52 protein-coding genes, 2 tRNA genes, 1 other RNA gene and 2 pseudogenes (2 of these 57 cut by a window edge) are annotated in these 57,398 nt (G+C 63.0%); 30 read left to right on the top strand and 27 right to left on the bottom strand.

All coding sequences use genetic code 11. The annotated features are described in order from the left end of the window. On the bottom strand, positions 1-775 hold the 5' portion of the coding sequence (locus E4P29_RS04595; RefSeq protein WP_135042307.1) for a three-Cys-motif partner protein TcmP. 338 nt of this gene lie to the left of the window's left edge; 775 of the gene's 1,113 nt are visible here — the first part of the coding sequence; the start codon lies at positions 773-775; its stop codon lies off the left edge, out of view. A 511-nt stretch (positions 776-1,286) separates the two neighbouring features. Beyond that, complete coding sequence (locus E4P29_RS04600) at positions 1,287-1,736, bottom strand: hypothetical protein (protein WP_135042309.1); 450 nt, start codon at positions 1,734-1,736, stop codon at positions 1,287-1,289. A gap of 44 nt (positions 1,737-1,780) precedes the next feature. On the opposite strand from E4P29_RS04600, the gene E4P29_RS25855 reads away from it, so the two are divergent. Then, positions 1,781-1,918: a hypothetical protein gene (locus E4P29_RS25855; RefSeq protein WP_167735379.1), complete on the top strand. Its 138-nt coding sequence runs from the start codon at positions 1,781-1,783 to the stop codon at positions 1,916-1,918. A gap of 137 nt (positions 1,919-2,055) precedes the next feature. After that, the gene (locus E4P29_RS04605; RefSeq protein WP_135042311.1) at positions 2,056-2,742 is read left to right on the top strand and encodes a hypothetical protein; all 687 of its coding nucleotides are present in this window, start codon (positions 2,056-2,058) and stop codon (positions 2,740-2,742) included. A 942-nt stretch (positions 2,743-3,684) separates the two neighbouring features. Here the strand turns inward: E4P29_RS04605 and E4P29_RS04610 are convergent. The 4 genes from E4P29_RS04610 to E4P29_RS04625 form a co-directional block, all read right to left on the bottom strand. After that, a complete protein-coding gene (locus tag E4P29_RS04610) occupies positions 3,685-4,332 on the bottom strand; it encodes an Ltp family lipoprotein (protein ID WP_245154160.1) in 648 nt (215 codons plus the stop codon). An 86-nt stretch (positions 4,333-4,418) separates the two neighbouring features. After that, entirely contained in the window at positions 4,419-4,973 is a 555-nt protein-coding gene (locus tag E4P29_RS04615) for a helix-turn-helix domain-containing protein (RefSeq protein ID WP_167735380.1), read from the bottom strand. 246 nt (positions 4,974-5,219) lie between these two features. Next, positions 5,220-5,293, bottom strand: a tRNA-Ile gene (locus tag E4P29_RS04620). A gap of 69 nt (positions 5,294-5,362) precedes the next feature. Then, on the bottom strand, positions 5,363-7,498 hold the full coding sequence (locus tag E4P29_RS04625) for a molybdopterin-dependent oxidoreductase (RefSeq protein WP_135042315.1): 2,136 nt from the start codon (positions 7,496-7,498) through the stop codon (positions 5,363-5,365). Between the two features lie 85 nt (positions 7,499-7,583). Here E4P29_RS04625 and E4P29_RS04630 point away from each other — a divergent pair, with 85 nt between their 5' ends. The 3 genes from E4P29_RS04630 to E4P29_RS04640 all read left to right on the top strand — a co-directional run bounded on the left by E4P29_RS04630 (position 7,584) and on the right by E4P29_RS04640 (position 9,582). Beyond that, the gene (locus E4P29_RS04630; RefSeq protein ID WP_135042317.1) at positions 7,584-8,387 is read left to right on the top strand and encodes a serine hydrolase domain-containing protein; all 804 of its coding nucleotides are present in this window, start codon (positions 7,584-7,586) and stop codon (positions 8,385-8,387) included. A 144-nt stretch (positions 8,388-8,531) separates the two neighbouring features. Continuing rightward, on the top strand, positions 8,532-9,044 hold the full coding sequence (locus tag E4P29_RS04635) for a DUF3145 domain-containing protein (protein WP_135042319.1): 513 nt from the start codon (positions 8,532-8,534) through the stop codon (positions 9,042-9,044). Positions 9,045-9,132: 88 nt separating this feature from the next. Continuing rightward, positions 9,133-9,582: a cold shock domain-containing protein gene (locus E4P29_RS04640; protein ID WP_032368157.1), complete on the top strand. Its 450-nt coding sequence runs from the start codon at positions 9,133-9,135 to the stop codon at positions 9,580-9,582. Positions 9,583-9,780: 198 nt separating this feature from the next. On the opposite strand, the gene E4P29_RS04645 is transcribed toward E4P29_RS04640, so the two are convergent. The 6 genes from E4P29_RS04645 to aceE form a co-directional block, all read right to left on the bottom strand. Beyond that, on the bottom strand, positions 9,781-11,214 hold the full coding sequence (locus E4P29_RS04645; protein WP_032368156.1) for a carboxyl transferase domain-containing protein: 1,434 nt from the start codon (positions 11,212-11,214) through the stop codon (positions 9,781-9,783). 132 nt (positions 11,215-11,346) lie between these two features. Continuing rightward, positions 11,347-12,597: a KasA/KasB family beta-ketoacyl-ACP synthase gene (locus tag E4P29_RS04650; RefSeq protein ID WP_027497449.1), complete on the bottom strand. Its 1,251-nt coding sequence runs from the start codon at positions 12,595-12,597 to the stop codon at positions 11,347-11,349. Between the two features lie 8 nt (positions 12,598-12,605). Next, a complete protein-coding gene (acpM, locus tag E4P29_RS04655) occupies positions 12,606-12,950 on the bottom strand; it encodes a meromycolate extension acyl carrier protein AcpM (protein ID WP_045841363.1) in 345 nt (114 codons plus the stop codon). Between the two features lie 88 nt (positions 12,951-13,038). Continuing rightward, positions 13,039-13,947: an ACP S-malonyltransferase gene (locus tag E4P29_RS04660; protein ID WP_135042321.1), complete on the bottom strand. Its 909-nt coding sequence runs from the start codon at positions 13,945-13,947 to the stop codon at positions 13,039-13,041. A 128-nt stretch (positions 13,948-14,075) separates the two neighbouring features. After that, positions 14,076-15,500 (bottom strand): helix-turn-helix domain-containing protein, encoded by a 1,425-nt coding sequence (locus E4P29_RS04665; RefSeq protein ID WP_245154161.1) that lies wholly within the window; start codon positions 15,498-15,500, stop codon positions 14,076-14,078. 87 nt (positions 15,501-15,587) lie between these two features. Further along, the gene (aceE, locus tag E4P29_RS04670; protein ID WP_135042323.1) at positions 15,588-18,407 is read right to left on the bottom strand and encodes a pyruvate dehydrogenase (acetyl-transferring), homodimeric type; all 2,820 of its coding nucleotides are present in this window, start codon (positions 18,405-18,407) and stop codon (positions 15,588-15,590) included. A 256-nt stretch (positions 18,408-18,663) separates the two neighbouring features. On the opposite strand from aceE, the gene E4P29_RS04675 reads away from it, so the two are divergent. The 3 genes from E4P29_RS04675 to E4P29_RS04685 all read left to right on the top strand — a co-directional run bounded on the left by E4P29_RS04675 (position 18,664) and on the right by E4P29_RS04685 (position 19,739). Continuing rightward, positions 18,664-19,086, top strand: a complete 423-nt coding sequence (locus tag E4P29_RS04675; RefSeq protein WP_032390975.1) for a DUF3052 domain-containing protein — start codon at positions 18,664-18,666, stop codon at positions 19,084-19,086. 31 nt (positions 19,087-19,117) lie between these two features. Then, the gene (locus E4P29_RS04680; protein WP_135042358.1) at positions 19,118-19,579 is read left to right on the top strand and encodes a peroxiredoxin; all 462 of its coding nucleotides are present in this window, start codon (positions 19,118-19,120) and stop codon (positions 19,577-19,579) included. Between the two features lie 85 nt (positions 19,580-19,664). Next, positions 19,665-19,739 (top strand) — tRNA-Val (locus E4P29_RS04685). A 49-nt stretch (positions 19,740-19,788) separates the two neighbouring features. On the opposite strand, the pseudogene E4P29_RS04690 reads toward E4P29_RS04685, so the two are convergent. Further along, a pseudogene (locus tag E4P29_RS04690) lies at positions 19,789-21,132 on the bottom strand (LLM class flavin-dependent oxidoreductase); the annotation flags it as partial. Between the two features lie 175 nt (positions 21,133-21,307). Here E4P29_RS04690 and E4P29_RS04695 point away from each other — a divergent pair. The 4 genes from E4P29_RS04695 (at position 21,308) to E4P29_RS04710 (ending at position 24,700) form a co-directional block, all read left to right on the top strand. Beyond that, the gene (locus tag E4P29_RS04695; protein WP_135042359.1) at positions 21,308-22,315 is read left to right on the top strand and encodes an ATP-binding cassette domain-containing protein; all 1,008 of its coding nucleotides are present in this window, start codon (positions 21,308-21,310) and stop codon (positions 22,313-22,315) included. Further along, positions 22,312-23,016, top strand: a complete 705-nt coding sequence (locus E4P29_RS04700; RefSeq protein WP_135042360.1) for a methionine ABC transporter permease — start codon at positions 22,312-22,314, stop codon at positions 23,014-23,016. The genes E4P29_RS04695 and E4P29_RS04700 overlap by 4 nt, the downstream gene beginning before the upstream one ends. A 26-nt stretch (positions 23,017-23,042) precedes the next feature. Then, positions 23,043-23,930, top strand: coding sequence for a MetQ/NlpA family ABC transporter substrate-binding protein (locus E4P29_RS04705; protein WP_135042361.1), 888 nt, complete (start codon positions 23,043-23,045; stop codon positions 23,928-23,930). A 98-nt stretch (positions 23,931-24,028) separates the two neighbouring features. Continuing rightward, positions 24,029-24,700 carry a nitroreductase gene (locus E4P29_RS04710; RefSeq protein WP_135042362.1) on the top strand — a complete coding sequence of 224 codons (672 nt, stop codon included), beginning with the start codon at positions 24,029-24,031 and terminating at the stop codon, positions 24,698-24,700. Between the two features lie 12 nt (positions 24,701-24,712). On the opposite strand, the gene E4P29_RS04715 is transcribed toward E4P29_RS04710, so the two are convergent. Then, positions 24,713-25,654, bottom strand: coding sequence for an NAD(P)-binding protein (locus E4P29_RS04715; RefSeq protein WP_135042364.1), 942 nt, complete (start codon positions 25,652-25,654; stop codon positions 24,713-24,715). Positions 25,655-25,767: 113 nt separating this feature from the next. Between E4P29_RS04715 and E4P29_RS04720 the strand changes: the two genes are divergently transcribed. Then, positions 25,768-27,177, top strand: coding sequence for an amino acid permease (locus E4P29_RS04720; RefSeq protein WP_135042366.1), 1,410 nt, complete (start codon positions 25,768-25,770; stop codon positions 27,175-27,177). Here E4P29_RS04720 and E4P29_RS04725 read toward each other — a convergent pair. Next, on the bottom strand, positions 27,174-28,340 hold the full coding sequence (locus E4P29_RS04725) for an iron-containing alcohol dehydrogenase (protein ID WP_135042368.1): 1,167 nt from the start codon (positions 28,338-28,340) through the stop codon (positions 27,174-27,176). The two genes, E4P29_RS04720 and E4P29_RS04725, sit on opposite strands and share 4 nt — an antisense overlap. Before the next feature lie 50 nt (positions 28,341-28,390). Next, positions 28,391-29,920, bottom strand: coding sequence for a CoA-acylating methylmalonate-semialdehyde dehydrogenase (locus tag E4P29_RS04730; protein WP_135042370.1), 1,530 nt, complete (start codon positions 29,918-29,920; stop codon positions 28,391-28,393). A 75-nt stretch (positions 29,921-29,995) separates the two neighbouring features. On the opposite strand from E4P29_RS04730, the gene E4P29_RS04735 reads away from it, so the two are divergent. From E4P29_RS04735 to E4P29_RS04740, 3 genes are all read left to right on the top strand, one after another. After that, positions 29,996-30,898 (top strand): LysR family transcriptional regulator, encoded by a 903-nt coding sequence (locus E4P29_RS04735; protein ID WP_135042372.1) that lies wholly within the window; start codon positions 29,996-29,998, stop codon positions 30,896-30,898. A 200-nt stretch (positions 30,899-31,098) separates the two neighbouring features. Then, positions 31,099-31,224, top strand: a complete 126-nt coding sequence (locus E4P29_RS26505) for a hypothetical protein (protein ID WP_255032530.1) — start codon at positions 31,099-31,101, stop codon at positions 31,222-31,224. 47 nt (positions 31,225-31,271) lie between these two features. Next, complete coding sequence (locus E4P29_RS04740) at positions 31,272-32,240, top strand: cobalamin biosynthesis protein (RefSeq protein WP_135042374.1); 969 nt, start codon at positions 31,272-31,274, stop codon at positions 32,238-32,240. Here E4P29_RS04740 and E4P29_RS04745 read toward each other — a convergent pair. Genes E4P29_RS04745 through E4P29_RS04755 form a run of 3 tightly spaced genes read right to left on the bottom strand, consistent with a single transcriptional unit; the run spans position 32,181 to position 34,279 of the window. Then, positions 32,181-33,098, bottom strand: coding sequence for an SURF1 family protein (locus tag E4P29_RS04745; RefSeq protein WP_135042376.1), 918 nt, complete (start codon positions 33,096-33,098; stop codon positions 32,181-32,183). The genes E4P29_RS04740 and E4P29_RS04745 overlap by 60 nt on opposite strands. An 18-nt stretch (positions 33,099-33,116) precedes the next feature. Further along, entirely contained in the window at positions 33,117-33,590 is a 474-nt protein-coding gene (locus tag E4P29_RS04750) for a low molecular weight protein-tyrosine-phosphatase (RefSeq protein ID WP_167735381.1), read from the bottom strand. Then, positions 33,587-34,279 carry an HAD-IA family hydrolase gene (locus E4P29_RS04755; protein WP_135042378.1) on the bottom strand — a complete coding sequence of 231 codons (693 nt, stop codon included), beginning with the start codon at positions 34,277-34,279 and terminating at the stop codon, positions 33,587-33,589. Before E4P29_RS04755 ends, E4P29_RS04750 begins: the two co-directional genes overlap by 4 nt. A 42-nt stretch (positions 34,280-34,321) precedes the next feature. On the opposite strand from E4P29_RS04755, the gene cobC reads away from it, so the two are divergent. From cobC to E4P29_RS04780, 5 genes are all read left to right on the top strand, one after another. After that, a complete protein-coding gene (gene cobC / locus E4P29_RS04760) occupies positions 34,322-35,359 on the top strand; it encodes an Rv2231c family pyridoxal phosphate-dependent protein CobC (RefSeq protein ID WP_135042380.1) in 1,038 nt (345 codons plus the stop codon). A gap of 14 nt (positions 35,360-35,373) precedes the next feature. Further along, a complete protein-coding gene (locus tag E4P29_RS04765; RefSeq protein ID WP_135042382.1) occupies positions 35,374-36,495 on the top strand; it encodes a Nif3-like dinuclear metal center hexameric protein in 1,122 nt (373 codons plus the stop codon). Between the two features lie 106 nt (positions 36,496-36,601). Continuing rightward, on the top strand, positions 36,602-37,339 hold the full coding sequence (locus E4P29_RS04770) for a C4-type zinc ribbon domain-containing protein (protein WP_027497425.1): 738 nt from the start codon (positions 36,602-36,604) through the stop codon (positions 37,337-37,339). After that, positions 37,297-38,457, top strand: a complete 1,161-nt coding sequence (locus tag E4P29_RS04775) for a bifunctional RNase H/acid phosphatase (protein ID WP_135042384.1) — start codon at positions 37,297-37,299, stop codon at positions 38,455-38,457. Before E4P29_RS04770 ends, E4P29_RS04775 begins: the two co-directional genes overlap by 43 nt. Before the next feature lie 499 nt (positions 38,458-38,956). Then, entirely contained in the window at positions 38,957-39,484 is a 528-nt protein-coding gene (locus E4P29_RS04780) for a hypothetical protein (protein ID WP_135042386.1), read from the top strand. Between the two features lie 239 nt (positions 39,485-39,723). On the opposite strand, the pseudogene E4P29_RS26280 reads toward E4P29_RS04780, so the two are convergent. Next, positions 39,724-39,926, bottom strand: a pseudogene (locus E4P29_RS26280) (hypothetical protein); the annotation flags it as partial. Between the two features lie 596 nt (positions 39,927-40,522). Between E4P29_RS26280 and E4P29_RS04785 the strand changes: the two are divergent. Continuing rightward, on the top strand, positions 40,523-41,071 hold the full coding sequence (locus E4P29_RS04785; protein WP_135042388.1) for a hypothetical protein: 549 nt from the start codon (positions 40,523-40,525) through the stop codon (positions 41,069-41,071). A gap of 31 nt (positions 41,072-41,102) precedes the next feature. Here E4P29_RS04785 and E4P29_RS04790 read toward each other — a convergent pair whose 3' ends face one another. The 3 genes from E4P29_RS04790 to E4P29_RS04800 all read right to left on the bottom strand — a co-directional run bounded on the left by E4P29_RS04790 (position 41,103) and on the right by E4P29_RS04800 (position 45,345). Beyond that, the gene (locus tag E4P29_RS04790) at positions 41,103-43,280 is read right to left on the bottom strand and encodes a phage infection protein (RefSeq protein WP_135042390.1); all 2,178 of its coding nucleotides are present in this window, start codon (positions 43,278-43,280) and stop codon (positions 41,103-41,105) included. Positions 43,281-43,573: 293 nt separating this feature from the next. After that, positions 43,574-44,824, bottom strand: coding sequence for an SLC13 family permease (locus tag E4P29_RS04795; RefSeq protein ID WP_135042391.1), 1,251 nt, complete (start codon positions 44,822-44,824; stop codon positions 43,574-43,576). After that, entirely contained in the window at positions 44,821-45,345 is a 525-nt protein-coding gene (locus E4P29_RS04800) for a DUF1697 domain-containing protein (protein ID WP_135042393.1), read from the bottom strand. Before E4P29_RS04800 ends, E4P29_RS04795 begins: the two co-directional genes overlap by 4 nt. Before the next feature lie 71 nt (positions 45,346-45,416). Here E4P29_RS04800 and E4P29_RS04805 point away from each other — a divergent pair, with 71 nt between their 5' ends. The 5 genes from E4P29_RS04805 to E4P29_RS04825 all read left to right on the top strand — a co-directional run bounded on the left by E4P29_RS04805 (position 45,417) and on the right by E4P29_RS04825 (position 49,549). Then, on the top strand, positions 45,417-45,995 hold the full coding sequence (locus E4P29_RS04805; protein ID WP_245154162.1) for a TetR/AcrR family transcriptional regulator: 579 nt from the start codon (positions 45,417-45,419) through the stop codon (positions 45,993-45,995). Positions 45,996-46,030: 35 nt separating this feature from the next. After that, positions 46,031-47,395 carry an MFS transporter gene (locus E4P29_RS04810; protein ID WP_245154163.1) on the top strand — a complete coding sequence of 455 codons (1,365 nt, stop codon included), beginning with the start codon at positions 46,031-46,033 and terminating at the stop codon, positions 47,393-47,395. A gap of 25 nt (positions 47,396-47,420) precedes the next feature. Beyond that, positions 47,421-47,861, top strand: an RNA gene (rnpB, locus tag E4P29_RS04815) — RNase P RNA component class A. Positions 47,862-47,918: 57 nt separating this feature from the next. Beyond that, complete coding sequence (locus tag E4P29_RS04820; RefSeq protein ID WP_027497419.1) at positions 47,919-48,101, top strand: hypothetical protein; 183 nt, start codon at positions 47,919-47,921, stop codon at positions 48,099-48,101. Positions 48,102-48,103: 2 nt separating this feature from the next. Next, on the top strand, positions 48,104-49,549 hold the full coding sequence (locus E4P29_RS04825; RefSeq protein ID WP_135042397.1) for an RNB domain-containing ribonuclease: 1,446 nt from the start codon (positions 48,104-48,106) through the stop codon (positions 49,547-49,549). Here E4P29_RS04825 and pip read toward each other — a convergent pair. The 4 genes from pip to E4P29_RS04845 all read right to left on the bottom strand — a co-directional run bounded on the left by pip (position 49,539) and on the right by E4P29_RS04845 (position 53,735). Then, the gene (gene pip / locus E4P29_RS04830; protein ID WP_135042399.1) at positions 49,539-50,495 is read right to left on the bottom strand and encodes a prolyl aminopeptidase; all 957 of its coding nucleotides are present in this window, start codon (positions 50,493-50,495) and stop codon (positions 49,539-49,541) included. The two genes, E4P29_RS04825 and pip, sit on opposite strands and share 11 nt — an antisense overlap. Before the next feature lies 1 nt (position 50,496). Further along, positions 50,497-50,943: a hypothetical protein gene (locus tag E4P29_RS04835; RefSeq protein WP_135042401.1), complete on the bottom strand. Its 447-nt coding sequence runs from the start codon at positions 50,941-50,943 to the stop codon at positions 50,497-50,499. 72 nt (positions 50,944-51,015) lie between these two features. Next, positions 51,016-51,867, bottom strand: coding sequence for a 3-methyl-2-oxobutanoate hydroxymethyltransferase (gene panB / locus E4P29_RS04840; protein WP_135042403.1), 852 nt, complete (start codon positions 51,865-51,867; stop codon positions 51,016-51,018). A gap of 143 nt (positions 51,868-52,010) precedes the next feature. After that, the gene (locus tag E4P29_RS04845; protein ID WP_135042405.1) at positions 52,011-53,735 is read right to left on the bottom strand and encodes an NAD+ synthase; all 1,725 of its coding nucleotides are present in this window, start codon (positions 53,733-53,735) and stop codon (positions 52,011-52,013) included. Between the two features lie 83 nt (positions 53,736-53,818). Between E4P29_RS04845 and E4P29_RS04850 the strand changes: the two genes are divergently transcribed. The 3 genes from E4P29_RS04850 to E4P29_RS04860 form a co-directional block, all read left to right on the top strand. After that, a complete protein-coding gene (locus E4P29_RS04850; RefSeq protein ID WP_135042407.1) occupies positions 53,819-55,384 on the top strand; it encodes an alpha/beta hydrolase in 1,566 nt (521 codons plus the stop codon). A gap of 101 nt (positions 55,385-55,485) precedes the next feature. Continuing rightward, positions 55,486-56,826, top strand: a complete 1,341-nt coding sequence (gene glnA / locus E4P29_RS04855; protein WP_135042409.1) for a type I glutamate--ammonia ligase — start codon at positions 55,486-55,488, stop codon at positions 56,824-56,826. Positions 56,827-56,968: 142 nt separating this feature from the next. After that, positions 56,969-57,398: the 5' end (the start) of a bifunctional [glutamine synthetase] adenylyltransferase/[glutamine synthetase]-adenylyl-L-tyrosine phosphorylase gene (locus E4P29_RS04860; RefSeq protein ID WP_135042411.1), read on the top strand. The gene runs 2,618 nt beyond the window's last position; the window shows 430 of its 3,048 coding nt (coding positions 1-430); its start codon is at positions 56,969-56,971; its stop codon lies beyond the right edge, outside the window.

Here is a 57,398-nt window from a genome sequence, read left to right on the forward strand (position 1 = left end):
TGGCATGAATCAGTGAATAAGAGACGTTGCCTGTGTTATTGAGCATGTCGAATCTGAGAATGTACGGCAACGACGTTTCGTCCCGCAGTGCGGACGCATAGACTCCGACAAGATGACCAATTCTGTCTGGACTCGCCTCCATGCCGGTGACGACCTCGGCTACCTCTTTGCCGTACAGTGCGCGTATCGCGTCTTGCTGCTTGTCGCGTGTTATCCAACGCTGCACTGATCCGACCATGAAGTTGATGAACAGTTCACTTTTAGGCGTTGAGGCAATATCTGCTAAGACGCTCATAGGAAACCGCGTGTAACCGAATGGGTCTATGAATGCAAAGGTAGGTGCGAGTCGGGTGTTTTGTTGCTTTACTAGCTCAAAAAGCTTGGCCATCTCCGTATCGAACGAACCGTTGATAATGTTGATCTTCAAATTACTTGGATACGGTCCGATCTCCAGTTCGAGCGCGTCAAGTTCCTTTTCCAACGCCTCGCAATTATCTGCGTTCTTCTCCAAGAAGTAGAAAACGAACTCGCAATCCGACATCTGAGGGAGAAAGTGGTGACTCAGCAGCCGTCGTATCGCGATCTGCGGCGACCCTTCGCTTCCGTCTCCATACCGGCCCCTGCCCGCGAACCCATCGATGTAGAGTACGCGCCCTCGCCTGCTGGAGAGGATCGGAAACCATGCACCGAGGTAATTGTTTAATATGTCGTGCTTAGCCTTTGTATGTGGTTCCATTTGCCACTTAGCGGGGTCGTTATCTGCTTTTGCAGGCATCGGCTCTAGACGTCCTCTCCTGGGCTTGTCTGCGATTCACTCTCTGGCTGTGGTTCGTTCGCTAGCTCCCACACGCGCTGCGTAATACCCTTGCACGCCGCGAGTTCGTGGTCAGCCTGTGAGCCTTGATCCTGGTCGATCAAGGCCCGATCGTTGTCGGCGCTGCGACTCTTCAAGATGGCGTTGAGCATCAACGGTTCGCCCTCGTCTGCCGCCGTGTTGCTCAACGGTCAGCCAGTAGTCGTTCTGCGTGATGCATATTTTCGCGATTCCGATCTCGATAGCGGACCATCAGTTCGGGATGACGATCCATCAGACGTCGGTGGCGAACCGCCCTGCGAGCGTCACGGCGCACTCGGAATCCCAACGGCCATGCCTTCAACAGCCGCACGAGCTGGTGGCCGACAGGCTTCAGGTCTGTTGATTGTGTTGGTGAGTCACGGCAGGGCATGACACCAGTGTGTACGAACGAGTACGAACTTGGAAGAACGGGCGGTGCGAGGGCAATCGCTTAGGCATCCTGCGTCAAGTATCGACGTCTTCGTCGAAGTTGCAGGAATGCCGACGAAGCCATTGCAGCGCCCCCTAGGTAGGCGAGGATCGACAGACAGATCACCACAATCTGCGGTGTGCCGGTCAACTGGGCGTTGCCGCCGGAGATCTGAGTTGTAAGCGCAAGTCCGCCACCCACCGCAATCACCGTGCCCAGGATGGCGACGGCGTACGAAGCGCCCAAGCCCCAGCCTTTGGGTGGATTCGCGAGCTCTCCGATCCGCTTCTCGATGCTCGCCTGCAGGGTGACCTTCGCAGGCCAGGCGTCCGGAAGCTTTTCGTGAAGCTTGAGGTCGCTCGTCAGTTGCGCCCGCAGATCGGTGGAATCAATGCGCGCCTTCAGATAAGTGCCACCGATGCCGATGACCGGGACAACTATTGCTGCGATGAATACCAGCCAATCCTTCATCGCAGCATTTTCACACGCGCGACCTGTTCGGCGATACTGACCGAATGACCGACGTAAACGCCTTCACTCCGCCCGAAGACGAAGGACAGGCCGACTGGGTACTACTTTCCGACGGTCGACACGCTTACCGCTACGACGGCTCCGACGAACTCATCATTCATATGGAAGTCACCGTCGAGTAGAAGCGCTTCGGGGACGAGAGTCCGCGCGTCATCTGGCATGATCCCTGCGCATTAGCACGATTGCTTCGCTTGCGCAGGTCTACAACGATTTCGGCGAGGTCATCTCAGATGGGAACGCATCTGACGCTGTCGCCGCGGTGGTGACTGGTGCTATTGGGGTTGGCACGGCTGTCGCCAGCACTTACGTGCTTGCTCTGCAATCCAAACGGCAACAAAAAGAGAACGAGGCGGCAGTCGCAGATCTTCGGTTGAGTCAGCGACGAAGCAGCGTTGAGGCGACTGGGGCCGAATCCAAGATCCCGGACGAGTTCGTTGCCGAACGAGCCCAAGTAGCTGCCCTCAATCGTCGCGCCGACCTCCGCTTCGATATCCAGATCAAGACCTATGCCGATGCCCTGCAGCAGAACACGACATATTTCTACCTGTCGCTCGGCGTTGGGATCGTCGGCCTTCTATTGATTGCAATCGCGGGGGTTGTCGCAGTTCTAGGGCTTGCGGGCTACGCCACCGTCGCGGCTGTCGCTGGCTTCCTGACCGAAAGCGCTGCAGCCTTGGTCTTCAATCAGTCACATAGGGCGCGCAAAGCCGCACAGGACAATCTAGAGAGTCTGGCGGCTGCTACGGAGGCTGCGGAAGACCGTGCACTGTCGTTGATCTACTCGGCACGTGTGCAGGATCCCGACCGGAGGGACGAACTCAATGCGCGCCTGGCTCTCGAAGCGTTGCGACCCAGCAGTGGTGGAGGTGGGATGCAGCAACCGCGGGCGGTCCGTGCAGGGGGTGAATCTACTGAACGTCAGCCCGATCTAGTTCAGTCGGGGTGACTGCGCCCGTCCGTCGAAGCTGCCGTCTGTGCAGTCGCCGCTCATTGGCGGCGTGTACACCACCCGTCCGCACAGTCGGCACGTGTCGGTCCGGTGGTGGATCTCGCAGGAGCAGACCTGAGACCCGACGAGGACGTGGCCGCCAACCAGTTCGTGCCCGGCAGGGCAGTGAGTAGGCGCGAGCTCTGCCCACCTGTCGCCGATCCGGTACAGCTCCACGCCGCCTCCCGAACGTAGTCGCGGTACACGATCCAGGCTTCCCTTTCTGACCGCGTCCCGCTGTCACAACCTAACGGAAATCGAACACCCGTGCGAACAGTGCGGGTGTTTTTTCATGCCCAGCATTGGGCTCGCAGATCCCGTCACAACAGGGAGGTGCCACCCATGGGGCAGCTATTCAGTCGACCCGACTGGGTCGACGACATCCATCGCTCACTCGGCGCAATCAACCGAAAGGTCTACCAGATCATGACAACTCAGGCAGAGTTCGACACCAAGGTTTCCGCGATCTCGTCCACCCTCTCCGTCGTCGCCGGCGGCGTGAATGCGACCCTGCAGAACACCGCCAACCTGGAGGCGGAGATCGCGCGTCTCAAGGCCCTTGACATCGACACCTCGGGTCTCGACACGATCCTCGGCGATGCGAAGAAGATCGAGGCTGTGCTCGTCCCCGCCGTCGATCCCGGTCAGGTCACCCCTCCGGTCACCGAGATCCCCGTTGTGCAGCCGGCACCCGCGCTGTGGTCGTGGAGCCTCTTCCCGTGTCGAACGAGTCGGAGTCGGTCGTTACCGTGCCCGACGAGACCGTCACCACCGAAGAGTCAACAGCCTGACACCAGCTCGACTGCCAACACGAAGCGCCCCACCCTTCCGCCACGTGCGGAAGGGCGGGGCGCTTTTTTGCGTTCGGGCCAGGGCCGCTTCCTCGGCTCGGTCAGGCGGTCACAATCCTGCGCTGTCCGCTCCGAACTCCGCCTGCTCCGTGGTGTACCCGTCACCGACGGTCAGTTGCTGCACGAGACCGTCTCGGGAGAACCCGGTCAGGTCAAGGTAGTTCTCGGCAGCTTTGGATGCCTGCTCGTTGTAGTCAATGTCGATGTTGTCGACAGCGTAGGTAGCGTCTTCGGTGGAGTAGCCGTCACCTACCGTGAGTTGCTGGATAAGGCCATCACGCGAGAAGGGGGCGACGTCGAGGTACTGCCCAGCGGACCGGACCGCATTGCGCTGACCGGCGCTCTCGGCGGGTGCCGCGGGGGCAGGAGCTGCCGTCTCGACTTCTTCGACCGATTCGGCCGTGGCCTGCGGTGCCGCGGGGGCCGGCTGGGGCGCGACCGTGGTCTGGGCGGGTGCGACTGCGGCCGGAGCGGCCGACGTGGTTGCAGGCGCAGCCGTCGTCTCACTGTCGGAATCACCTCCGCCGCCCACGATTCCGATGATCACGAACAGTACGACCACGGCACCTACGATCCACGGCCACTTGCGCTTCTTCTTCACCGGTGCCTCGGGCGGCTGTTGCCCGTAGGGCTGACCCTGAGGTGCCCCGTACGGCTGCTGGCCGTAGGGCTGGTTCGGGTCGTTGGGGTTGGTCACTGCGACTCCATTTGGTCGTTTCGGATGGTTTGGATTGATTATCAGACTTTCAGGTACGAATGTTTCATTCGGCGCTTTTGCCGCATTCAGGCGGACAGGATCGACTCGCGCGCATCCCTCCATCGCCACACGGTTCGGTCGTTCGTTCCGAGCTGGCGGGCGATCTCGCGCAACGACACCCCGCCCCCGTCGATGAGCTCGAGCGCCCGGGTGCGCGGATCTGCGACAGCCTCGACCGGCTCGGGCAACTCATCGGAATTGTCGATGTGTTCGCCGCCCTCTCGGCCCAGCCGCACGGTCAGGTACGTGACCCAAAGCAGGAACACCGGGGGAGTGAGCGCGACCCCGACGGCGATCCGCGAGCCCTGTGTCAGCCATGCATGGATGCCGTTGCCTGCGATCGACACGAGCGCCGACGCGGCAAGCAGCGACCACGCCGTTCGGTCACCGCCGAGACCGACTACTGCCACGGTGCCAATAGCGATCGTGCCGTCGATCATGACCGGCCACAGGTACGCCTCTGGTCCGAGGCCGGCGATGCGAGCGAGGTCCACGAGGGCGACGTAGGAGATCGCGAAGCAGACGAGGGACAGGAAGACGGTGCCGCGGCGAGCCGTCGTCAGAGCTGTGGATATGGACATGGGTTCTGCCGGAACCGGATGTCGGACAGCGACGTCGAGGTGGGTATGGATGCAGAGCAGCGGGCCTCGATCGCCGACGAGGGATTCGACCCGGATAACCGGGCGGTGGTGGTGGCGATGCTGCGTATGCATGAGTTGGTTGCCCACATTGGATGTATCTGTGGCCGTGGGCAAAAGGTGGGCAAGACCAGCAGTCGAACTGTTGCAGGATCGAGGATAGTTGGCCCTGAGCTGCGCGAATGTGAGTGGGGCGGGCGGGGCTCGAACCCGCGACCAATGGATTATGAGTCCACGGCTCTAACCGACTGAGCTACCGCCCCAATCCCGTACCAGGTACGAGCCAGCAGAATCGTACAGAATCACGCCGCCTCGTGGTTTCATCGGGGCCGCTACTTGGCCCTCACCTGCACCGGAACGCCGTTGAGGATCGCGTTCGCCGAGACCGCGTCGACTCGGGCGGGGTCGGTGATGTCATTGACGCTCGGTCCGGTGACAGTGGTGGCGACCGACAGCTGCACGCCGGGGCGCTGATGACCGAATCCGTGCGGCATGCTCACCACCCCGGGCATCATCTTTTCGGACGCCGCAACCTCGATGTCGACGGTACCGGCCGCGGAGGTGACCGACACCATCGAACCGTCCTCGATCCCACGCTGGAGTAGATCGTTCGGGTGGGCCAAAAGCTGATGTCGCGCTTTGCCTTTGGTTAGCCGAGCGGTGTTGTGCATCCACGAGTTGTTGCTACGTAGATGTCGTCGACCGATCAGTAGGAGCTCGTCGTCCTTGGGAACCACGCTCGAGTGCATCAGGTCCACCAGGGCAGGCAGTTCACCGACCACCACGTCCTGGATCAATTGAACGCGCTTGTCCTTGGTCTTCAGCTTCTGGGGAAAGCCCGGACGCAGCGGTCCCAGATCGATGCCGTGTGGGTTGGCTCGAAGCTTCCTCAGCGACAACCCTTTTCGTCGGCTACGGAGCAGGATGTCCAGAGTGCGAGCAGGGGACAGGCGCAGACGGGCCTCGCCGATGATGCTCTTCGGCGTCAGTCGTACCTTCAGACGGTCGACAGTGGAACCTGCCATGCGGTTCTTGTAGCGCAGTGACAGGTCTCGGAAAATTTCCCAATCATGTTTGGCGTCAGTCTGCTTGGGCAGAACTGCGGGCATGTACTTGGCGGTGTTGTGTACCGCGAAAGAATTGAAGATCAGATCGTAGTGATCGCGTTCGAGGGACATTGTCGGCGGCAGAATCACGTGTGCGTGCCGCGAGGTCTCGTTGATGTAGAAGTCGAACGACACCATGAAATCGAGACCCGCGAAGGCCTCGTCGAGGCGACTACCGCCGGGCATCGACAGCACCGGATTGCCGGACAGGACGGCCATGGCGCGGATCTGGTCCTCGCCTTCGGTGGTGATCTCGTCGACCAGCGTCGAGCAGGGATATTCGCCGGCGAACTCGGGAAGATCGCGAACGCGGCTGCGCCACTTGTCGAAATGGCCACGACCGACGATGCCCTGCGAGATCAGATCGATCGCCGGATCGGTCACCATCGCACCGCCCGGGCGGTCGAGATTGCCCGTGATGATGTTGAGTACCTGGATCGCCCACTGACACACCGTGCCGAACTGCTGCGTCGACACCCCCATCCTGCCGTACGCCACCGCGGACTTCGCTGCAGCGAAATCCCGGGCGAGTGCAGAGATGTCGTCGGCCGACATGCCGACGATCGGTGCCACCGCCGCCGGCGTGAATTCGGCGACCAGATCGGCCAGTCGATCGGCACCATCGACGTAGTCGGCGACACGGACGGAGCCGTCGGCGACGATCGTGTGAATCATCGCCAGCAACAGCAGCGCGTCGCTGCCGGGACGAACGAAGAAGTGGGTGTCGGCAATATCCGCCGTTTCGGTCTTACGGGGATCGACCACTACCAGTCGGCCACCCCGCTTACGGAGTGCGCGTGCTCTTTTGGCGAAGTCGGGCACCGTCATCATGCTGCCGTTGGAGGCCATCGGATTGCCGCCGAGGACGAGGAAGAAATCGGTTCGATCGATATCCGGAATGGGCAGCAAGAGCTGGTGGCCGTAGAGCAGATGGTCGACGAGCTGGTGCGGCAACTGATCCAAGGACGTCGCCGAGTACCGATTGCGGGTGCGCAGCAGCGACGTGAACGGAATGCCGTGGGTCATCGCACCCATCGAGTGCACGTTGGGATTGCCCTGATAGAGCCCGACAGCGTTGGATCCGTACTTCTTCCGCGTCGAGACGAGGCCATCGACGACGAGGTCGTACGCCTCCGCCCAGCCGATCTTCTCCCACTTCTCACCCACCCGCTTGACCGGTGTGGTGAGTCGGTCGGTGTCGGCATGAAGGTCGATCAACGACAAAGCCTTGGGGCAGATGTGGCCCCGGGAGAGTGGGTCTTTCTCGTCGCCGCGGATCGAGACCACCGCGCTGTTCTCCACCGTGAATTCGAGACCACAGATCGCCTCGCACAGATTGCACGAGCCATACACAACCGACATCGCATTTCTCCCATTCCTGTCGTCCGAGACTAGCCCGGCAGGGGACCGATCCACGGGCATCGACAGACAATTAGGCTCTGGAGTCGTGACTACCCTCGATCTCACTGCCTCGTGGCCCGTCGACCATGTCGGTGCCGCCGTCGTCACCGACGCCGGAGTGCGGGAGGAGGTGGGGGACACCGCGCGCGTCTTCGAACTGGCGTCGGTCACCAAATTGCTCACCGCCTACGCGGTTCTGGTTGCGGTGGAGGAGGGCGCCGTCGAGCTCGATCAGCCCGCCGGGCCTGAGGGGTCGACCGTGCGGCATCTGCTGGCGCACGCCTCGGGACTGGCGTTCGGCGAGCGAAAGGTGCAGGCTCCTGCCGGCACCAAGAGGATCTACTCGAGCGCCGGGTTCGAGGTCTTGGCCGAGCTCATCGAAGCAGAGTCGGGGATAGCCTTTCCCGACTACCTGGACGAGGCCGTCTGCGGACCGCTCGGGATGGTCGACACGTCGCTGGCCGGGCCTGCCGGTCACGGAGCTCGTTCGTCGGTTGCAGACCTGACCAGGTTCGCCGCGGAGCTGTTGAAACCCAGCCTCCTCGCGTCACAGACACTGTCTTCGGCCGTCGACGTGCAGTTTCCCGGACTGAACGGAATCGTGCCCGGGTACGGATCGCACAAGCCCTGTGACTGGGGTCTGGGGTTCGAGCTGCGCGGTGACAAGGCCCCGCACTGGACCGGAAGTAACAACTCGAGGGCCACGTTCGGTCACTTCGGACAGTCCGGGACGTTCCTGTGGGTGGACCCGTCGGTGAGGACCGCATGCGTGGTGCTGACCGATCGGAACTTCGGAGATTGGGCCAAACCGCTCTGGCCCGAGCTTTCCGACGCCGTCCTGGCCGGGTGAAACACCACCGTTCACAGATTGCACTGGCGCAACAGGGGCAACTCGGGGCACACTAGTACACACACGCGTTGAATCGCTGCAACCAGTTAGAGCATGTCGAGGTCGTTGGGGAAGACGTCCCTCGTCGAAGCTGGAGGTAGTGCAATGCGTGAATCGAACCAATTCGCAGATGCGACGTCGGGTGTTGTGTACATCCACTCGTCGCCCGCTGCGCTGTGCCCGCATGTCGAATGGGCGTTGTCCGACGCCCTCGATTGCCGTGCCAATTTGAAGTGGTCCGCGCAGCCGGCATCCGACGGACAGCTACGCGCCACCACTGACTGGATCGGGCCCGTGGGCACCGGGGCGAAGCTCGCCGGCATCCTGCGCTCCTGGCAGATGCTGCGCTACGAGGTGACCGAGGACGCCAGCGAAGGCGTCGACGGCGAACGGTTCTCGCACGTACCCGGCCTGGGTCTGTGGCGCGGATCGACGAGTGCCAACGGGGACGTGGTGCTCGGCGAGATGCGACTGCGCGCACTGATGGAGAACAACCAAGGCAACCTCGCTGCCGCCGTGGAGCACGCGCTCGGCTCGGATTGGGATGCCGCACTCGAGCCGTTCCGCACCGGAGGCGCAGGAGCAGAAGTGACCTGGCTCAGCCGCAACGTCGGCTAGCAGCGGTTGCCGGGGATTCGTCGCGGCGGTAGTTTCGCGTTCGTGCCTGGGGTAGGCATGTGGGAACGACCGTGGAGTGGTGAGTTCGATGTTGTCGACCGGAAAAGTGATTCGATTCGACGAGTTCAAGGGGTACGGATTCGTAGCGCCGGACGAGGGCGGCGAGGACGTGTTCATCCACGTCAACGATCTGGACTTCGACAAACGACTGTTGGCACCGGGAGTACGCGTCGAATACGTTGCCGTCGACGGTGACCGTGGTCTGAAGGCCACCGAGGTCCAGATCATCGACGGGCCGACATCGACCGCTCTGGTGACCCGGCACAAGCCTGACGTCCCGTTCCACAACACCGCACCCGTCAGTGGTCACCAGCGCCACGACGACGCAGGCGCGGACGTCCTGTCCGAGGCGGACTTCACCACCGAGCTGACCGAGCAACTACTGACGTCGAACGGCACGCTGACGGCGGCGCAGATACTCGACGTGCGATCGGCCGTCGTTCGACTGGCACACGATCACCGATGGATCCAGGGCTGACCGACCTCGATTGACCTCGTCCGCCCGCCCTTTGGCCTCGTTTCGCCCGTCCCCTATATGAATCAATGTGGCTTTCTTGCACTTGGAGTGACCGAAAGGCGCATTGATCCCAACTGGGGTGGGTTCCCCAACCGGGGTGGGGTTGTGGGGGTCTCGGGGCAGGGCTGACGGACCGCAGTAGGTAGCGGTCGGGGTCGATCAGAGCGGGATGTTCTTGTGATTTCCGCGAGCCGCCGGTGCTGCAGCGAGAGCCTTCGCAACCGTGCTTCGGGTCTTGCTGGGCTCGATGACCTCGTCGACGACGCCGATGGCAACTGCGCGATCGACACCGCCTGCGATGCTCTCGTGCTCGACGGTGAGGCGGTCGTGCAGTGCCTCTCGCTCCTCTTCGGGTGCGGCGGCGAGCGCCTTCTTGTGCAGGATGCCGACGGCCGCCTTCGCGCCCATCACGGCGACCTCGGATCCGGGCCAGGCGTAGACCGCGGTGGCACCGAGTGCGCGGGCATTCATGGCGATGTACGCGCCGCCGTAGATCTTGCGAGTGACCAGCGTGACGCGGGGGACGGTGGCCTCGGCGAAGGCGTGCAGCAACTTCGCGCCGCGGCGAACGACGCCTTCCCATTCCATGCTGACGCCCGGCAGGTAGCCCGGTACGTCGACGACCACGATGAGCGGAATGCCAAAGGCGTCGCACAGGCGAACGAATCGCGCTGCCTTCTCGGCACTTTCGGAGTTCAGGCAACCGCCGAGGCGGATGGGGTTGTTGGCGATGACACCGACGGTGCGGCCGCTGATGCGGCCGAGACCGATGACGATGCTGCGAGCCCAGCCGCCCTGGAACTCCTCGAACGTCGATTCGCCTTCGACGTTGTCGAGCAGTTCGTGAATGATCGGGTGCACGTCGTAGGCACGACGGTTGGATTCGGGCATCAGGGCGCGTAGATCGGTGTCGCCGTGTTCTGCGGCGGCGATGTCGAACACGCCCTGCTCGCAGAACATCGACACCAGACGGCGGGCGCGGGTGAACGCGTCCATCTCGCTGTCGGCGACGATGTGGCAGACCCCGGACTTCTTGTGGTGCGTGTCGGGGCCGCCGAGCGACTCCATATCGACCTGTTCGCCGGTGACGCTGCGAACGACGTCGGGTCCGGTGACGAATACGCGTCCCTCGGGAGCCATGATGACGACGTCGGTCAAGGCGGGACCGTACGCTGCACCACCGGCTGCGAAACCTAGGACGACGGAAATCTGTGGGACGAGGCCGGATGCTCGAACCATGGCCTCGAACACGAGTCCGACGGCATGGAGAGCCTCGACGCCCTCGGCGAGGCGAGCACCACCCGAATGCCAGACGCCGACGATCGGGGCGCGCTGTTCGATGGCGGTGTCGATTGCGGCAACGATGTGCTTGCAGCCGTCGACTCCCATGGCACCGCCCATGACGGTGGCGTCGGAGCAGTAGGCGATGGTGTGGACGCCGTCGATTTCGCCCGATGCGGCCAGGATTCCCGACTTGTCCCGATCATGCAGGGGGACAGTGGTTCCGGCGTCGAAGAGCTTTTCGAGGCGGGTGAGGGGGTCGCGCGGATCGGTGGAGGTGCCGGATCGTGTGACAGGGGCCAGAATGGTCATCGCGTTGTCCTTCTTCAGGGCCCCTGGCGGGGGCGAGGCCCGAGCCGGGACCGTCCGTCGAAAGAACGGCCCCAGCTCGGATCATGCACTGCGAGAGCGGGATTCGCTGAGTCGAGAAGTCGACTCAGTGGATCACGCCTTACCGAAGGCGAGCGCTACGTTGTGCCCACCGAATCCGAACGAGTTGTTGATCGCGTAGTCGATCTGTCCGACGCGGGGCTCGCCCTTGACGACATCGAGATCGATTTCGGGATCCTGGTTCTCCAAATTCAGTGTGGGAGGGATGATTCCCTCTCGCACTGCCAGCACCGTCAGTACCGACTCGAGGGCGCCGACGGCACCGATCGAGTGGCCCAGAGCGGATTTCGGTGCGTACACCGCTGCGTGATTTCCGACTGCCTTGTTGATCGCCAGCGCTTCGGCGGTGTCTCCGATGGGAGTTGCCGTTGCGTGGGCGTTCACGTGGGTGATGTCGGACTTCTGCAGGCCTGCGGTCTCGATGGCGCGCTGCATCGCACGCGCGGCACCCTTGCCCTCGGGGTCGGGGGCCACGAGGTGGAACCCGTCCGAGGTGATTCCGGCACCGAGCAGGCGGGCATGAATCGTTGCGCCGCGTGCCTTGGCGTGCTCCTCGGTCTCGATGACCATGAGCGCACCCGCTTCACCGAAGACGAAGCCGTCACGATCCTTGTCGAACGGACGTGACGCACCCTTCGGGTTGTCGTTGTTGGTGCTCATCGCCCGCATCATGGAGAAGCTGGCGATCGGAACCGCGTCGATGTACCCCTCGACGCCACCGGTGACGACCATGTCCGCGTCGCCCATCACGATCATCCGCCATGCATGCGCAATGGCTTCCGATCCCGAGGAGCAGGCGGAGACGGGCGTGATGACGCCGGCTTGTGCCTTGAGCTCGAGCCCGACGACCGCTGCTGGGCCGTTCGGCATGACCATCTGAACGGCGAGCGGGGACACCTTGCGGTAGCCGCCGGCCTTCATCTTGTCGTTGGCGTCGATGAGAGAATCGCCGCCACCGAGTCCGGTACCGATCGACACGCCGAGGCGGAGGGGATCGACGTCGGGCGAGCCGGCGTTCTTCCAGACCTCACGACCGAGCACAGTGGACAACTGCTCCACGTAGCTCAGGCGACGGATCTCGACCCGCGAGAGCAGACTCTGCGGGTTCACCGCGAGGTGTCCGCCGATCCGCACGGGCAGGTCGTACTCGGTGACGAAATCGTCTTCCAGAGTGCCGATTCCGCTTTCGCCGTTCAGCAGACCCTTCCACGTGGCATCGACGTCACCCGCGAGTGACGTGGTCGCAGCAAGGCTGGTGACGACGACACTGGGGAAGCGTCCGTTGGCGGTGGATGGGTTGGTCATGGGTCGTGTCACTCGCTCGCGGAGTCGTCGAGCTTGGCCTTGATAGCTTCTGCGGCTTCGGGGTTCTCCGCTTCGAGCTTCTGGATGTAGTTGACGGCGTCGCCGACGGTGCGCAGACCTGCGAGGTCTTCGTCGGGGATCTTCACGCCGTACTTGTCCTCGGTCTGCACTGCGATCTCGACCATGGAGAGCGAGTCGATATCGAGGTCGTCCACGAAGGACTTCTCGATGGTCACCTCGGACGGTTCGATGCCCGTGACCTCCTCGATGATCTCTGCAAGTCCGGCGATGAGGTCTTCCTGGCTGGCCACTGTTGTGGCTCCCTTCTCTTCTGTGTCGAACGCCGAAGTCATGTGCTTCGAGACGCGGTTGTGCATTTCTGCCACTCGGGGAGTGGAAGTCGATCCGCAGTATCGAGACTGCGGTGTGAAGGAGACCGAGCTATCCGAGCTCGGCCAATGCGGAGATGTCCGCCGGTGTCTTCAGGCCGAGGTTGGGCACGCCGCGCAGTTCACGCTTGGCGATGCCGACCAGTGCGCCTGCCGGGGGCAGCTCCGCAAGTCCGGTGACCTGCGTGGAACGCAGGTATGCGCTGCACAGATCCCACCGCACGGGGCGGGTGACCTGGGCAGCAAGTTTGGTGAGCGCATCGGCACCCGATGCGACCGGCTGACCGTCCGAGTTGGACAGCAAGGTGTGCGTCGGCTCGGACGGGGTGATGGCGGCTGCGGCCGCGGCGACGGTGTCGCCTGCCGATGCCATGTACTTGGTGTGGAAGGCACCTGCGACCGGAAGTGCCCGGACCCGCGCCTTCTCGGGTGCGCTCTCGGCCAGTTCCGCCAGCTTCGTCAGCAGACCTGCAGCAACGATCTGACCGGCAGCGTTGACGTTGGCCGGGGCGAGATCGAGTTCTTCCAGCCGGGCCAGAACTGCGGCTTCGTCGCCGCCGAGCACGGCGGACATGCCGGTGGGTTCGAGGGCGCAGGCCTTGGCCATCGCAGCACCGCGCACCGCCGCCAGAGATACCGCGTCGTCGGAGGAGATCACGCCGGCAATGGCCGCGGCCGCCAGCTCGCCGACCGAGTGGCCGGCCACGATGGCGTCCTCGGGGAACAGTCCACGCGAGGCAATTTCCTCGAAAGCGAGTAGGGCCGACGCCACGACCAGTGGCTGAGTCACCGCAGTGTCGGTGATTTCCTCGGCGGTGGCGGTGGTGCCGAGTCGCACGAGATCCAGGCCGGAGGCCTTGGACCACAAGGCCAGTCGATCGGCCGCGCCCGGGATTTCGAGCCAAGGCAGCAGCATGCCGGGAGTCTGGGAGCCCTGACCGGGCGCAAGCAACGCAATCACAGGGTTAAGAGAACACTGTCGGGCCCTCGATCAGTGATGTCGCGCTCGATGAACTCTCGACAAGCAATTTGTGGGAACCCTACAAATTGCCTCGTGGAGACCCGCTATCGCCGGAAGGCGGTTCGGCGTTACGTGACCACTTCACCAAATGTGACTTGTGTGACATATGGGGCTGGATATGTCGGTTCGTGATGCGTTCGAGCCAACCTACCTACCGTTGCCGCGACCCGAAGGACGTACGCATCGCGCGGGTGAGTGGGATCACGACCGGTCACCTCGGCGATGCGCTTGAGCCGATACCGGACGGTATTTGGATGAACAAACAGCTGCCGAGCGCAGGTTTCCACGGCACCGCCGCAGTCGAGATACGCGTCGAGCGTGTCGGCCAACCCCGAACCTGCCGCGGCCAACGGCACGACGACATGATCGTTGAGAGCCGAGATGGCTGCCCCGTCGTTCAGCAACGCTCGTTCGGGCAGCAACTCGCCGGCGTGCACCGGACGCGGCGCGCCCCGCCAGCCCGCCACGGCCTGCATCCCGGCAAAGGCCTCCACCGCGCTCGAGTGAGCTGCGCCCAGCGTGCGGGTGGTGGGACCGATGACGACCGGGCCGTCGGAGAAGTTCTGCAACATGTCGTCGATGAACGCGTGATGCGCAGCGGTGTCGTCGAGCTGGCCACTGACCACCATCACCAATCGGGTCCCCTGGACCACCGCCAAAGCAGCTCGACCGTGCTTCTGAGCGACGGAGTGCACGGTGCCCACCACGGACACGCCGCGATCCTCCGGGGGAGTGCCCACCAACACCGTCGCAGGCGCAGTGGCGTCCCAATTCAACGTGGCAGCACGGGAGAGCATGTCCGATCCGGTATCGCCCCGGACGACGGCGTCGACGACGAGGGCTTCGAGGCGGGTGTCCCACGCCCCTCGTGACTCGGCCGCACTCGCGTACACGGACGCCGCTGCGAACCCCAGCTCGCGGCCGTACCGCAGCACGGCCTCGGTCAGCGCGACCAACTGCTGGTCGTTGCGCGCGAGCGCGGGGAGCCACTGCTCGAAGAACTCCATCGCCACCCGGACCATGTCGACGGTCTGACGCAGCGTGAGGCGTCGGGCAAGGTCTTGCGGGATCACCTGGAAGGCGTCGAGGCTGAATCGAATGTCGCTGTTCGGATTCTTGAGCCATTCGAGAAAGTTGTCGACGGCCGTCTGGATCAGCAGCTGAACGCTGGCCCGCTGGGCGGCGTCGAGGTCGCCGAAGAACGGCAACTGGCCCTGCATCGTGGTCACTGCCTCGGTCGAAAGACGGCCGGAGAACTGTTTGACGCGTCGCAACAGGGCGTCGGGCAGAGGATCGCGCTTCTGGCGCGAGGGGGCCAACGAGTTGACCGGAAGGTGGACCTCGTTGTCGGTCGTGAGCGAATCGCGGGTGGGGGAGTCACGGGCCGGGGATTCACGAGCCAACGACTCGCGCAACGCCTCACGGTAAGCGTCGCGCCGGGAGACATCACGCGCGGACGAGCTGTCCGGTGAATCGGGTTTCGCATCGGACATAAGGAGAACCTACGCCCGACCCCCGCCCACCTCGCGCTGGACTCTCGTCGCGAGGTGGAGCGGGGGTCGGCCGATCACGGCGAAGACCTACGCCGAGCCAGTATCGGCGTACGACGTCGGCGCTGCGGTGACGTCGTCGATCTTGTACTTCTCGGCAGCCTCGACGGCCTTGGACTTGTCGATCTCGCCCGATGCCGCGAGAGCGGACAGCGCGGCGACGACGATGGACTCGGCGTCGACGTTGAACACCCGTCGTGCAGCCGGGCGGGTGTCGGAGAAGCCGAAGCCGTCGGTTCCGAGGGTGACGTAATCGCCCGGAACCCACTGGCGGATCTGATCCGGCACGGCGCGCATCCAGTCGGACGACGCGATGACCGGGCCGTTGGCATCGGCCAGGGCCGAGGTGACGAACGGAACGCGCTTGTCGGCACCCGGGTTGCGCAGCGACTCCTTCTCGGCTTCGACGCCGTCGCGGCGCAGTTCGCCCCACGAGGTGACGGACCAGACGGCCGAACGCACGCCCCACTCCTCGAACAGCAATTCACGTGCCTTACGGGCCGAGACAATGCCGACGCCGGACGCGAGCAGCTGTGCCTCGGGTCCGTCACCCTCCTGCGGTTCTGCGAACCGGTAGATGCCCTTGAGCAGCCCCTCGACGTCGAGGTTCTCGGGCTCGGCCGGCTGTACGTACGGCTCGTTGTACAGGGTGATGTAGTAGAAGATGTTCTCGCCGCCGAAGCCCTCGACGCCCTCGGTGCCGCCGTACATGCGACGCAGACCGTCCTTGACGATGTGCGCGATCTCGTAGGAGAACGCCGGGTCGTAGGCCACGGCCGCCGGGTTGGTCGACGCCAGCAGCAGCGAATGACCGTCGGCGTGCTGCAGACCCTCACCGGTCAGCGTGGTGCGACCTGCCGTGGCACCGAGCACGAACCCACGGGCCATCTGGTCTGCTGCAGCCCAGAGACCGTCGCCGGTGCGCTGGAAGCCGAACATCGAGTAGAAGATGTACAGCGGGATCATGACCTCGCCGTGCGTGGCGTACGAGGTACCGACCGCGGTGAACGACGACGTGGAGCCTGCCTCGTTGATGCCCTCGTGCAGGATCTGACCGACCGAGCTCTCCTTGTAGGCGAGCATCAGTTCCGAGTCGACCGAGGTGTACAGCTGGCCGTTGCGGTTGTAGATCTTCAGCGACGGGAACCACGAGTCCATACCGAACGTGCGGGCCTCGTCGGGAATGATCGGCACGATTCGGTGGCCGATCTCCTTGTCTCGCAACAGCTCCTTCATGACGCGCACGAGTGCCATGGTGGTGGCGACTTCCTGCTTGCCCGAGCCCTTGCGGAGCGTCTTGTAGGTGTCGTCGCCGGGCTGCGGCAGTGGCTTGACGTCCACGCGGCGCTCGGGGACGAATCCGCCGAGCTTGCTGCGACGATCGAGCATGTACTGGATCTCGGGAGCGTCCGCACCGGGGTGGTAGTACGGCGGCATGTACGGATCCTTCTCGAGCTCCTCGTCCGAGATCGGGATGTGCTGGAGATCGCGGAACGTCTTGAGATCGTCGAGCGTCAGCTTCTTCATCTGGTGCGTGGCATTACGGCCCTCGAAGTGCTTGCCCAGGGTGTAGCCCTTGATGGTGTGCGCCAGGATGACCGTCGGCTGGCCCTTGTGCGACATCGCAGCCGCGTAGGCAGCGTGCACCTTGCGGTAGTCGTGGCCGCCGCGCTTGAGGTTCCAGATCTCGTCGTCCGAGAGATCCTTGACGAGCTCCTTCGTTCGCGGGTCGCGGCCGAAGAAGTGATCGCGGACGTAGCTGCCGTCGTTGGCCTTGTAGGTCTGAAAGTCGCCGTCGGGCGTGGTGTTCATGAGGTTCACCAGTGCGCCGTCGCGGTCCTTGTGCAGCAGCGAGTCCCACTCGCGGCCCCAGACGACCTTGATGACGTTCCAGCCGGCTCCTCGGAAGAACGACTCCAGCTCCTGGATGATCTTGCCGTTACCGCGTACCGGGCCGTCGAGGCGCTGCAGGTTGCAGTTGACGACGAAAGTCAGGTTGTCCAAGCCCTCCGTGGCGGCGACGTGCGCCAGCCCGCGCGACTCGGGCTCGTCCATCTCGCCGTCGCCGAGGTACGCCCAGACGTGCTGATCGGAGGTGTCCTTGATGCCGCGGTCGTTCAAGTAGTGGTTGAAGCGCGCCTGGTAGATGGCGTTCATCGGGCCGAGGCCCATCGACACCGTCGGGAACTCCCAGAAGTCCTGCATCAAACGCGGGTGCGGGTAGGACGGCAGTCCGCCGCCCTCGTTCACGTGGCTCGCTTCCTGACGGAAGCCGTCCATCCGCTCGGCCGGGATGCGGCCTTCGAGGAAGGCGCGGGCGTAGATGCCGGGGGAGGCGTGACCCTGGATGAAGATGTGGTCGCCGCCGCCCGGGTGATCCTTACCGCGGAAGAAGTGGTTGAAGCCGACCTCGTACAGCGCAGCCGACGACGCGTAGGTCGAGATGTGGCCACCGACGCCGACGCCCGGACGCTGTGCGCGGTGCACCATGATCGCGGCGTTCCAGCGGATCCAGGCGCGGTAGCGGCGTTCCATCGACTCGTCGCCGGGGAACCACGGCTCGTTCTCGGTGGGAATCGTATTGACGTAGTCCGTCGATGTCAGCGACGGGAGCGCGACGCGGCGCTCACCGGCGCGCTCGAGCAACCTGAGCATCAGGTAGCGAGCGCGGTTGGGTCCGGACCTCTCCAGCAAGCCGTCGAACGATTCGATCCATTCGTTGGTCTCGTCGTTGTCGATATCGGGCAGGTACGACGCGACACCCTCACGGATGACGCGGACCCGGCCGTCCGAGCCCTTCTTGCCTGCAGACGATGTGTTCTGCCGTTCGCCGCTGTTCACTTCGGACAACGTGTGCACTCCTCAATGTGGCGGACGCTCGGTGTGGCGCCCGGTCCGGTAGCTCGCCCCTGTGACGGCGATCTACATTCCTCGTTCTCGTGATTCCTCCCCAATCCTGCCGCATCTCGTCCGTTCTGGTAGTACAGAGGTCCGATACCCACCAGTAGAAATTTATGTACGCAATTTCGGCGCGGTCAGCTTGCGCGAACGGCTTCGACCCTGTTCGCTTTGTCTACTGCACCCACAATTCAAGGAGGTCACCACCGTGGTCGCCGCGGCGGACGCTCAGAACTACGCTCAGAAACTTGGCATCACTCGCGACATGGTCGTTCAAGAGCTGGGCTGGGACGAGGACACCGACGATGATCTGCGCGCCGACGTAGAAGATGCGATCGGTGGCGAGACCCTCGACGAGGATTCCGACGAGGTGATCGATGTCGTACTGCTGTGGTGGCGCGACGGAGACGGTGACCTGGTCGATGCACTCATGGATGCCATCGGACCACTCTCGGACGATGGAATCGTGTGGGTCCTCAGCCCCAAGACCGGCATGTCCGGTCATGTGGAGCCCAGCGAGATTGCCGAGTCCGCTCCGACAGCCGGATTGACGCAGACCTCTGCGGCCAATCTCGGTGACTGGATCGGAAGTCGATTGGTTCAGCCCAAGACCCCTACCACCAAGCGGTAGGCCCATGCTCGACACAGGAAGACGGTTCTAGATGCCGATCGAGGTTGGCGCTGTTGCGCCCGACTTCACCCTCAAAGACCAGAACAACCAATTGGTCACGTTGTCGTCGTACCGGGACGTGAAGAACGTTCTGCTCGTGTTCTATCCACTGGCCTTCACCGGCACGTGTCAGGGCGAGCTGTGCCGAGTACGCGACGAACTACCGACATTCGAGAACGACGACACCGCGATCCTGGCAATCTCGGTGGGTCCACCTCCGACCCACAAGATCTGGGCCGCAGAACAGGGCTACACGTTTCCGCTGTTGTCCGACTTCTGGCCGCACGGCGAGGTTGCTCAGGCGTACGGCGTGTTCAACGAGAGCGCCGGCTTCGCCAACCGCGGAACCTTCGTGGTCGACAAATCCGGAATCATCAGGTTCGCCGAAATGAACGGACCCGGTGAGGCCAGAGACAGTTCTTCGTGGGCCGAGGCACTCGCACAGGTGAGTTGACCTGCTGAATTGTAGTTAGACAGCAGACACGATAAATTTCTCCAAGCGTTCCGGTGGCCCGGGTGATCCCAGGCCACCGGCACTCGGGCGTATAGCTCAGCGGTAGAGCTCTGGTTTTACACACCAGCGGTCGGGGGTTCGAACCCCTCTGCGCCCACCATCACGGAAGATTCTCGGCTTGACCGAACCTCTCGCACGATCTGCTGCGCCCGGTGTTCCCCGGGCAGTCGGTCGCCCTTGCCGAAGAGCTTGTGGCGCAAAGTGCCCGGCGTGTACTCGGTGCGATAGACACCGCGGCGCTGTAGTTCGGGTACGACGTATTGCACGACATCCTCGAACGTTCCCGGGGTGATGGCGTACGCAAGGTTGAATCCGTCGACGTCGGTCTTGTCCACCCACTCCTGCAATTGGTCTGCGACTTCGCCGGGGGACCCGACGATGCGCGGACCGGCACCGCCGATTCCGCCCCACTCGGCGATATCGCGCACCGTCCACTCTTTTCCGTCGGCTCCGATGGACTGGAACGACGCAACGAACGACTGAATCGCGTTGCTCTCGACATTGCCGAGCGGCTCGTCGAGCGCATACCGCGACAGGTCGACGCCCATCCAGCCCGACATGAACACCAACGCACCCTCGGCACTGGCATACGACCGATACTCGTCGTGCTTGGCGTGGGCGAGTTCCGATGTCTCATCGGTGACGATGGTGAGTAGCTGATAGATCCGGGCCGAGTGCGGATCGCGGCCGGCATCTTGCAGTGCTCGACGGATGTTCGAAACCGTCTGCGCCAGAATCTCCTTGGTGGGTGCGCCGACGAAGATCGCTTCCGCGTTCTGCGCCGCGAACCGCACCCCTCGCGGTGACGCGCCGGCCTGAAAGATCACCGGCGTCCGCTGCGGTGACGGCTCGGCCAGATGAATGCCCGGCACCGTGAAGTGCTTGCCGCGGTGGCCGATTCGATGCACCTTGGTGGGGTCGGTGAACACGCCGGTTTCGCGATCACGGACCATTGCGTCGTCGTCCCACGAGGCCTCCCACAATTTGTACAGCACCTCGAGGTACTCGTCGGCGTGGTCGTACCGATCGTCGTGCTGCAATTGGTCGTCGTGGCCCATATTCTGCGCCGCCGACGGCAGATACCCGGTGACGACGTTCCACCCGATGCGGCCGTTCGTCAGATGGTCGAGCGTGGAGAGCCGTCGCGCGAACGGATACGGATGCTCGAAACCGGTACCTGCAGTGATGCCGAACCCGAGATGCTCGGTAACCGCGGCCTGCGCGCTGACGAGCAGGAGTGGATCGGACACCGGTATCTGCGCTCCGTGCCGGATGGCTGCGTCGTGATTACCGCCGTACACGTCGTAGGTGCCGAGGACGTCGGCGACGAACAGGCCATCGAACAGCCCGCGCTCCAACAGCTTCGCAAGATCGGTCCAGTAGCCCAGTTCCTTGTACCGCCACGACTGGTCGAGCGGATGACGCCACAAACCGGGGGACTGATGCGCAACGCAATTCATGTCGAAGGCATTGAAACGGATCTCGCGTGGCACCGTGGCACTAGGAAACTCCTTCGGCAGGGCAGTCTTGACGAACATGCAGCGGTGCGACGCTACCGACGACCCGGGCCGGTGGGAACAGTTCGGATCGTGATGAGTCGATAGCTGGTCGGCAGCGCTCCGATACCTCAGTGTTGCGCCGTCACATCACTGAAAAGAGCGTCGGAGCATGATCGAAATAGCGCAATTGACCAAGACGTACGGGACGGGGGACAGTCGAACCGTCGTTCTCGACCGGCTGGATTTCACGGTGCAGTCCGGCGAAATTCTGGCCGTCGTCGGCCCGAGTGGTGCCGGCAAAAGCACGCTGGCCCAATGCATCAACCTGCTGACCCGTCCCACCTCTGGCTCGGTGATCGTCAACGGAGACGACCTGGCGCAGTTGAACGCCAAGCAGCTTCGGGTCGCGCGGCGCCGCATCGGCACGGTATTTCAGTCGTCGAGCCTGCTCTCGCGTAGAACGGTGTTGGAGAACGTCGCCCTGCCGCTGGAGTTCCTCGGGGCCACGAAGGCAGAGACGGCCAGGCGTGTGGGGGAGCTTCTCGACCGAGTAGATCTGTCCGACAAAGCAGGTCGGTATCCGTTTCAGCTCTCGGGCGGACAGCGTCAACGAGTGGGAATTGCGCGAGCGTTGGCCCTGCGGCCGTCGGTGCTGCTCTCCGACGAGGCCACCTCCGGCCTGGATCCACAGACGACCGAATCGGTGGTCGAGTTGCTGCGCGAACTTCGCCGCGACCTCGACCTCGCCATCGTGTTCATCACGCACGAGATGGATACCGTTCTACGAGCTGCTGATTCGGTGGCGAGACTCGATCACGGACGCATCGTCGAATCGGGTCGGCTGGTCGACCTACTGACCGACCGCACGTCGGCGCTCGGCAACGAGCTGCGCCCCAGGCGTGACGACGCACAGGCTGCAGCCGGAGACGTGCACTGGCACGTCACCTACGACTCGCCCGACGTTCCGCAGGACTGGATCACGCGGCTGGGCCAGGACCTGGGCGCACCGGTCGCGCTGCTCGGAGCATCGGTTCAGGTTGTCTCTGGAGTGACGGTCGGCAGCGCTTCGCTCGGGATCGGCGCACACCTGAGCGGACGCGTCCCCGGTGCACTGAAAGCTCTGGGGTTGTCCGGTTCTGCACAGACAGCGCAGCCGATTTTCGAGGCTGCGTCGTGATCGCAATTCTGGCCGCTGGCAACAAAGTTCCCGTCGACGAACTGCCTGCGCTCCTCCTGCCCGCACTCGGCGACACACTGACCATGGTCGGCATCGTGATGTTCATCGTGGTGACCGTCGGTGTTCCCCTCGGTGCAGTCTTGTTCAACCTGGGCCCCGGCGGACTGTTCGAGAACCCGGTGCTGCATGCACCGATCAGCTGGATTGTCAGTATCGGACGGTCGTTGCCGTTTCTGATCTTGATGGCTGCGTTGGTTCCGGTCACTCGTTGGATCACCGGAACCAACATCGGTATCGCCGCCGCGGTGGTGCCGATGTCGTTGGCGGGCATTGCATTCTTCACCCGCATCGTCGAGAACTCTCTGCGCTCGGTCCCGACGTCGGTGGTCGACGTTGCCCGGGCATCGGGCGGATCCACGTTGCAGGTGACCACTACACAGTTGTCCGAGGCTGTGCCGTCGATCATCGGAGGCCTGACCATCAACGTCATTGCCATGATCGAGTACTCGGCTATTGCCGGAACCATCGGTGCAGGCGGAATCGGTTATGTTGCAGTCACATACGGCTATCAACGATTCGATCACACCGTCATGATCGCGACGATCGTCATCTTGATTCTCACTGTCGCCGTCGTACAGCTCGTCGGCGATGCGCTCGTTCGCTTCACCACACCTCATCAGCGCGCCTTGCGCGCCGCCTGAACCACATTCGAAAGGTTTCATCCATCATGACAACGTCCACCGAAGCGCACGGCTTCGAGCTGAAGAACCGTCGAAAAGCACCCTGGATCATCGGGGCCGTGGTGCTGCTGATCGCACTCGCCGTAATCGTTCGGATCGCGTTCTTCGGCGACACCGCGTCGGCCAACGAGACCGAGGGTGCAACCCTCGTTGTGGCCACTGCCGAAGGCAATGCATCCGAGCAAGCCTTGGTCGAATTCGTTGCCGATCAGGTTGCGCCGAAGTACGGTATCTCGGTCGCATTCCGGGGACTCTCGGACAGCAACACGATCAACCGAGCGGTGAGTGAGGGAGAGGTGGCTGCCACCGTCTATCAGCACAAGCTCTGGCTCGGCCAGGTACTCGAATCCAACCCCGACTTCCAGGAAGAAGCCGCAACCCCGGTGTTCCGGTGGGGCTTCGGATTGTGGTCCGACAAGTACTCCGACCCAGCTCAACTGCCGGACGGCGCAACGGTCTCGCTCTACTCCGATCCGGCCAACGAAGCGCAGGGTCTGTGGGTACTCGAACGGGCCGGTCTGATCACCCTCGACCCGGCGGTCGACAAGTCGACGGCCACGCAGAAGGACATCGTCGGAAACCCGAAGAACCTGAAGTTCACGCTGCTGGACTTCGCTGCGCAGTCACGGGCATTGCCGGATCTCGATGCAGCAGTGGGTTATACGGAGTACTACCTCGCGGCCGGCATCCCCGTCGAGAAGCAGATCTTCGCACCACCGGCACCGGACGAGTTCGCCGGCCAACTCACGATCGGTAGCCGTTGGGCGGACAGCGACAACATCAAGAACCTCGTCGCCGCATTCAAGGACCCTGCGGTCCAGGAATTCCTCGCCACCGACCCGCGGGTGAAGGACATCCTGCTGCCGCTTCAGTAGCGGAATCTCGCGTTCGACGGTCCGGCAGCGGACCGTCGAACGCGGCCCTGGTGCTACGTTCGATCCGCACCCGACAGCACAGACACGAGGCGGACGACGTGACCAGGTACGAAGCACTGACCGAACTCCTCGACGAGCGGTACTCATGCCGGCAATTCCTGCCGAAGCAGGTCTCCCGCGACGTGCTCGAGCAACTGCTGACCGCTGCCCAGCGCACCCCCTCCTGGTCCAACACCCAGTCGTGGCAGATCATTGTGACCGAAGGTGATGCCACCCGGAAGTTCTCCGAGGCATTGGTAGAACATGTGGCATCCGGTGTGCCGCAACCGGACTTTCCGTTTCCGGCCAATTACAACGCCCTGCACCGCGCTCGGCGACGCGAATGCGGTGGAGCACTGTACGAGAGCATCGGTGTGGTCAAGTCCGACACCGCGGCGACGACGCGTCAGTTCATTCGCAATTACGAATTGTTCGACGCCCCGCACGCGGCGATCATCACTACCGATGCCGATCTCGGTGTGTACGGCGCCGTCGATTGCGGGTTGTATCTGCAGACGTTCCTGCTCGCCGCCCAGAGTCTCGGTCTCGGAGCCATTGCGCAGGCAGCATTGGCCGCCTACTCACCGTTTCTGCACGAGTGGTTCGACATCCCGGACACCAGGCGAGTGGTGGCCGGCATTTCCTTCGGCTACCCGGACGAGACCCACTCGATCAACGGATTTCGTACCAGCCGTGCACCGTTGAGCGAGACGGTGACCTTTTTCAGTTGAGGTGTAACGGCGTCAGCTCTCGAGCCTACGAACCAGTTCCATGCCCAGATCCGTGCCCGAGCGCCACGCGCTCTCCACTCTCGGCACGCCCGACTCGCACCACTGATCGCCTGTGAATCCGACGAACCGTCCACTGCGGTTCTCGAGAGCGAAAGTCGAATCATGTTGTGCCGCCGGCTTTGCGAACGTCCATCGATGGGCGTGAGTCCACGCCGGTTGCGACGCAATGACCGACAATTCGCGAAGTGCATCGAGTACGGGCGCGACAGCGAGGTCCGGATCGTCCAAATGGCGTTGCGCTCGTTCCGACGTGGTGTGCGCAACCAGGACGGGCGCATCGTCACCCCGCCGGGCACCGTCGTCGACGACGAAATCGACGTCCGGGTGGTCGTTGACGAAAGCTGCGTCTCGGAAAGGAAGGTCGAGTCGGTCGACGCCTACAGCCACTGCGATGACGGGTACGTACTCGACCACGTCGGGAACTGTCGTGATGCGCGCGGCTTGCGGATCGGGCATCGCCAGCACGACGTCCCCGTCGGGCAGATCGGTCAATTCGGTGCTGCCTTCGATATCGACGCCGTCCAACATGTCCCGGACCAATGATCGGAGACCGTGTGGTGTCGCCCATCGGACCGGCCCGGTGGTGGTGCACGGCTCGGTGTCGGGTTTGAGGATGCCGAAGGTGTTGGCCCACTGACGTGCAAGACCCCTCGACTCCCAGTCCGCCACGACGGTCGCGAAATCCTGATCGCGGACGGTGAAGTAGCCGGCACCCAGATCGACGCGACGCCCGTGCAGCTCGGGGGAGGACATCCGTCCGCCCGGTGCACGTCCACGATCGACGATGCGGAACGGAACGCTCGCCGCGGCTAGTACTCGGGCACAGGCGGCACCGGCGATGCCCGCGCCGACGATCGTGATCGAGTCCGTGGTGTGGCCAGCATCGACAGTCATGCCGTCAGTATGCCCGGCGGAGGCCGTGCGTAAGCCCGCCATATGTACCACTGATTGTCTGGACAATTCGGTCACCCGCTGCGGTGGGCCCGACCTTGTGTTGAACTGTTGAAATGGCAATTACGGATAAGCCAGATACCGGAGAGCACGGACTGGGAACCAGTCTCAAACCGCGGCACGTGACGATGATCTCGATAGCCGGAGTAATCGGTGCCGGACTGTTCGTCGGCTCCGCCAACGCTATCGCCACCGCAGGACCTGCAGTGCTGTTGGCCTATTTCTTCGCCGGACTCCTCGTCATCCTGGTGATGCGCATGCTCGGAGAAATGGCCACCGCCAACCCCGACACCGGTTCGTTCTCGACGTATGCGACCCGGGCACTGGGACACTGGGCCGGCTTCTCCGTCGGCTGGCTGTACTGGTGGTTCTGGGTATTGGTGATCCCCGTCGAGGCCACCGCCGCTGCCGCCATCCTCACCAACTGGCTGGGCGGTGCCCAATGGATGTGGGCCCTGATCATCGTCGTCGCGCTCACCGCCACCAACCTGATCAGCGTCGGCAACTACGGCGAGTTCGAGTTCTGGTTCGCGCTGGTGAAGGTCGTGGCCATCATCGCCTTCATCGGCCTCGGCATCGCCGCCATCCTGGGATGGCTACCCAACTCCGAAGTCAGTGGCGTCGACCAACTCTGGGCCTCGGGCGGCTTCATGCCACTCGGCTTCGGCGCGGTGATCGCTGCCATGCTGACGACGATGTTCTCCTTCATGGGATCCGAGATCGTCACCATCGCCGCAGCCGAATCGAAGGACCCCGCGAAGGGGATCACCCGCGCCACCAATTCGGTGATCTGGCGTATCTCGATCTTCTACTTCGGGTCTATCTTCATCATCGTCGCGCTCGTGCCCTGGAACGAATTGGACCCGGCAACCGGCTCGTACCAATATGTGCTGTCCAAGATGGGGATTCCCCATGCGGAGACCATCATGGACATCGTCATCCTGACCGCCGTCGCGTCGTGCCTCAATTCGGCGCTCTATACCGCGTCACGCATGCTCTACTCGCTCGGTGATCGCGGCGATGCGCCGCGCGCAGTCAAGAAGATCACCGCCAACGGAGTGCCCTGGGTTGCCGTCATCGCCTCGATGGTTCTCGGCTTCCTTGCCGTCGTCGGAAACTACATTCTTCCCGAGAAGCTCTTCACCTACCTGCTCGCGACCACCGGTGCCGTAGCTCTGTTCGTCTACCTGGCCATCGCCAGCAGTCAACTCGTGCTGCGTCGCCAACTCGATCGCGACGGCGAACGCCCGGCCGTACTGATGTGGCTCTACCCGTGGCTGACCTACCTGGCCATCGGGTTCATCGTGTTCGTCCTCGTCATGATGGTCGTGCGGCCCGAGCAACGATCGTCCATTCTGCTCTCGGCCGTGCTGGCAGCAGTGACGGTGATCGGCGGAATCATCGTTCAACGCCGAAACACGCGGCGCGACAAGGTTGCCGCCCGCGTGTCCGGTGATTCGACCTAGATCCCGGCGTAAACCTGGCGGTACAGATCGACGATCTGTTCCGCCGTGGGTACGACCGGGTTGTTGCCCGGGCTGCCCGACGCGAGAGCCTGCTCGGCCATCAGCGGCAACAGATCGTCCCACGTCGACTTGTCGATGCCGAACGTCTCCGGGGTGGGAACTTCGACCTCACGGCACAGCGTGACGATGGCCTCCTGCAACTTGCCACCGGCAACGGCGTCCGAATCGGCTTCCGATGCCGCACCGAGGGCGCGGGCGCAGTCGGCATAGCGGGCCTGGGCTCCGTCGATGGAGAAGGCGGTGACAGCGGGCAACAGCATCGCGTTGGACAGTCCGTGTGCGACATGGAAATGCGCGCCGATCGGCCGACTCATCCCGTGGACCAGGCAGACACTGGCGTTGGAGAACGCCATCCCGGCCTGAGTGGACGCATGCATCATGGCCTCGCGTGCTGCCCGGTCGTCTCCGTCTCGATACGCCCGCAGCAGCGACGTTCCGATGGTTCGAATCGCGCTCAGCGCCAAACCGTCGGAGATGGGGTTGGCCTTCTTGCTGACGTATGCCTCGATGGCATGTGTCAGAGCGTCGACGCCGGTATCGGCGGTCAGACGTGCCGGCATCGACATCGTCAGCTCGAAGTCGATGATCGATGCGATCGGCAGAAAGGACAGGCCGGGGCACAGCATCTTCTCGTCCGAGGCCACGTCGGTGATGATGGTGAACTGCGTTGCCTCCGAACCACTTCCCGCGGTCGTGGGAATCGCAATGATCGGTAGCGCCGGACCGGTGGAGAGCACCGGAGCCTTGAAGTCCCGCATCGTCCCACCCTGTACAGCGAGGATGGCCAGAGCTTTGGCCGTGTCCATCGGACTGCCGCCGCCGAACCCGATGATGGAATCGGCCGAATGCTGCTGCACCGCTTCGAGACCGGCGACCAGAGAATCCGTCGTCGGATCGGGCACGGTGCCCGAGAACAGAGCAGGCGACTTACCGGCCTCGGTCATGATCGTCATTAGTCGATCGGCCGAACCGTTACCCGCCATGAACGCATCGGTGACGAGTAGGGGACGAGATACGGCCAGGTCGGTCAGTACCGTACCGAGCTCCTCGACGGCACCGCCGCCGAGTTTGAGGAAGCGTGGAAAAGAGATATTGGCAACCATGGAGTGATCCTTCGCGGTCGGGGTCTTTCGGGTCAGCTGTTTCTCGGGGCTCAGTCGTTTTCAGGAAAGCCGAGATCGATACCGCCGTGGCTGGGATCGAGCCAGCGGCTGGTGACAGCTTTACCCCGCGTGAAGAAGTGCACTCCTTCGGTTCCATGAGCATGGCTGTCGCCGAACAGACTGCTCTTCCAGCCGCCGAAACTGTAGTACGCCATGGGAACGGGGATCGGCACATTGACACCGACCATGCCGACTTCGACCTCGTTCTGGAACCGCCGCGCCGCCCCGCCGTCATTGGTGAAGATCGCCGTGCCGTTGCCGTACGGATTGTCGTTGATCAGTGTCAGTGCTTCGTCGTAGGTCTCGACACGGACGACCGAGAGCACAGGGCCGAAGATTTCGTCGGTGTAGATGCTCATGTCCGGTGTCACATGGTCGATGAGCGTGGGGCCGAGCCAGAATCCGTCCGCAGCCCCGTCGGGTTGGACGGTGCGGCCGTCGACGACGATCGTGGCACCGGACGCCTCGCCTGCGTCGACGTAGGACGCAACCTTGTCGCGGTGTACCCGGGTGACGAGAGGGCCCATGTCGGCGCCGCGGGTGCCGTCGCCGGTGACCAGTGGCGTGGTGCGTTCGGCGATCTTGGCGACGAGCTCGTCGGCGATCTTTCCGACGGCCACGAGCGCGGAGATGGCCATGCATCGCTCACCCGCCGAGCCGAAGCCGGCGTTGACCATGGCGTCCGCGGCCAGGTCGAGATCTGCATCGGGGAGGACGACGGCATGGTTCTTGGCACCGCCGAGGGCCTGGACGCGCTTGCCGTTGGCGGTACCGGTGGAGTAGACGTACTGGGCGATCGGCGTCGATCCGACGAAGGAGACCGACTTGATCTTCTTGTTCTCGAGCAGTTCGTCGACGGCTTCCTTGTCTCCCTGCAGCACGTTGAACACGCCGTCGGGCAGGCCTGCCTCGGCCCAGAGCCGCGCGAGCCAGATGCTGGCACTCGGGTCCTTCTCCGACGGCTTGAGCACGACGGTGTTACCGGCGGCGATCGCGATGGGGAAGAACCACATCGGCACCATGGCAGGGAAGTTGAAGGGGGAGATGATGGCGACGGGTCCGAGCGGCTGACGAATCGAGTAGACGTCCACCCCGGTGGATGCATTCTCGGTGTAGCTGCCCTTCAGTAGATGGGCTATGCCACAGGCGAATTCGACTACTTCCTGACCGCGGGAAATCTCGCCGAGCGCATCGGAGAGCACCTTGCCGTGCTCGGCCGTGATGATCTCGGCCAGCTCGCTCTTCTTGGCGTTGAGCAGTTCTCGAAAGGAGAAGAGGATCGAGGTGCGCTTGGCCAGGGAGGTGTCGCGCCACGCGGGAAAGGCAGCTGCGGCGGCATCGACGACGGCGCGGGCGTCGCTCCGATCGGCGAGCGTGAGCGTGCCGGTGACCTCCCCGGTGGCGGGGTTGGTGACCGGTGACGTCCGATCGGAGGATCCGGAAAAAGTCTTACCATCGAGCCAGTGTGAGATGACGTCGGTCAACGTTCGTTCCTTCCATCGGTGTGTCTCGAGTCTCATTCGAATCGATGCACATGTCAAAGGCCAAAACCGCAGATTGCCGTGCACAAATGCACAGGGGGATAGGCTGGGCGAGTGTTCAACCCAGACCACCTTCGCTATTTCCTCGAAGTGTCGAGAACGGGACGTCTGACCGATGCGTCGCGAACGCTCGGCGTGGACCACACCACGGTCGGTCGGCGTATCACGGCACTCGAAAAGTCCGCAGGGCAGCGACTTTTCGACCGAACCCCGACGGGATGGCGATTGACCGAGGCGGGGCGAAGGCTGGTCGGGTACGCCGAAACCGTCGAGTCCACGCTGATCGCCGCCTTCGAGGATCAGACATCCGACACCGGATCGCTGCGGGGGACGGTACGTATCGCTGCCCCGGACGGATTCGGTGCTTTCGTTCTCACGCCGAAGTTGGGTGCGCTTCGCGACAAGCATCCCGATCTGGATATCGAACTCGTCACCGCCACCGAGCACAACTCGTTGGCCACCAGGGAATTCGACATCGCCATCACGCTCGAACGGCCGTCGCCCAGGTTCGTGGTGGCCCGGCAACTGGCGACCTACACCCTGGCGCTCTATGCCGCCGAGCAATACCTGGCTGCGCAGCCGGCGATCGACTCGGTCGACGGTTTGCGTGGGCACACCCTGATCTCCTACGTGGATGCGCTGCTCGACGTTGCGCCGCTGCGCATCCTGGATTCGATTCTGCCCGACGGTCGGGCGCAGATTCAGACCAACAACATCACCGGCCAGTGGATCGCGGCGCGTTCCGGGGTGGGAATTGCGCCGTTGCCCAGCTACATCGGCGAACCGGACGACACGTTGATTCCGGTGTTGCCGGGCCTGGTCTCGGTCGAACGCACCTATTGGACGGTGATTCCGCGGGAGCTGACGGGGTTGGCGCGGGTGAAGGTGGTGGACGAGTTCATCGGATCGGTCGTGGCCGAGGAGCCACATATGCGTGCGGTGCCCGTCGGTCGATAGGCGAGGTCACGAAAAGCGCGAGATCGTCGGTGGCCGTTGAATTTTGGACGTTCGGTGTGTCCGGCGTCTCGTGACGACAGACACACGTGACGCCGACCTCAAAGCAGTGGGAATCGACCTACCGGCGGGTAACAATCTGTTACGGAAGACGTCGGCCACGGCACCGCCGCGGCAGGCCCACAACGATTCTTGGGGGAATCATGACCATGTTCGTAGTAGCAGCAATAGGTTTCGTCGGTATGGCCATCGCCTTGCTCAACGACGGAAGCGACATCGACTTCAGGAGCCGTCAGCTGTCCGGCGCGTACAACCGGCGCTGGGCCTGACCCGTACCGATGCCGCACACCGGATGGCCGGTGGATAGATTCGTGCGATGTGGACACACCCCCGAGCGATCGGATTGCTGGTCGGTTACGGCCTGGATCGAGTGTTCACAGACCCACAGCGCTGGCATCCGGTAGCAGGATTCGGAACGGCTGCCCTTCGCTTCGAAGCTCGGCTCTACCGCGACAACAGGATTGCGGGTGTCATCCATACCGCCGTACTGGTCGGAGGGGTCACCGCACTCGGGATCGCGTCCACGCGAGCAGTGTCGCGTCTCGGCCCACCGGCCGAGGCCGCTCTGGTGGCTACCGCGACCTGGGCCGCGCTGGGTGGAACATCGCTGTCGGTAGTAGGTCGCTCGATGGCCGATCACCTCGACCGAGACGACCTGACCGGCGCGCGCGCATTGCTCCCGTCACTGTGCGGACGTGACCCGGCATTCCTCGACTCCGACGGGCTAGCACGGGCGGCACTCGAATCCATTGCCGAGAACACATCCGACGCGACAGTCGGTGTCGTGGTGTGGGGAGCCCTTGCCGGCGTACCGGGAATCCTGGCGTACCGAGCCAGCAACACACTCGATGCAATGGTGGGATACCGGTCTCCGAAATACCTACGTTTCGGATGGGCCGCCGCACGCCTCGACGACGCGCTGAACCTGTTGCCGGCACGCGTCACGGGTGCGGCGACCGTTCTCGCGGCACCGCTGGTGCAGGGTTCTGCGGCACACGCGCTACGGGTGTGGCGACGCGACGCGTCCCGTCATCCCAGCCCCAATGCCGGGGTGCCGGAAGCCGCGTCGGCGGGTGCGCTCGGACTACAGCTCGGTGGGCGCACCCAATACCGGCACGGCGTGGAGATCAGGCCGACACTCGGCGACGGGCGAGCGCCCACGGCACGGGACCTTCGGCGAGCAGTCGCTCTGTCGACGCGGGTGCAAGAACTCGCGACGGTCGCGTCAGCGGTTCTTGCCGTATCGATCCGCCAGGCGAGGATCCGTCGGCGTTCTCGCCTGTGATGCCGCGCGGGCCCTGGCCCGCTTCTCGCGTCGGGTCGGAAGAGTGAATTCTTCTTCGTCGTCCGGCGCGGAATTGTCGTCGGACTTGGGGTCGGGCTCATCGGACATGGCGTCGGCCATCTCGGTTCGAGACATGCGTCGCTCCCGCAGCTCGGCGCGGACGAAATAGGCAAGACCCAACGGTGCCATGATGCCGAACGCCAACCACTGCAGTCCGTAGGACAGATAGGGGCCCGCATCGGTCTGCGGTAGTTCGATGAGGCCGAGGCCACCGGGCTGGCCGTCGTCGAGCTGCAGGTACCCGTCGATCGCGTCGACGCCGACCGCTGCTCCGATCTGCTCCGGGTTGATGTTGTACACCTGCAGGTGGCCGTCCTCCTGGATCGGCTCACGTGATGTTCCTTCGGCCTGACGAACGCGGGCATCGAGAGTGACCGGGCCGGTCGGAGCTGCCGCGAACTCGGGCGGTCGCGTTCCCTCCACCGGGAGCACGTATCCGCGGTTGACGAGAACAGTCGGACCGTCGTCGATGACGAACGGAGTGATGACCTCGTACGCGGGCTGCTCACGAATACTGCGCAGTCGCACCAGGGCGTCGGAATTCTCCACGTAACTGCCCTGCGCGATCACCCGCCGCCATTCGTCGTCGGCCGCAAAACCGTTCGCGGTGAGGACGTCGGTGATCGGCACCGGCTCGGCCCCGACCGATCGGGTGATCAAGTCGTTGCGCGCAGAAGTCGAGGTGTTCTTGCCCAGCTGCCACGGAGCGAGCACGCTGAAGCACAAGAATGCGAATGCCAGCGCGACGGCGGCCAGCACCAACCACTTCGGACGCAGCAAGAACCGTAACTTCTCCACCCCACCACGGTAGCCGGGTCAGGCGGTCAGCCGAGACCGCGCCCAATCGATCAAGCCGGGCACGGCATCCTCGATCTGTTCTCGCACCTCGGTGAACGCAGAATCCGACGAGTAGTAAGGATCTGCGACCGACGCATCGTCGGCGTCGGGATCGAACGAACGCAGCAGGTGCACCCGATCGGCCGGTGCACCCAACTGCAGTAGAGATCGAGCGTGGCCGGTGTCGAGAGCAACGATCAGATCGGCGGCGAGGTGGTCCGGTCCCACCTGATTCGCTTCGTGCTCGCTCTCGTAACCGTGTGCATCGAGCTCCGCGACCGTTCGGGGGTCTGCACCGTCGCCGACATGCCACCCGTCGATTCCCGCGCTCGACACGCGGACGGCATCACCCAGACCCGCCTCGCTCAGGTGCGCGGCGAACACCTTCTCGGCCATCGGTGATCGACAGATGTTTCCGGTGCACACGAACGTCACGTGCAGTGGCTGGCTCATCGTGACGCCTGCGTGTTCTGCTCGAGCACGGCGGCCAGTTCGTCCATGTTCGACGCGGTGAACGCGGCGTCGTCGCTCTCACCGTCGATGCCGTAGCCCCATTCCACGTAGACCGCCGGAATTCCGAACCTGGCTGCGCCGTGCACATCGTGGTCGCGGTCGCCGATCATGATCACACCTGCAGTGCCGCCGTCCGAGGATTTGACGGGATCGATGCCGAGATTGGTCAATGAGTGCGCGATGACGTCGGACTTCGCACGCCGCGACCCGTCGTTGCTGGCACCGCCGATGAAGTCGAAGTACCGGGACAAGCCGAAGTGGTCGAGTATCCGTACGGCGAAGCGCTCCGATTTGGACGTCGCCACGCCCAGCCGAACACCGCGATCCTGCAATCGCGTCAGCACTGTCTCGATCCCGTCGAACGCGGTGTTCTCGGCCCAACCCCGCTCGTCGTAGCGGTCGAAATAGGCGGCCAGCGCGCGCTGAGCTGCCTCCTCGTCCAGGCCCATCGAGCGCAGCGTGTCGATCAGCGGTGGACCGACGACGAGAGAGAGCTGCTGTTCGGTCGGTTCGGGAGCACCGACCGAGGCCAGCGCGTGGCGAAATCCTGCGTGAATTCCCGGCGCGGAATCGGTCAGCGTTCCGTCTAGATCGAATAGGACAACGGATGCGGGCAGAGCGGCAGACATGGCCCGAGCCTATCGGTGCACGTGACGGCTAGGCTCGTCGCGATGTCCGATACAGCGTCCGGCCCCGATGCACTTCTCCGTCATCACGGAGATCTCGAGGTCGGCTCGGGCCTCGTCGACTTCGCCGTCAACGTGCGCGGTGACGGCCCGCCGCCGTGGCTTCGTGATCGGCTCGCTGCGGCCCTGAACTCGCTCGGTTCGTATCCATCGGTGGCAGCCGAGCGGGCGGCTCGGGAGCAGGTCGCCGCACACCACGGACGCTCGCCGGACGAGGTACTGCTGCTCGGTGGCGGAGCCGAGGGATTCGCGATGCTGCCACGGCTCGAGCCGGCCCTCGTGGCAACCGTGCACCCGTCGTTCACCGAGCCCGACTGGGTGCTCGAGCAGGCCGGCATCGCGGTCCATCGGGTAGTACTCCCGCCGCCTTTCTTGCTCGATCCGGGCCTGGTGCCCGAGGCCGCCGACATGGTGATCGTCGGCAATCCCACCAATCCGACGTCGGTGCTGCATCCCCGCGAGGAAGTGCTCAGTCTGCGTAGGCCCGGCCGCATCGTCGTGGTCGACGAAGCATTCGCCGACGCAGTGACGGGAGCAGGAGAATCGGTCTCCTCGGACAGCTTCGCGGACGTGCTGGTACTCCGAAGTCTGACCAAGACGTGGGCATTGGCGGGGTTGCGGTGCGGCTATGCCTTGGCCCATCCCGACGTACTCGAACGAATGCAGCGGGGCCGTGCGCACTGGCCGCTCGGCACTCTGCAACTCGACGCAATTCGCGCCTGTACCGAGCCGTTCGCGGTCGAGCAGGCCCGAGTCGAAGCCCTGCGGATCGACGCCGAACGTGCCGCCATGATCGCGAGACTGACCGCACTCGGTCTCGACATTGCCGGACCGGCGCGAGCGCCGTTTCTTCTGGCGCGGGTCGACGACGCCGACGGGATCCGAGAACGTTTGCGCACGAAGGGAATTGCGGTTCGGCGCGGCGACACGTTTCCCGGACTGGACCGCAACTACCTACGCGTCGCCGTACGGGACTCGGCACACGTCGACATACTGGTGCAGGCGTTGAACACCGTTCTGTGAGGAGATCAATCGACATGGCAGTGACACTGGCGAACGTCATCGAGGTTCTCGACAACGCATACCCGCCTCGATTGGCCGAGAGCTGGGACTCGGTGGGACTGGTATGCGGAGATCCGGAAGCCGAAGTGCGACAGGTGCTCTACGCCGTCGACGTCACCCCGGCCGTCGTGGACGAGGCCATTTCCTGGGGTGCCGACCTCATCGTCGCCCATCACCCTCTGCTGCTCAAAGGAGTCGATTCGGTTGCGGCCGACACCGCCAAAGGCTCGGTGATCCACCGCATGATCAAGGCCGACTGCGCGCTGTTCACCGCCCATACCAACGCCGACTCGGCCGATCCCGGTGTCTCCGACGCACTCGCGTCGGCCCTCGGTGTGATCGATACCAGGCCACTCGATCCCATTCCTGCTCCGGCGCACGACAAATGGGTCGTATTCGTGCCGTCGGCCGACACTGCGGTAGTGCGCCAGGCGCTGTTCGACGCCGGAGCCGGTGAGATCGGCGACTACAGCGAAGCGAGTTGGCACACCGAGGGGCTGGGCCAATTCCGGCCGCAGCCCGGTGCTCATCCCACGCTCGGCGTCGTCGGCGAAATCCACACGGTGACCGAGGACCGAATCGAGGTGGTTGCATCCCGAGCCGACCGCTCCCGGATGCAGTCCGCGCTCAGGCGTGCGCATCCGTACGAGGAGCCCGCGTTCGATGTCTTCGAGTCTGCGGCCCTACCGTCGTGCACCGGTCTGGGGCGGATCGGACGGTTGCCTGATCCGATGACCCTCGCCGAGTTCACCGATGTCGTCCGAGACGCTCTGCCGGCCACCAGCTGGGGAGTGCGAGCAGCGGGCGATCCGGACGCCACGGTGTCGATCGTGGCCCTGTGCGGGGGAGCAGGGGACTCTTTCCTCGCGACCGTCGCACGGACCGACGCCGACGTCTATGTCACGTCCGATCTCAGACATCATCCGGTCGACGAGCACCTGCGGGCGGGTGGGCCCGCGGTGATCGATACGGCCCACTGGGCCTCGGAGTTCCCGTGGTGCGCTCAGGCCAGGGGCATCGTGGACGCCGAATTCGGCGACACGGACGGCTGGAGCAGCAGGGTCAGCGATGTCCGCACCGACCCGTGGACGCTGTGACCGACGAACCCCGCGACCGGGGGAGTGCACGGATCCGGCTCGGTACGTTCTGCGCAGCCGGTAGGGTAATCGGAATCAACTTCCATAGTCGCAGGAGTCATCAAGCGTGAACGTCGATCCCAAAGTCCAGGCCTCGCTACTCGAATTGGCCGGTGTGGATACCGAACTCTCGCAGATCGCCCATCGCCGAAAGACCCTCCCCGAGCAGCAGGAGGTCGACAAACTCGAGGCCGAGCGCATCACCCGCAAGGATGCTGCCGTCACGGTGCAGATCTCGATGGACGACCTCGATCGCGACATCCGCAAGCTCGAGGGCGAAGTCGATGCCGTTCGCCAGCGCGAGGCGCGCGACAAGAAGATGCTCGAGAGCGGCACGATTGCGCCCAAGCAGATGACCGAGCTGCAGCACGAGCTCGGCAGTCTCGAACGGCGGCAGAGCATCCTCGAGGAAGAACTGCTCGAGGTCATGGAACAGCGCGAGGCCAGCGAGCGCGACTACGAACACGCCGGGGCGCAGCTGACGCAGATCGAGGACGAAATGGTCGACGCCGGTCGTCGCCGCGACGACGCTGTCGCAGACCTGGACGTCGCCGAGAAGCGGAGCGCCGAGCGTCGCGAGGCATTGATCTCGGGTATGCCGGCCGATCTGCTGGCGCTGTACGAGAAGCAACGCGCACTGACCGGTCGAGGCGCAGCATTGCTGCAGGCCCGCCGATGCGGCGCATGCCGAATCGAGCTCGATCGCAACGAGATTGCGAGCATCGCCAACAAACCTGCCGACGCTCTGGTTCGTTGCTCGGAATGCAACGCAATCCTGGTGCGCACCAAGGAGTCCGGAATTTGAGTGCCGCGCAACGGGTCGTCGTCGAAGCCGACGGCGGCTCCCGCGGTAACCCGGGTCCCGCCGGGTACGGAGCCGTGGTGTTCTCAGCAGATAGCAACGAGGTGTTGGCCGAACGCCGGGAGGGGCTGGGAATTGCAACGAACAACGTGGCCGAGTACAGGGGCCTCATCGCCGCGTTGACCGCGGCCGCAGACGTGGGTGCCCGTGAGGTCGAGGTTCGGATGGATTCCAAACTCGTCGTCGAACAGATGTCGGGACGCTGGAAGGTCAAGCATCCCGACATGATTCCGCTCAATCGCCGAGCGGCAGAGCTTGCTCGCACGTTCGATCGCGTCACCTTCCAATGGATTCCGCGGGAGCAGAACTCACACGCCGACGGTCTGGCGAACGAGGCGATGGACGCCGCGGCCAAGGGGATCGACCTCCCTGATCTGCCCGATTCCGAACCGGCCGCGAAGCAACCCGCGGTGGCCCCCGGGTGGACAGGTGCAGTGGGCGACCCCACCCGAATGTTGTTGTTGCGCCACGGCCAGACCGCGCTGTCGGTCGACCGGCGATACTCCGGCCGCGGAAATCCGGAACTGACCGAGCTGGGGGTTCGACAGGCCACCGCTGCAGCGGCACGGCTCGGCCGACACGACGACATCGCAGCGATCGTCTCGTCCCCCCTCGGCCGCGCCCGACAGACCGCCGACGCCGCGGCAGGTGCACTCGGACTCGACGTGACCACCGTCGACGATCTGACCGAAACGGACTTCGGCGACTGGGAAGGTCTGACCTTCGCAGAGGCGAAAGACCGCTACCCCGAACAACATCGGGCCTGGCTGGGCGATACCTCGGTGACCCCGCCCAACGGCGAGAGTTTCGACGCAGTGCGCACTCGAATCGAATCGGCCCGTGATCGATTGATCAAAGAGTATGCGGGTAAGACGATCGTCGTCGTGACACACGTGACGCCGATCAAGACACTGCTGCAACTGGCACTGGACGTCGGACCGTCTCTGCTCTACCGAATGCACCTGGACCTCGCGTCGCTGAGCATCGCCGAGTTCTACCCCGACGGCGGGGCATCGGTGAAATTGGTCAACGACACGTCTCACCTGGGACGACTGGCCTGATCGGTCCGGGGGCGGGGGCGACGGTGATTATGTCCACGGCCGGCCAGTAAAAGCCCTAGGTGTGCTGGTTTGCACTAGCACCGTTGCCATCCGGTAGTACCTGTGGTGAAGTTCCCAATTCACGGACTGTCTGCGAAGCTCGTGCACCCAGTCTGCCATCGGCCAGGCAGTTTGAAGACGTGAACGGCCTGGCTATCGCTGGACGCCCTTGGCCAAGCTCCGGCGTGGCCGCCACTGTTCTTTTCGTCAACCGACCGAACGAAGTTCTCAAAGCTGGTGCCGAGCAGGCCAAGGACTATGTCGAGCAAATAGTCATTGACAGCGCGCGGGCTACGCAAGGCTGTCACCGGGACAGCTGCCTAGAAGCGACGGAGAGGTATGGCCTAATGAACGCCGCTGTCAGCCCACGCAAGCACCCTCTCTGGCTTACTATTAGGGTGGAATGATCAGTTAAGTAACACCCAAAATGGCAGCGGGATCTAACGCGAGAAGGAGACAAATGGGCCTGAACTATCGGAGTTTGGATGTCATTACACGTGAAGCGATGGCGGAGGAGGTCGAGCGCGATGTTACGTCTGGAACCCTTTATATAAGTCCCCGATTGACTGACGAGGGCGCTCGCCTGTGGCCGGACGTTCTTCGTTCGGCCGTGAGCAAGGGGACCGATGACATCCTTGCGCAGGAATTGGTTACGCGGGGATTTCTCAAAACCCACGAACTGGGTCACCGAAACGGCAAACCCTACTCGAAGGCCGTACCAGTGAATGCGGCGTCCACGCTGGCTGAGGGCGAGTTCAATCGATTCTATCTCCGGGGAATTGCGAGCCGGGGTGTTGTTGAAAGCCGTGGCATCGAAATCTACCGTGGTCGTTCTTCGTCCAACCCTCGTTCTGCATCTGTGGCGCTCGAAGGTCAACGTCTAGCTGCTGATGTCCTTCTCGATGATCTCAGAGCCAATACTCGCACAGACACCGCACTAGGACTTCCGCCCGGCCCCAACTCCGGTCTGACGGGAGAGCTTGTTTAACTGCAGAACAAGTCCTTACAGATGTGCTGTTTGAACCGTCCCGGGCTTCTTGCAGCTCCTACTCTTGCAACTTCTTCGGGCGGAGTGTCAAATCTTGACTTTAGTAGACCTTCTCGAATTCGTCTGGTGCGAGGTAATCGAGGGTGCAGTGGATCCGCGTTAGTTGTCCTAGTCGACCCACCCATCGTGGCAAACTCGATATCGCCGATGGTCTCCAGCGGGCCGTTCAGGAACGGGCTCCGTTTCGATATCACTGTGGTCTTGTACAACCCAATTTTGCTCTTCGTCAACGCATTGTCGTAAACGTCCCCGACACTTCCGATCGAGGCCGCAATACCCTCAGACACAGGCGCTTCCGCAAACGCGGTCGAGTGGGGACACCTCCTGATTGCGGGGCGTACTGGCTGCCTGCGTCGCTGTGATGAATGAGGCCCGAGCCGGACGTGGTGTCCACCGTGATCTAAGCGCCACAATGCCTTCTTCTACGCAGTGGTGACCATAGTGATGTCTTCGACCGTCGAGGCAGCGAGCGTAGAGCACTCCCGGTTCACCGACCTTGTCGCGCAGCGCGGCGGTAAGTAAGCGTCAGATATCGTGCGCGCCGATTGTGGTGGGCTCGTCTAGTTGCGGTACGTGCGTGGGGCAACCTGCACGTGCTGCTCTGTAAGCGCGCGGTAGGTTGACTCGACCCGATAGTTCTGCGCACTCATCTGATCGATGAACTGGGCTATCCGCGGCGGCGAGGGTCGAGCTCGCTCGCGAAGAAATCGATGCCGACTTCAAAATCACGTTGGCTTCCTTAAGATCTCGGTTCTCACGTTCGAGTTCCTTGATGCGTTGCTGCTCCTCAGTCAATGCACCGGTAGCCTGGTTCGCATTGATCTGGGCCTGGCGTGTTCAGAGCCGCAGCGACTCCGCGCCGACGCCCAATTTCGGTCCGATCGCCTTGCCTGCGCCTAAACGGAGTTGCACTCGTGGAGGTCGTCGAGGACCATCTTCACCGCACACTCACGTTGCTCGGTCGAGTAACGCTTCGACATGTGCTTCATCATCCACAAAGAACGAATCGGCATCAAACCCGGGACGGTTCACCCAACAGCTCTGCACGCCGGACGTTTCGACAGACTCATCGTGCCCACGAGAATCTGGACGGCGGGCGCTTGGCAGCTGAGCTCAGAATTTCCCCTTCGCTACCTCCCGCAGCGCTTCATTCTCCAGCTCAGTCTCGGCGAGCAGGCGCTTGAGCTTGCCGTTCTGCTCGCGAAGCTCCTCAGTTTCTTCGCGGCATCGATGTCCATCCCGCCGTACTGGCGGTGCCAGTTGAACAACGTCGCTGCCTACACCTATAGTTCCGCCGCGATCTGCTCCTGCGTCTTGCCCGCAGCGGTCAGCTTTTCGGCACGGCGCAGTTTGCGCACGATGTTTTCGGCACAGTTCTGCTTTTGTCCAGCCGTGTTCTCCATCGTCCTATCCGCCCAGATCATGGGCAACAAGACTCTAAAAAAAGATTGCCCCATTCACTGGGGACATGCTCGAGTGATGAATTCTGCGGATAAGTCGAAAGAAGAGCGGAAATGCTGGCTTTGAAACGTCAGTTCCCGGCTCGACTGGCCCAATATTAGGTATCCAGCGTCATAACGTCTTGGTAGAGCTTTCGTAAGTGGGCGTCCGACATATCGATAATTGGCTCATACATAAAGGAATTAACATGGATGTTTTCCGGCGTCATGAGTGCAACTGATTCTAGAATATCACGGGTTTCTTTAGTCCCGAGCTTGCGATTCTTGTACGCGTTGTACAGTGCCTGTGTTTGATTGGCAGGGATGTTGCGAGTAAAATTTGGGTCTGCCAACTCGCTGATCATATGGCCTTCGGCCAGTAGTCGAATGGCGATTGACATGACGATCTTATTTTCGAAGTTTACTCCCTCGTCTGCTTTCAAGGCGATGTTAGCCTGCTCGGTAACCAACTTAATAACTGTTTCGGAGGGGAATTCCCATTCTCCCTGGTCTCCGAATATTTCTGTAAATATCAAGTCTAAGTCTTCTTGGGTTATTGAAGGAGTGTCGCCCTTCCAGTGAAGTAGTGAAGTTAGCTTAAGGTATCCGGGATCACCTTCACCCTTCGTGTACTCCAATATATTTCGAATAAATGGAATGCATGCTACACGCTTCATACCATCTTCGAAAAACCTCAATTTGAAGTCTTTGATGAACGGGTTCTTTATGCCCACTGCTTGGCTTAAAATGACCCGACCTTCACCCTTCTGTGCCATGAAGCACCGTTCATACCCCACAACCCCGCGGCTTTCGAGAGTACGAAAGAAGTCAAAATTGTGAGTGAGGAGCATCAGTTTGAAGTTCGACTGTTCCGACATCTCCTTCAGGTAGTGAATTATCGCGTACTTATTTTTGTAGTCGAAAGAGTCGGCAATGTCATCTATGACGAAAAGAGTGTCCCGATTGAGAGTCTTCCGGGCTTCCACCTCGAATAGTACGTTAAGAATGTAAAGTGCCTTCTTTTCTCCGTTGCTGAGAACTCGCAGTAAGTCTCCTCGTTCAACCGTGGCGCTTTCAGTTCCCTCCTCGAATTCAAATCCGAGTTTAAGGAGGCTCTCTTGACCAAGCACTACGCGATCGCGGTTCTTGGCCGCAAGTCTAAATGGTACAAAGAATCGGTCGTTGAAGATATCGATAACGCGTTCCCATTGGGTACTCTGGTCGGATGCTTCCTTTTCGATCTCTTTTCTGCGTTTTTCTGCGTTCTTATAGTGACTTACGACTCGATCATATAATTCCTGATGGGACTTAATGTATGACTTCCAAAGATTTTGCTCGAACAATTCGACATTGGTTAAGTTTGGGAGAAGTTCGACATGCTCTGAGATGTAAGCAAAAAATGCACGTGTGTCTACATTTTTGTTTAGAGCCTTCTCGACGACATCTAGTTTCTTTCGAAGTGAACTATCATCGGTGATCTGCTGCTTCTCTGCTGCGATCAATGCATCAAGATCGGCCTGGCTGGCGACTTCTTTAGTTAGCCCGTCTGGCCCGTTTAGGAGAATGGAATGCTGGGCCGAGAAGAAACCGTTTTCTCCCAGGCTTTTAGTTACGTTAGCGGCATTGTAGAAAGTAAACGATTCACGGCTGAAGAAGCTTGACTCGTCCAGTAGCTCATTGAGTCGAGTTACGTAGTCTAGTAGGGCAGACTTAAGTGCTGGTGTATTCAAGATTGGTTGAGTCTTGCTATTAAACAAGACATCATAAGGTACGTCGGCGAGCGGTGCCCCGTCCTGTTCTTCAATTTCATAGTGGAGTCGCATGAGTGCAGTGAAGAAATTATCGTTCTGTTGCGTAAACGCACGCGAGATTATGCTGATGATGTCCTGTTTACTCTTGGACTGTTCCTTGAGTGCAGCAACCAACTCGTCACGAGCGTCGAGTAGATCGCGTTGCAGGGCCTCGTATTCTCTGCGGAGGCTAGCATTGACGAGAAGGGTCGAGGTCGCTTCGGTCGGCCCTAGCTCCTCGTCATATGAAAGCACAACAACTACGTCGGTTCGGTCCAGTTCGTTGCCATCTTCGTCGGTCACGTGCCGGATGGTCGTGCGTTCCGGGAACACATGGTCCACTGTGGCTCTGCCTGCAGCAACATCTGCCAACGTTCGGGCAAGGGAAGTCTTCATGCTTCCGTTTGGTGCGTATATTGCGACAGAGTTGCCATTTCTAAACTTGAATGAGGTGGACAGTTGGCGGATTCCGTGGCAGTTCTCAAGCTCAAGAGTTAGCTTCTTCATGGAATCCTTCTCTGCTCGGAGACTCTATGCGTGGTACGCGTGTACAGCACTGGTCTAGGCTATCCCTAGACCCGCTTTTCTGAACCACTTCGGTGTCGATCTAACCTCGGTGTCGACTTCGAGGTGATGTGACTGTGTTGCTACGTTGCATTTCAAGGTATGAATCTCCGCCAGGGAGTCCGCGGCGTTCGGATCTGTGAGGTGCTCCGACGATTGAAGTAGTGATCGTTCGCACGAGTTGATACTCTCGGCTCTCAATCTCACACATCAATTGCCGATCGAATCACGAGGCCCTATATCTGCAGCGCCAGCCACAGGCCCGCCACTGCTCCGACGATGGTCAACGGGGTCGTGATGACGCCGAGAATGGTGAACGTCCTCAGATCCGCCGGCTCGTCGTTGGCCGATGCGACGCGTCGCCACAACATGATCGCCAGTGAACCGACGTAGGTCAGGTTGGGGCCGAGATTGACCCCGATCACCATGGCCAGCAACAACGCCGGGGGAGCGTCCGCGCCGAAGGCCGCCAGGAGCAGCAACGTTGCGGGCAGGTTGTTGACGATGTTAGATGCGATGGCCGCGATCGCTGCGGCGGCCAAAAGCGACGCGAAGGTGGTGTCGGACGGCAGGATTCGCGCCAGCCAGTCGCCGATCGGGCCCGTCGTCACGCCGAGCACGACAATGCCGAGAAGGAAGACGAAGCCACAGAAGGGCAGATCGGCACCGCGCAGGATCGCGCGAGGTGTGGTGTGGCGAGCTCGAAGCGCCGGGATTGCCAGTGCCACGGAGCCCACGGCAGCCACCCAGAACGGTTCGATATCGAAGAGTCCTGCCACGGCGAAGCCGACCAATGTCGCGCCGAGGATGACGAGTGTGCTTCGCGGTGCTGGGACGTCGTCAGTGCTGTGTTCGGTCGCGGAGTCCGTCGGTGTCGCAGTGCGGGTCAGATCCTTGCGGAAGAAGATCAGGAACACCGCCAGTTCGATGGCGACCGCGAAAATCCACGGTAGCGCCATCAGTGCGGTGAAGTGCAGGAAGGTCAGGCCCGTCGCACCGAAGGCCAGCAGGTTGGTCAGATTCGACACCGGCAGCAAGGTCGACGCCGAATTGGACAGGTGCGCAGTGGCGTAACTGTGTGGACGCGGCGACATCCCCAGGATCCGAGCGGCACCGATGATGGCCGGTGTCAGCAGAACCACGGTCGCGTCGAGGCTCAGTACGGCTGTGGTGGCCGCGGCAGCGGCGAACACGAGGGTCAGCAGTCTGCGGGGGCTGCCCTTGGATCCGCGGCGTAGCTTCGCAGCGATCCAGGTGAACACACCGAGGGCATCCGACAGATGCGCCAGGATCAGGATGAACGCCAGAAAGACGACGGTGGGTGCGAGTTCGAGTACCTGCTCACGGGCGGCGTCGAGGCTGACGAGGCCGACGAGAAGAACAACTGCGGCCGCTGGAAGTGCAGCAACGATCTCCGGAAGACCGCGCGGGCGAACGATGGCGAAGACGAGAACGGCGGCGACCAATGCCGCAGCGAGAACGGTCACGCGAGAATCTTCACGAGAGTGCGGACGTTCCGCGTGGTGGTCGTGGCCTTGTACTTCGCCTTCGCCGTGGCTTTTCCGAACGCACTGTCGGTGGTGTTGCCCTTGCGCACCTCCCAGTAGAGCACGCTGTTCCCCTCGGCAATCCTCTCGAGATCGGGGTCGAGTTCCACTGTAAGAGCGGACAATTCGGTCAAATGGCTATCGTCGTTACCGAACACCACATAAGGATGCCAGCCCTCCCGTTCGGCGTCGAACGGGTAGGACTCCACTATCGCCCTCAGTGTCGGGACGTCGAGTACGACAACCCAGGCTCGGTAGCCGAACGCCTCGGCGAGCGTGCTCTCCACCTGTGCTTTCAGGGCGGCGGCCGCTAGCGGAGACTGCAGCAGTACGTTGCCGGTCGCCAGAATCGTGCGGACATTCGTGAAGCCGGCCGAGGCCAGAGCTGCGCGGAGGTCGACCATCTTGATGTTGATGCCGCCGACGTTGATGCCGCGCAGCAGCACAACCCATTCACTCATGGGAGGAACTGTAGTGAAGCGCACGAGAACAACCAATGAAGTCAGCAGTTAGTAACCAGTAACTTGGCGGCATGGCGCAGAGAGGACGGATGACAGGCCCGGAACGACGGCAGCAAATACTGCGGATAGCGGCAGACGAATTCGCATCGTCTGGACTGCACGGCGGTTCGACCGACAGGATCGCTCGCGAAGCAGGGATCACCCAGGCCTACATCTTTCGAATATTCGGAACCAAGAAGGCACTGTTCTCCGAGCTGGTGGTCGCCTCGTTCGACCGTGTGGCGGATGGGATGCGCGAGGCGGCAGGTACTGCCACCGGTCAGCAAGCCTTGGCCTCGATGGGGGAGTGCTATTACGCCATGCTCGAGGATCGAACCTCACTCTTGCTGCAGCTGCAGGGGATCGCGGCGTGTGGCGACGAAGAGGTGCGCGACGCCGTTCGAGAGGCGTTCGGCCGGATGTGGAACACCGTCGTAGAGGTCACCGGTCTCGATGCGGTGACCGTCAAAGCGTTTCTGGCGTTCGGCATGCTGCTCAACAGTGGCGCGGCCCTGCAGATTCATGACGTCGACCAACCCTGGGCGAACGGAGTGGGCACTCGTATCCACGCCGGATTGTTCGACCACATCACGATCGAGACGAACCGTTGATCTCCGGCTCCGAGCACGACGAATCACGAATGCTCGTGCCTTCTCTGTTGTTCGTCGGAGTCGTCGTCGCCGCCGTCGGTAGCCTCGGTGCCCCGCTGATCACGAGCGTCGCAACAACTTTCGACGTTTCCCTCTCCAGTGCACAATGGACGTTGACGTTGGCTTTGTTGACCGGTGCCGTCACGACACCGGTTCTGGGCCGCCTCGGATCGGGTCCGCATCGACGGGCAGCAATCCTCGGGACACTGGGCGTCGTCTCGGCCGGAGGCATTCTGACCGCACTGCCGCTGTCCTTCTCCTGGCTGCTCCTCGGCCGCGCAGCCCAGGGAGTGGGACTGGCCCTGACTTCGATGCTGATGGGTGTGGTGCGAGATCGTATGTTCGACAAGCGGTCCGGATCGACCATCGCTTTGTTGTCGGTCGCGTCTACTGCGGGTGTCGGTGTGGGCTATCCCTTGTCGGGGTTTCTGGCCGAGCACGGCGGTCTCCGGCTCGCATACGGATTCGGTGCTGCGATGACGGTCATGGCGTTTGCCGTTGCTCTGCGAGTTGTTCCTGCCTCGACGCGCAAGCGTGCGACCCGGATCGACGTTCCGGGTGCGGTGCTGCTAGCGATCCCTCTCACGCTGGTGCTCGTTCTCGTCAGTGAGACCGCGCTGTGGAGGAGCCGCCCTTGGACGGCGGGGGTGCTGGCTGCAACCGCGGTCGTCGCTGCGGGCATATGGGTACGCGTCGAACTGAGAAGCTCGGCACCGCTCGTCGATCTTCGGTTGTTTCGTCACAGGGCTGTGGTCGGAGCGAACGGCGCAATGTTTCTCGGCGGCATCGGAATGTATCTGCTGCTCACCCTCGCTACGCGCTACGCGCAGACGCCTTCCGGTGCCGGATACGGTTTCGGCCGCGACGTGTTCGCGGCGGGCCTCGTCCTTGTTCCGTTCTCGGTGTTCGGATTTCTCGCCGGCAAGCTGGTACCCAGAGCGCTGCGTCGGGTGGGGGCAGCCAGCGCGCTGACGGTCAGCGCACTGATCGTTCTGGTGGCTCTCGCCTTGTTCGCCGGTACCCGCGCCGGCGTCGTTGAACTCTGTGCGGTGATGGCGATTCTGGGTTTCGGAGTCGGAAGCTTTTCGGCCGTGCTGCCGGCCGTCGTGCTGCCGGTGGTGCCCTCCTCGGAGACCTCGAGCGTCATGAGTATCAACCAGGTGGTGCGCAGTGTCGGATTCTCTTTCGGAAGCGCGATCGGTGGTCTGGTACTCGCCGCCGGAACGCGTCCGGGCTCCACCTTCCCCGGAGAGGATGCTTACACGTCCGCCGCCTGGGTGGGGGTGGTCGTCACCGCTGCCGCGGCCATCGTGAGTGCCTCTGTTCTTCATGGCCGGGCAATCGCCGGGCATCCGACGTGAGGCGGGTAGAGTACGCAATCGCGAACGAGTTGGCTGGACGGCTGCGGCTCGAAGTACCGACGGACAGGTTCCGTTCCGCTTCGGGCCGAGGAAAGTCCGGACTCCACAGAGCAGGGCGGTTGTTAACGGCAACCCGAGGTGACTCGCGGGACAGTGCCACAGAAAACAGACCGCCTGCGGTTCGGTTCTTCGGAATCGAGCTGCAGGTCAGGGTGAAACGGTGCGGTAAGAGCGCACCAGCATCTCAGGTGACTGGGGTGGCTAGGTAAACCCCGCCCGGAGCAAGGTCGAAGGCTGCACCGCGTAAGGGGTGCAGCTGCGCAGGTGCTCGAGGGCTGCTCGCCCGAGCCTGCGGGTGGACTGCTCGAGGTACCCGGCAACGGTGTGCCCAGATGGATGGTCGTCGATTCGGACCCGCGCGAGCGGGAACGTTGAACAGGATCCGGCTTACAGGCCGACTCGTTCGCACTCACTTTTCTCGCAGTTCTCCTGCCGCGTCGCTCCATGGGGCACACTGGAAGTCATGACCGACGACGACAGCTCCTGGTACTACGACATCAGCACCAAGCAGGTTGTGCAGGGCAAGGAGACCAATGCCCTCGACCGCATGGGTCCGTATCCGGACAAGGCCACCGCAGAGCAGGCGCTGAAGATCGCAGCCGCCCGCAACAAGGCCGCCGACTCCGACGACGACTGGAACAACTGACGGTGCTGCTCACCCGTCTGAGGGCACCGGGCTTCGACTTCGGTGCCGTCAGAGCCGAGTTCGGCCTGCGTGACGGCGTCGATCCGGAAGTACTGCGTGAGGCGGTGGACGCGCGAGACGCGCACGCCGACAGCAGAATCGACCGCACCGACATCCCCTTCGTCACTATCGACCCACTCGGCTCCAAGGATCTCGATCAAGCGGTGCACATCGAGAAGACCTCGAACGGATTGGTGGTGCACTACGCGATCGCCGACGTCGGTGCCCTCGTGGTACCCGGGGGAGCGCTCGATGCCGATACTCGGCACCGCGGCCAAACCTTCTATCTACCCGACGGTTCGGTTCCGTTGCATCCGCGAGAGCTGTCGGAGGGCTCGGGAAGCCTGCTGGAAGGGCACACGCGCTGCGCTGCCCTGTGGACCATCGAACTCGACGACGTCGGTGAAGCCGCCGCGTGGACCGTCACCCGTGCGCTCGTGCGTTCGACCGCACGTCTCGACTACGCGGGAGTGCAAGCCGACTTCGACGCCGGCACACCGCACCCGTCGATCGCTGCCCTTGCCGAGTTCGGACACCTACGGGCGGAGGCAGCGAGGCGTCGAGGAGCCATCGACATCACACTCCCCGAGCAGGAAGTGGTTCCGGACGGGCACGGTTGGCGAATCGTTCTGCAACCGCGAACAGCAGTGGACGGCTGGAACGCCGAGGTGTCCTTGCTGACGGGCATGTGCGCAGCCAGAATCATGCTCGACGCCGGAATCGGCATCGTACGCACGCTTCCGCCCGCACCGCCCGAGGCCGTCGAGACCCTGAAGAAGACCGCGAACGCACTCGGAATCGAGTGGCCCGCCGGCGCATCCGCCGGCGCAGTGCTCGCCGGCCTGCCCACCGACGAACCGTCGACCCTGGCGATGATGACTCGGGCCACGGGATTGCTTCGGGGAGCAGACTATTCGGCGTTCGACAGTCGGACTCCGAACTCGACCATCGATGCACCCGGCACCGACGGTCCCGTCGAACACTCGGGTATCGGAGCGCCGTACGCCCATGTGACGGCCCCGTTGCGACGGCTGTCGGATCGTTTCGCCACCGAGGTGTGTCTGGCCGTGGTCGCGGGTGTGCCCGTCCCCGAGTGGGCGGCTCAGGCGCTACCGGAGTTACCGGCGATCATGCGTGGATCGGATTCTGCAGCCTCGAAAGTGGATCGAGCCTGCATCGATCTGACCGAAGCGCACGTGCTCGAAGATCGCGTCGGTCATACGTTCGACGCAGTGGTGCTGCGCGGTGCCGAGGGCAAGCGCGACGCCGAGGTGCTCGTGACCGAACCGATCGTCATGGGCAAGTGTGACGGCGCGCCGCCTGCGGGGGAGTCGGTGAAGGTCCGATTGACTCGGGCCGACACCGACTCGCGCACAGTCCGGTTCGACTACCCGGCTGTCACGGCCTGAAGCGGTCGGTCGCCTCGACGAGGTGGTGGACGATGCCCGGCTCGGCCGCAGAATGGCCGGCATCGTCGACGATCACCAGATCTGCACTCGGCCAGGCCTTGTGCAGCGCCCACGCACTCGTGGCCGGGCACACCACGTCGTAGCGGCCCTGCACGATCACGCCAGGAATACCGTCGAGCAGGTGCGCGTCGCGTAGCAACTGGTTCTCTTCGAGGAAGCACCCGTTGCGGAAGTAGTGGTTCTCGATTCCGGCAAAGGCGCGAGCAAAACGCGCATCCGAATTATGCTGTACAGCATCGGGTTTCGGAAGCAGGTAACTCGTTGCTGCCTCCCACGACGACCACGCCACCGCGGCCCGGGTCGCTGCAGCGTCGTCCTCGGACATCAACTGTCGGTGATATGCCTCGACCAGATCCCCGTCTCGTTCGCCTTCCGGAATAGGGGCGAGAAACTCCTCCCACAGGTCCGGGAAGATGTGTCCGGCACCGCCGCGGTAGTACCAGTCGATCTCCGACGGACGGACGAGGAAGATTCCTCGGAGCACGAGTCCTCGCACCCTGTCGCGATGCGTCTGTGCGTAGGCCAGCGACAACGTGGAGCCCCAGGATCCGCCGAGCACCAACCAGGTGTCGATGTTCAGGTGCTCGCGGAGTTTCTCCATATCGGAGATCAAGCGATCGGTGGTGTTGACCGACAGATCTGCCCCGTCGGCAATATGAGGGGTCGACAGCCCGCAGCCTCGCTGATCGAACAACACGATGCGGTAGACCTGCGGATCGAAGTAACGACGCTGTAGTGGATTGGTGGCACCGCCGGGACCGCCGTGCACGAACACCACAGGTTCGCCGTCGGGGTTGCCGGAGATCTCCCAGTAGATCCGCTGCCCTTCGCCTACGTCGAGGTGACCGGTCTCCACGGGCTCGATCTCCGGGTACAAGGTGCGCATCCTAGAAACCGACCAGACCGGAGGCCAGATCCGGGATGTCGAGGGAGCGGATGGCCTCGTCCCGCACGTCCGAGCACGTTTCCTTCGTGATGTCGTCGACGAGCGCGCGATTCTGCACCACCTGGAGGTTGATGACGCCGCTCTGCGCAGCCCAGGTCTGCACCAGAATGTTCAGACCGCCGCGACCGAGGGTGGGGCCCTGCACGCGCCAATTGGACAGCTGCGCCTCGAGATCGGTGCACAGCTGCTGCTTCTGGGCATCGGTGACAGCCGCTCCCGCAGGAGTGGTCGTCACCGTCGTGCTCGGAGCGGTCGTCGTGGCCGACGACGAACCCGTGTTGGTCGTGTCGGTGCTGCATGCCCCGACTACGGCGAGAAGCGCAGCCGCACCGACCAGTGCGACTGCGCTTCGTCCTGCAATGGACGTCGTACCCCGTCTGAATGTCATGGCCCGAGTGTGCCATCCGAACCGGGACCAGAGTAGGAGTGCAGCCTGCGGAACGAACAGTGGCGACGACGGTCAGTAGCTGTGTTCGGGTCCGGGGAAGACTCCCGAGCGCACCTCGGACATGTACGTGGTGGCTGCGGTGCGCAGCGAATCGCCCACGTCGGCAAACTTCTTGACGAACTTGGCGGTCTTGCCGTTGGTGTATCCGGCCATGTCCTGCCACACGAGAACTTGGGCGTCGCACTCGTTGCTTGCACCGATGCCGACCGTCGGGATGGTGAGCTTGCGGGTGACCTGGCCGGCGATGTCGGCGGGGACCATCTCCATGACGACGGCGAAGGCACCTGCCTCCTGTACGGCGATGGCGTCGGCGACGAGTTGTTCGGACGCGTCCCCGCGGCCCTGAACGCGGAATCCGCCGAGGGTGTTGACGCTCTGCGGGGTGAATCCCACATGGGCCATGACGGGGATGCCGGCAGCGGTGATGGCAGCGATCTGCGGTGCGACCCGCTCGCCGCCCTCGAGCTTCACAGCGCCCGCGAGGCCTTCCTTCATGAAACGAACAGCGGTTTCGAGTGCCTGCTGCGGTGAGGCTTCGTAGGTACCGAAGGGTAGATCGGCGACGACGAGGGCGTGCGGTGCGCCGCGTACCACCCCGCGTACGAGAGGAAGTAACTCGTCGATGGTGATCGGCACGGTGGTGTCGTAGCCGTACACGACGTTGGCCGCGGAGTCACCGACGAGAAGCACAGGGACGCCGGCTTCCTCGAAGATGCGGGCGCTGGAGTAGTCGTACGCCGTCAGCATTCCCCAACGCTCACCCTCTGCTTTCATCTGCAGCAGATGGTGGGTACGGGTCTTGCGGGTCAGCGCGGTCGCCGGAGATTCGGTGGACGAACCGCCGTACACAGCATTTTCGGACATCTTTGTCCCTTTCTGGTCCTCGAGGCCCGCTCGGCGGGTCCCCGGGATGGGGTGTGATGACGTGACCAGTCTGCCACCGCCCTTCTGTCACAGGAATGCTGGTGACGAGTGCAATTTGTCACAGTCGCGGTACCGGCTGATCGTCACTTCGCGAGCTCGTGCGTGACCCTGCCGTCGGTGATCGGCATCCGGCGATCGCGCCCGAACGCCCGCGAGGTGACCTTGGTGCCGATCGGATACTGCCGTCGCTTGTATTCCGCTGTGTCCACCTTGCGCACGATGTCCGCCACGATGGACGCGTCGAAACCCGCCGCGACGATGTCTGCGACGCCCTGATCGTGGTCGACGTACCGAAACAGGATGGCGTCGAGGGTGTCGTAGTCGGGCAGTGAATCGGTATCGAGCTGACCCGGCCGGAGCTCGGCCGAGGGTGGTTTGTCGATACTCGACTCGGGGATCGGCGGGACGTCTTCGCGGTCGATCGCGGACTCGTTGCGCCAGCGCGCCAATTCCCAGACCAGCGATTTGGGCACGTCCTTGATCGGCGCGAAGCCGCCGACCGCGTCGCCGTAGATCGTCGAATATCCCACCGCCAGTTCGGACTTGTTCCCGGTGGCAAGAACCAGATGACCGAACGTGTTGGACAGTGCCATCAACACGATTCCCCGGCATCTCGCCTGCACGTTCTCCTCGGCCACGCCGGTCAGGTGCAGCTGGTCCACGACGCCGGCAACCATCTGGGAAATCGGTTCGGTCCGAAAGTGAATGCCGGTGCGCGCGGCGAGATCCTCGGCATCGATGCGCGAATGCTCCGAGGAGAACTCCGAGGGCATCGACACTGCGTACACCGTGTCGGCGCCAAGGGCATCGACGGCGATGGCGGCAACGACCGCCGAATCGATTCCGCCGGACAGGCCGAGGGTGACCGAGCGAAAGCCGTTTTTGTGCACGTAATCCCGTAAACCGGTTACCAACGCGCCCCACACCTGTTCCTCGGCGCAGAGGGGCTGAGCCAGGGACGGCTCGGTACGCTGCCAGCCGCTGACCGCCACGTCGGGCAGAGCTACGCGATCGACCGTCCAACCGGCCACCGCGGGGGAGTCCGCGACCGGATCGGTGGGGGCATCCACGTCGACGATCAACAAGTGCTCGACGAATTGCGGAGCCCGGCCCCACGTCGAGCCGTCGGGGCCGAGCACGAGACTTCCCCCGTCGAACACCAGCTCGTCCTGACCGCCCACCGCGTTCACGTACGCGATGGGGGTCCCGATCTCGGTGGCTCGTCTCTGGACGATGGAGTGACGAATCGTGTCCTTCCCCTGCTCGAAGGGGCTCGCGTTGAGGCACAGCAGTAGATCGACTCCGGCCGAGGCGTAGGCGGCCACGGATCCGCCGGGTTGCCAGATGTCCTCGCACACAACGAGTCCGAACCGCACACCGTTGACCGTCGCGATGCTCAACCGGGAGCCGGGCGCGAAATAACGTGCCTCGTCGAATACCCGGTAGGTGGGCAGTGAATGCTTGTCGTACCGAGTTGCGACCCGGCCGTCGACGATCACCGCCGCGCTGTTTCTCGAGCCCTCGACATCGCGGTCGAGATATCCCGCCACAACGATGCGATCGCCGCACCCGGCTCGGTCCAAGCACTCCGCCAGCCCCGTCAGTGCCTGCGCTGATGCCGCGGCGAACGACGGATTCAGCGCCAGATCCTCGACCGGATACCCGGTCAGGGCCATCTCCGGAAACACGACCACGTTGGCACCGTCATGGGCGGCACGGACGGTCCATTCGACGATCGCCGCCGCATTCGCTTCGAGATCGCCGACGACGGGATTGATCTGGGCGAGGGCGAGTCTGAGGGCCTGCACCGTGTAGACGCTAGTGCTCGACGGCCGTCCCTGCCGGGCAGCGAGAATGGAGTGTGGCCGGAAAGACCTGGCACGATCGACTCATGAGAACGCGCACCACGACGTCGGTCGTGGCACTGTCCGCAGTCGCCTTCGTACTCACCGGCTGCTCCGCGCCCGGGCCCGGTGCCGACCCCGATCCGTCCACCGCGTCCGACTCCACGTTCTCGGCTCCGGCCGGTCCGGTTCCTGCCGGGCTCGAGGCGTTCTACACCCAGAATGTGCAGTGGGAATCGTGTGAGTCCTACAACACCGATGGGTCCGAGCTCGGTGACGCAGTCCAGTGCGCCCGAGTGACCGTGCCACTCGACTACGCCGACCCGGGTGGCAAGACCATCGACATCGCGATCTCACGGACACAGGCGACGGGGGAGAAGATCGGGTCGATCCTGATGAACCCGGGCGGCCCCGGCTCGTCGGGGCTCTACCTCGCCGAGCAAGCCGACGGCACCCCGATCGCCGACCGGTTCGACCGCATCGGATTCGATCCACGTGGGGTCGGGGCCTCCGAACCCGAAGTGCGCTGCCTGACGTCCGAGGGAGTCGACGAAGAGCGTCGGGAACCGGACGTCGACGTCAGCCCGGAAGGGATCGCCGCCACCGAAGCCGATCATCGTGATTACGCGGCGCAATGTGTCGAACGCACCGGGGCCGACGTGCTCGAACACGTCGGCACCCGTGAAGTCGTCCGCGACATGGATGTCATCCGCGCAGTGCTGGGCGACGAGAAGCTGACGTACGTCGGGTACTCGTACGGGACACGCATCGGAACCGCCTACGCCGAGGCGTTCCCGTCGAACGTACGAGCCATGGTGCTCGACGGAGCACTCGATCCCGACCAGTCGCCCGTCGACGAGGCCGTCGCCCAGGGTGCGGCGTTCCAGACCGCGTTCGACCAGTTCGCTGCGGACTGCACGCAGACGGATACCTGTCCGCTCAACACCGATCCGTCCCAGGCCGTGGCGCAGTTCCGGACCTTGGTCGACCCGCTGGTCGACAAGCCCGCCGACACCACCGACCCGCGCGGACTGAGCTACGACGACGCGATCACCGGAGCGCAACAGGCGCTGTACTCACCGCAGCTCTGGCGCTTGCTGCGAGCAGGACTGAGCGAACTGCGAGAGGGACGGGGAGACACGTTGCTGCGCCTCGCCGACACCTACTCCGGGCGACTCGAGGACGGTAGCTACACCAACATCGACGACGCGTTCAACGCCGTCCGATGCGTCGACGGCCCGCCGACCACCGACCGGGGAGAGGCCGACGAGGCCGACGCCAGGTTCCGAGCGGCAGCGCCGTACCTCGACGACGGCCGCTCCACCGGGAACGCGCCGCTGGATCTGTGCGCGTTCTGGCCGGTGCCGAACACCAGCGAGCCCCACATCGTGGACGTGGAGGGGCTGCCCACACTGGTGGTTGTCTCGACGACCAACGATCCGGCGACGCCCTACCAAGCCGGTGTGGAACTTGCTGCTCAACTGCGCGGTGACCTGGTCACCTTCAACGGCACCCAACACACGGTGGCGTTCTCGGGAGTCGAATGCATCGACGATCCGCTGACGAACTACCTGGTGGACCTCGTCCCGCCAGGCGAAGGATTGGTGTGCTGACGCGTACATCACCGGGCGCGAGGTGAGTTGAGAGTTCCACGAAGTGAGACTGAATTCACGATGTAACACAGATTTAACTCCGTTTGCTTACTCTCGCGTTCATGGATCGTCAAAAGGAATTCGTGCTCCGGACTCTCGAAGAGCGCGACATTCGTTTCGTCCGCCTCTGGTTCACCGACGTCCTCGGGTACCTCAAGTCGGTGGCCATCGCGCCCGCTGAACTCGAAGGTGCATTCGACGAGGGAATCGGCTTCGACGGCAGCGCCATCGAAGGATTCGCCCGCGTCTCGGAGGCCGACACCGTCGCCAAGCCGGATCCGTCGACGTTCCAGATTCTGCCTTGGTCGACCAGAAAGGGGCATCAGCACTCTGCCCGCATGTTCTGCGACATCGCCATGCCCGACGGGTCTCCGTCCTGGGCCGATTCGCGGCATGTGCTCCGCCGTCAGCTCAGCAAGGCAGCTGACCTCGGATTCAGCTGCTACGTGCACCCCGAGATCGAATTCTTCCTGCTCAAGGACGCTCCCCAGGACGGCTCACCGCCGACCCCTGCCGACAACGGCGGGTACTTCGACCAGGCCGTGCACGATTCGGCTCCCAACTTCCGTCGTCATGCCATCGACGCTCTCGAGTCGATGGGTATCTCGGTCGAGTTCAGCCACCACGAGGCAGCGCCGGGCCAGCAGGAGATCGATCTGCGGTACGCGGACGCGCTGTCCATGGCCGACAACATCATGACCTTCCGCTACGTGGTCAAGGAAGTTGCCATCGAAGAGGGCGTGCGGGCGACGTTCATGCCCAAACCGTTCAGCGATCAGGCCGGCTCGGCGATGCACACGCACATGAGCTTGTTCGAGGGCGACACCAACGCCTTCCACAACCCGGACGACCCGATGCAGCTGTCGGAAACCGGCAAGTCCTTCATCGCCGGCATCCTCGAGCACGCCAACGAGATCAGTGCCGTGACCAACCAATGGGTCAATTCGTACAAGCGTCTCGTGCGTGGTGGCGAAGCTCCGACGGCCGCATCCTGGGGACCGGCCAACCGGTCGGCATTGATTCGTGTGCCCATGTACACCCCGAACAAGGCGTCGTCGCGACGCGTCGAGATTCGTAGCCCCGATTCGGCCTGCAACCCGTATCTCGCTTTCGCGGTGCTGCTCGCGGCCGGCCTGCGCGGAATCGAGAAGGGGTACACCCTCCCTCCCGAGGCCGAGGAAGACGTGTGGGCATTGACCTCCGCGGAGCGTCGCGCCATGGGCTACAAGGAACTGCCGGGCAACCTCGACCAAGCGCTCAACGCGATGGAGGGTTCCGAGCTGGTCGCAGAAGCACTGGGCGAGCACGTGTTCGACTTCTTCCTGCGCAACAAGCGTCGCGAGTGGGAGGAGTACCGCAGCCACGTCACGCCGTACGAGCTGAGGGCGTACCTCGGTTTGTAGAGCAGCGGGGTCTGTAACAACCCAGCGCTGCCATGGGCTACGTTCTAGTCGATCCCGAATGTAGGTTCGATGCCGGCGTGGGCACCCTCGCGTCGCATTACTGACGACGAGGTATATCTGTGGCACCCCGAGGTGGATTCTGATGGTGCGTCCTCCCACTTCCAGGTCGGTCGTACCCGGACCTGGCCGCCTCGGTCTCGTCGAGGAGACTGCGCCGTCCGATCTGCGCACCCTGGGCTGGACGGGCGAAGAGAGTCTGGAGCTGCTGTGGTCGCTCTCGCGTGCCCCCAATGCGGATCTCGCACTGCGCACGTTGGTGCGTATGTACGAGATGCTGGGCAATGGCTGGGCCGAATTCGACGCCGCACTGCGTAACGACAAGGGATTCCGCGGCCGCCTCCTGGGGCTCGTCGGCGCGTCCAGTGCGCTTGCCGACCACCTCGTTGCCGACGACATCACCTGGCGGTTGTTACTGACCGCTGAAGGTCAGAGCAGCGGTGTGTCGGCGAAGATCCAGTTGCCCAGCAAGGCAACGCTGGTCGCGGAGCTGCTCGAGGCCGTCGGGGCCGAGC

The sequence above is a fragment of the Rhodococcus sp. 1R11 genome (assembly GCF_004563845.1).
GTDB lineage: Bacteria > Actinomycetota > Actinomycetes > Mycobacteriales > Mycobacteriaceae > Rhodococcoides.

Excerpts from the sequence above, each read along its gene's own strand:
- E4P29_RS04600 (WP_135042309.1), bottom strand. The coding sequence starts at position 1,736 with ATGAAGGATTGGCTGGTATTCATCGCAGCAATAGTTGTCCCGGTCATC.
- E4P29_RS25855 (WP_167735379.1), top strand. The coding sequence starts at position 1,781 with ATGACCGACGTAAACGCCTTCACTCCGCCCGAAGACGAAGGACAGGCC.
- E4P29_RS04615 (WP_167735380.1), bottom strand. The coding sequence starts at position 4,973 with ATGTCCATATCCACAGCTCTGACGACGGCTCGCCGCGGCACCGTCTTC.
- E4P29_RS04625 (WP_135042315.1), bottom strand. The coding sequence starts at position 7,498 with ATGTCGGTTGTGTATGGCTCGTGCAATCTGTGCGAGGCGATCTGTGGT.
- E4P29_RS04635 (WP_135042319.1), top strand. The coding sequence starts at position 8,532 with ATGCGTGAATCGAACCAATTCGCAGATGCGACGTCGGGTGTTGTGTAC.
- E4P29_RS04640 (WP_032368157.1), top strand. The coding sequence starts at position 9,133 with ATGTTGTCGACCGGAAAAGTGATTCGATTCGACGAGTTCAAGGGGTAC.
- E4P29_RS04645 (WP_032368156.1), bottom strand. The coding sequence starts at position 11,214 with ATGACCATTCTGGCCCCTGTCACACGATCCGGCACCTCCACCGATCCG.
- E4P29_RS04650 (WP_027497449.1), bottom strand. The coding sequence starts at position 12,597 with ATGACCAACCCATCCACCGCCAACGGACGCTTCCCCAGTGTCGTCGTC.
- acpM (WP_045841363.1), bottom strand. The coding sequence starts at position 12,950 with ATGACTTCGGCGTTCGACACAGAAGAGAAGGGAGCCACAACAGTGGCC.
- E4P29_RS04665 (WP_245154161.1), bottom strand. The coding sequence starts at position 15,500 with ATGTCCGATGCGAAACCCGATTCACCGGACAGCTCGTCCGCGCGTGAT.
- E4P29_RS04680 (WP_135042358.1), top strand. The coding sequence starts at position 19,118 with ATGCCGATCGAGGTTGGCGCTGTTGCGCCCGACTTCACCCTCAAAGAC.
- E4P29_RS04695 (WP_135042359.1), top strand. The coding sequence starts at position 21,308 with ATGATCGAAATAGCGCAATTGACCAAGACGTACGGGACGGGGGACAGT.
- E4P29_RS04705 (WP_135042361.1), top strand. The coding sequence starts at position 23,043 with ATGACAACGTCCACCGAAGCGCACGGCTTCGAGCTGAAGAACCGTCGA.
- E4P29_RS04715 (WP_135042364.1), bottom strand. The coding sequence starts at position 25,654 with ATGACTGTCGATGCTGGCCACACCACGGACTCGATCACGATCGTCGGC.
- E4P29_RS04720 (WP_135042366.1), top strand. The coding sequence starts at position 25,768 with ATGGCAATTACGGATAAGCCAGATACCGGAGAGCACGGACTGGGAACC.
- E4P29_RS04725 (WP_135042368.1), bottom strand. The coding sequence starts at position 28,340 with ATGGTTGCCAATATCTCTTTTCCACGCTTCCTCAAACTCGGCGGCGGT.
- E4P29_RS04730 (WP_135042370.1), bottom strand. The coding sequence starts at position 29,920 with ATGAGACTCGAGACACACCGATGGAAGGAACGAACGTTGACCGACGTC.
- E4P29_RS26505 (WP_255032530.1), top strand. The coding sequence starts at position 31,099 with ATGACCATGTTCGTAGTAGCAGCAATAGGTTTCGTCGGTATGGCCATC.
- E4P29_RS04740 (WP_135042374.1), top strand. The coding sequence starts at position 31,272 with ATGTGGACACACCCCCGAGCGATCGGATTGCTGGTCGGTTACGGCCTG.
- E4P29_RS04750 (WP_167735381.1), bottom strand. The coding sequence starts at position 33,590 with ATGAGCCAGCCACTGCACGTGACGTTCGTGTGCACCGGAAACATCTGT.
- E4P29_RS04755 (WP_135042378.1), bottom strand. The coding sequence starts at position 34,279 with ATGTCTGCCGCTCTGCCCGCATCCGTTGTCCTATTCGATCTAGACGGA.
- cobC (WP_135042380.1), top strand. The coding sequence starts at position 34,322 with ATGTCCGATACAGCGTCCGGCCCCGATGCACTTCTCCGTCATCACGGA.
- E4P29_RS04765 (WP_135042382.1), top strand. The coding sequence starts at position 35,374 with ATGGCAGTGACACTGGCGAACGTCATCGAGGTTCTCGACAACGCATAC.
- E4P29_RS04775 (WP_135042384.1), top strand. The coding sequence starts at position 37,297 with ATGCAACGCAATCCTGGTGCGCACCAAGGAGTCCGGAATTTGAGTGCC.
- E4P29_RS04780 (WP_135042386.1), top strand. The coding sequence starts at position 38,957 with ATGGGCCTGAACTATCGGAGTTTGGATGTCATTACACGTGAAGCGATG.
- E4P29_RS04785 (WP_135042388.1), top strand. The coding sequence starts at position 40,523 with ATGTGCTTCATCATCCACAAAGAACGAATCGGCATCAAACCCGGGACG.
- E4P29_RS04790 (WP_135042390.1), bottom strand. The coding sequence starts at position 43,280 with ATGAAGAAGCTAACTCTTGAGCTTGAGAACTGCCACGGAATCCGCCAA.
- E4P29_RS04800 (WP_135042393.1), bottom strand. The coding sequence starts at position 45,345 with ATGAGTGAATGGGTTGTGCTGCTGCGCGGCATCAACGTCGGCGGCATC.
- E4P29_RS04805 (WP_245154162.1), top strand. The coding sequence starts at position 45,417 with ATGGCGCAGAGAGGACGGATGACAGGCCCGGAACGACGGCAGCAAATA.
- E4P29_RS04820 (WP_027497419.1), top strand. The coding sequence starts at position 47,919 with ATGACCGACGACGACAGCTCCTGGTACTACGACATCAGCACCAAGCAG.
- pip (WP_135042399.1), bottom strand. The coding sequence starts at position 50,495 with ATGCGCACCTTGTACCCGGAGATCGAGCCCGTGGAGACCGGTCACCTC.
- E4P29_RS04835 (WP_135042401.1), bottom strand. The coding sequence starts at position 50,943 with ATGACATTCAGACGGGGTACGACGTCCATTGCAGGACGAAGCGCAGTC.
- panB (WP_135042403.1), bottom strand. The coding sequence starts at position 51,867 with ATGTCCGAAAATGCTGTGTACGGCGGTTCGTCCACCGAATCTCCGGCG.
- E4P29_RS04850 (WP_135042407.1), top strand. The coding sequence starts at position 53,819 with ATGAGAACGCGCACCACGACGTCGGTCGTGGCACTGTCCGCAGTCGCC.
- glnA (WP_135042409.1), top strand. The coding sequence starts at position 55,486 with ATGGATCGTCAAAAGGAATTCGTGCTCCGGACTCTCGAAGAGCGCGAC.